Here is a 57,671-nt window from a genome sequence, read left to right on the forward strand (position 1 = left end):
ATCTCCCAAAATCATTTAAAATCCAAAATGTTCAAATCCTTAAAATCAATATAATCAGCGTAATCCTGAGAAAGACAAACCTCGCGCGTTTATGTTTCATTAACACTTCTGTTTTTCCTGCTGCTTATTTTTGTATTCGCCGGCGACAAGTAGTTAACCCGTTAGCCCGCGGAATTTTATTGTTAAACCCAATTCCCTGATGAAACAATTATTGTTAACCGTCTTATTCACATGGTGGATAGCGCCGTTGTATGCGCAACCATTGTTAATGCCGGTTGGAAAGAACACTGGCAGCGGCAGTTACAGCCGGCATTTCCAGCAGGTGGTATCTGCCTGGTATAATCCTGCCGGGTTATCCTGTTTATCTTCTTTTGCGGCGGGCATTTATACAGAGAACCGGTTTATGTTAAAGGAGGCATCGTTGTATGCTGCGATGGTGGCTATTCCTGTGCGTGCAGGCGCTTTCGGCGGAAGCATTACCCGGCTGGGCAACGCGGCGTGGCACCAGCAGCGGCTGAGTGGTGCGTATGGCATGCAGCTGGGGCGGCGGGCCGGTATCGGGCTGCAGTTTAATTATGAGACCACTAGTGTACAGGGGTTGGGAGCGACCGGTAACATCAGCTTTGACGGCGGAATGCTCTGGCATATCAGTGAGCAATGGCATGGTGGCCTTCATGTGTATAAACCTGCAGACGCACCTGTTATGTATAGTGGCGGCCTCGGTTTTGAAGCATCGCGCGATTTCCTGTTAACCGGTGAAGTGGTTTCTATGGGGGCATTTACTGCTGTCAAGGCATCGGCTTATTACCGGGTTATCCGGCAGCTTGCGCTGGAAATGGGTATTGCATCCGGTCAGGCTTATAACAGTGCGGCAGTGATATTATTCCTGCGATCCCTGCGTATAGATATAGCTGCGGGGTTTCATCCGCAATTGGGTATTACGCCCGTTACCTCGTTGATATGGCAGCTTTCTCCACCACCGGTGATGGAGTGATGCGTATGAGTTTATGGACTTGTTAACCAGGTGTGGCCTTTGGTTTTACCGGAGAGCACGCGGGGAAATTAAACTTTCAATGTTATGGATATGGCAACTATCCGCTCGGCGATTTGCGGCGTCACCGGTTGTTTGTTATTGCTGCTGGGCGGGCGGAAAGCGTGGGCCCGTCAGCAGGAAGAGACGTTGCCGCAGGCAATGGAAAATAACCTGGAGAACGAAGCGGCTGGAACAGAAACAGTATCAGAAGATGATACGCAATGGCAAACTTTAAATGCCTTGGCGCGGCATAAGATACAATTGAATACAGCAGATGAAGCGACGTTGCAGTCAATAGGGCTGCTCACGCCTTTACAGATCAGCCAGTTTTTGCGGTACCGCACACTGCTGGGAGATCTGCTCAGTATTTATGAACTGCAGGCGGTGCCGGGTTTTGAACCGGATGTTATCCGGCGCGTACTGCCTTACGTAACGGTAGGTGATGACCTGGCGCCACATTATACTTTACGGGATTATACGCAGAAGGGTGATCATTCGTTCCTGCTGCGTTATGCCCGCGCAGCGGAGAAAGCAAAGGGATATCTGCACACCGATAGCACCTTACCTGCCTACAGGGGAAGCCCGGAAAAAGTGTTTATGCGTTACCGTTATAGCTTTCCCCGGTATATGAGCTGGGGGATCGTGATGGAGAAAGATGCCGGGGAAGCTTTTTTTAAAGGCGCGCAAAAGCAGGGATTTGATTTTTACAGCGCACATATTTTTATCCGGAACTACCGGAAAATAAAAGCCCTGGCATTGGGTGATTATACGGTGAATATGGGACAGGGCCTGCTGAACTGGCAGGGCCAGGCTTATGGTAAAGGAGCATCGGTGATGCAGGTAAAACGGGAAGGAGAAGTGTTGCGGCCCTACACCTCGCCAGGAGAGTTTTATTTCTTCAGGGGAGCTGCTGTTACGTTACAACAAAAACGTTGGGAGTTGACCGCCTTTGCCTCTTTCCGTAAGCAGGACGCCAGCACAGACACACTGATGGATGAAGTAACGGCGGCCAGTATTATCAGCAGTGGTTACCACCGCACGGTCACAGAAGCCGCCAAACGCGGGCAGGTACAACAGGTGAGCGTTGGTGGAAATATCCGTTATCAAGCTGCCCGGTGGCAGGTAGGGGGAAACGTAACCAGCCATCATTTAACGCCGGTACTTCAAAAGGAAACGGCGCCCTATAATCAATTCGACTTTAATGGTAACCAGCTGACGGCTGCCAGTATTGATTATTCCGGCAGCTGGAAAAATGTGCACTTATTCGGGGAGGCGGCGTTGAGCAGTAACGGCAAACTTGCTATAGTTCAGGGATTGCTGACCAGCGTAGCGCCTGCGGTGGATGTAGCTATTGCGTACCGGTATTATGATAAAGGCTACCAGTCGCTATATGCCAAAGGATTCGGAGACGGCTACCGGACCGTTAATGAGCAGGGAATATACACGGCGGTTACCCTGAAAATAACATCCCGTTTAAAGGCTGATGCATATGCAGATGTGTTTCACTTCCCCTGGTTGAAGTACCGGAGTAATGCACCTTCTTATGGCAAGGACTTTTTTGTGCAGGGAAGCTATGTTCCCGGGAAAACAATGATCCTGTTACTTCGTTACAACTACCGGCAGGGAGCAGAGAACGTGTTGCTGCCGGAGAACCCGGTCAAAGTACCGGCAGAGGTAACGTCCAGGCACATACGTTTTCAGTGGAGTATAAAAGTAAATAAGCAATTGGACGTTAAAACCAGGATAGAATACAGCAGTTATGAAGCTGCGGGGGAGATGCAGCAGGGATGGATGATTTACCAGGATGCCAGTTACCGTTTTATACATTTGCCTGTATCAATCGGCGGCAGGTTATCCAGGTTTCAGACCAGCAGTTACGACAGCAGGATATATGCAACAGAGAGCAGTGTGTTATACGAAAACGCGGTATCGCAGCTGTATGGCGAGGGCTGGCAATATTATCTCAACATAAAATGGAAAGTAAGCCGGCGGTTAGCATGCTGGGCACGTTGCCACCAAAGCCGGTATCCGGGCCAAACCCGTATTGGTAGCGGAAATGACGTTGTTGCAGGAGATAAGAAAACATTGCTTCAATTTCAGCTGCAATATTTAATAGCAGGAAAATGAAATTTTTTCAGCTGGTTATAAATTGATTATCAGTTCGTTATGACGATGAAATTATCTGCTGTTAAAATAATGTTAAGTAGATGTATCACGATTTACTTTTTTTTTCTAACTTGTGGATGTCAACCAAAATCTAAATCTGATTTGCTTTATGAGAAAGACCTTTCTGCAAGAAAAAAAGCTTGTGATAATGGCTGTAAACCCGCAGCAGGATACTTGTCATGATTCAAATCAATAAGACACAACGAGAGACTTAGTAAGGCTTTTACCGATTTAAACTATAACAGGCACGTAACCATTCCTGAAATTGAGATCATTAGCTGTTTGTCAACAGCGAGCGAATACAACAATTTACCGACGAGAGAACACATGTTGATCTATTAAAGACTTGTACAACCAAAATCAGAACTGTTTATGAAGAAAAACACTTCTCCTTTTACATAGCCGGTCGCCAATATACCTGACCGTATGTTGCGATGATTGTTTGCTGTAACTGCAGAACCGAATGGTATTCTGTATGGTTAGTCATGCTTACAAAGACATGATATGGATTTTTTATGCTATTATTTTAATGTACTAATATGATACAACAATAAATAAAACAACTTATCCGGAAGCCGCTACCGGCAATTGTTTGCCGGGTAAGCATTTATAAGACCCGATGCATTTCTTCTTCAACCAAAATCTGAAACTTTTATGAAAAAGGGGTTCCTCCTTTTTGCCATGGTTATGGCAATCATCCACCTGGCCTACTCGCAGCAGCGACCGGTTACAGGTACCGTTAAGGGCAACGATGGCAATCCGGTTCCGTTTGCCACCATCCAGATTAAAGGCAGCACCACAGGTACCACCGCCAATGACAATGGCATATTCAACCTGAGTGTGCCCGGTGCCGCTACCGTGCTCGTAATAAGAAGCGTTGGATATAAAGCCCAGGAAATAACCGTGGGAGAAAGTTCAAATCTCCAGGTAACACTCATTGCAGATAACAAAAACCTGCAGGAAGTAGTGGTAACTGGTTTGGGACTGGTGCGTGAAAAGAAAACCGTTGGTTACGCCACCAGTAATTTTGCTACAGAACAAATTAACAGGGTAGCGCCTGTAAGTATGATGGATGGTTTATCCGGAAAAATTGCCGGTGCTGAAATATCCACCACCAGCGGCGCTCCGGGCGCATCCAATAAAGTAATCCTCCGTGGTTATTCATCCCTGCAGGGTAACAACCAGCCACTGTATGTAGTAGATGGGGTGCCATTGAACAACGACCGTCCCGGTTCCAGCGTTGATGGAAAAGGAGTCAACAACGGTGGTTACGACTTTGGTAATAATGCCAATGACATCAATCCAAATGATATTGAAGCAATCAGCATTTTGAAAGGCGCCGCTGCCACCGCTATTTACGGTTCCAGGGCCGCCAGTGGTGTGGTATTGATCACTACCAAAAAAGGTAAGAGCGGAAAACTGAAAGTAGATGTGGCCTCCGCTGCCACTTTTTCTAATGTGGGCATGTTGCCAACCATGCAGGAAAAGTTTGGCCAGGGATGGGGCGGTACTTTCATTCTTTCAGAAAATGGTAGCTGGGGCCCACGGCTGACCGGTGAAAACCGCGAATGGGGCGCACCTGTGGACGGCGTGTCATTAACAAAACCATTTTCTTTTGTAGATGATAACGTACGCAATTATTTCACTACCGGTAAAGAACTGAATAACACCATTTCTATCAGCGGAGGAAATGAAACATCCACATTCTTCCTGTCTTATGGAAATATATACAGCGATGGTATCCTGCCCACTGATGCAGATTCTTATAAAAGAAATACTTTCTCTGCAAGAGCCTCTACAAAATACGGCAGGTTCTCTGCTTCTGCCTCCTTTAACTACGTAAATAAAAATGCAAAAGCAGTATCTACCCGCAGTGAATCCGGACTCGGTTCTTCCTTGTTTGAAGATATTATCCAGATCCCGGTAGATATCAACATCTCCCAGTTTAAGGATTATAAAAACAAGTATTACAACGTAGATAACTATTTCACGCCTTACGCAGAGAACCCTTATTATTCCCTGTATGAAAATGGGAATAACCTGAAAAGCAACAGGATCTTCGGAAACATTGACCTTAAATATGGTATCAATGATTGGTTAAGTGTACAATGGCGTCTTGGTGCAGATATCACCAACAGCCAGTCTAAAACCTATAAGGCGAAAAACAGGCCATCACTCGACAGCTGGAATGATGGTAATAATGTGGAAGGATCACAACGACAAGAGGACGTTGGTTATGTAAGGGAAAACAGCGATTACAGGGGTGAGTTCAACTCCGATCTCCTGCTCACTGCCAATAAAAAACTGAGCTCAGATTTTACTATCGATGGATTGGTAGGCTTTAACGTTAACCAGCGGGAGGGAAAAATATTCACTTCGGCTGTGAAAGGCCTCGCCATTCCGGGTTTCTATGTGATCTCCAACTCACCCAATACACCGGTGTCACAAACACAGGAATTCAGACGCAGAATTTATGGCCTTTACGGACAGGCTACCTTAGGCTTCCGTGAATACCTGTTCCTGACGGTAAATGCCCGTAACGACTGGTCGTCTACATTACCGGAAAAGAACAACAGCTATTTCTATCCTGCGGTGAATGCTGCTTTCATTTTATCAGAAGCGCTGAAGCTGGATGACCGCGGTGTTTCTTTTGCGAAACTGCGTGCCAGCTGGGGTAAAACAGGTAACGATGCCGGTCCTTATCTCACTAAAACCACCTTATCTACCGGACAGATCATAGATCTTCCATTTGGTACACTGGATTTTCCTTTTAATGGTATCCCCGGTTACACAGTAGGTGACAACATCGGTAACCCCGATCTTGCTCCTGAGTTAAGTAATGAGTATGAATTAGGTGCTGAAGTAAAATTCCTGCGGAACAGGTTGGGTTTTGACATTGCCTACTATAACAAACTCACCAAAGGTCAGATCCTGGCAGTGCCTACCACGCCGAGTTCCGGCTATGCCAGTATCACGCAGAACTTTGGTAAAGTGAGGAATAAGGGTATAGAATTATCTGTTAACATCATACCGGTAGAAACAAAAGATTTTACCTGGACCCTGAACTACACGTACGCACGTAACCGTAATACAGTAGAGGAGCTTCCTGCAGGTTTGGACCAGGTAGTGCTTAATTTCGCTTACGATGCAAAATTTGTTGCGCGTAAAGGAGATCCGCTGGGTGTATTTTATGCACCGGTACCTGCTACCACACCAGATGGAAAAATAATTGTGGATGCTACCGGCTTGCCTAAGGCGGCAGATACCGACGGTTATTATGGTACCTCTCAGCGCGACTTTACCATGGGGCTGATAAACACACTCCGTTATAAAGATTTTACACTGGGCTTCTCTTTCGACTGGAGAAAAGGCGGTGTGTTCTACTCCGGTACAGCTGATCTGACTTACTTCGTAGGTAACGCCTTGTTAACTACTTATAACGACAGACGTGCCTTTGTGGTGCCTAACTCTGTAATGCAGGTAGGTACGGATGCACAGGCCAAACCGGTATATGGTGAAAATACCATTCCGCTCACAGATTATAATTATGACGCTTATTGGTATCATACCACCAATAAAGGTGGTGCTTATTCACAGCGTATTATTGATAAAACCTTTTTGAAACTGCGTGATATCACGCTCTCTTACAGTCTGCCTTCATCAGCCGCCAGAAAAATTGCTGCCAGCAACCTCATGCTGACTGTTTTTGCGCGCAACCTGTTTGTGTGGACGCCGGAAGGAAATACATTCATTGATCCCGAAGTATCCAACTATGGTAATGACCTGAACAGTGAGTTTGGTGAATTCAGATCCATGCCTACTACCAGGTCTTATGGTGTTTCACTGAAGGTATCCTTCTAATCTTTTAAATTCTGATATCATGAAAACGTACAATCAATATATTCTCCTCCTACTTTCAGCAGTGCTATTGTTAGGCGCTTCCTGCAAGAAGAACCTGGATATCAACAACGATCCGAATAATCCGCCGTTAGAGAAGGCTACACCTTATGTGTTGTTCCCGCCGGCGGTAATGTCTACCGTATCGTGCGCCGGCACCGATGGCGCTGTTATTGGTGGTATCTGGGCGCAATACTGGACGCAAAGCAACGCCTCCAACCAGTACAAAACAATTGATGCGTATAATATCCAGCGGACGGACTACAATGCGTTGTACACGCAGATGTTTTCCGGCGCGCTGCAGGATTACAGCCTGATGCTCAAATTATGCGACAGCCTGCACGATTATAACTTTGGTTTGATGGGAACCGTGATGAAGGCATATTCTTACCAGATACTGGTAGACTTGTACGACCAGGTGCCTTACCAGGAAGCATTCGGCGGGTTAAACCAACTGCAGCCGAAGTTTGACCGCGGAGATAGCATTTACTCCTGGTTGCTGAGAGACCTGGATATTGCCTTATCAAAAGACCTGACCGTTACTATCCTTGATGAGAATGCAGCACAGGATATTATCTATAAGGGAGATATGGATAAATGGGTAAAGTTTGCGAATACGCTGAAACTGAAAATGTACCTGCGTATGGTGAATGTAAATCCATCACTGGCAAGAACAAAGATCATGGACCTGATTAACAGCGGCGCTGAGTTCCTTACAGATGTAGATGCTTCTTACAGTACTTTTAAAGATGCACCGGGCCAGGACAATCCATTATACGAATCAAACATCCGCAGCCTGAATACAACTACCAATATCCGGGCGAGTTACACCATGTTGTCGTGGTTACAGAAAAATAAAGATTCGCGGATAAGCAAAATTTTCCGTGCGCCGGGCGCGGCAAGCGGTGTTTATTATGGCATTAACCAGGGCGATTTCACCAGTTTGTCCCCCATTTACAATAAATCTGCTATCTACAGGCAAACAGCTATCGACACTGCATACCTGATTTCCAGGGCTGAAACCAACCTGATGCTGGCAGAGGCAGATGAGCGTTATTTCGGTGGCACTAAAGCAAAAGCCTATTATGATGCAGGTGTGCAGGCCGCATTTCAGCAACTTAAATTAAGTGCTGATACTTTCCTTCTGCCCGGAAAGGTATATGCTTACCCAACCGGAGCGACTTTTGATAAGAAGCTCGAAGCCATCATTGTACAGAAATGGGCTTCTTTCCCTGGTACACATGCGCTGGAAGGCTTCCTGGAACAAAACAGAACAGGTTATCCTAAATACAGCCCGGTATATTCTACTGATCCATCCTACATTCCCGGCCAGCTGGTATATTCCCGTAACGGTGTTACCGGCGTTGGTAAGTTCCCTAAACGCCTGGTATTCCCGGATGTGGAAAGGAGCCGGAATAGTAATACACCAGCGGAAGTACCTATTTATCAAAAGGTTTGGTGGGCTTTATAATGTTAACGGTTTAAAATAATTACCATGAGAACAATAATGAATAAACAATATATCATAGGATTACTGCTGGTGGCTACTGTTCTTTTTTCTTCCTGTGAAAAGGATTTGCCGGAGGTAAAGAATACGCAGGTAGTGAAAATGGCCGGTACCTGGTGGGTAACCATGTCGCTCAACGGCGCCCCGCAGATCGACGGGGACCATGTGCAGATCAATACTTTTAACACCACTGCCGATGATGGCAAGCAAATGTGGGTACAGGATGCAGGACTGGGATTCGACTTCCAGTCGAAGGTAGACGTGAATTTGTCTGATCTTACCTTCAACGCTACTAATGCGAAGGACGAGAATAGTGACGCGACCGTTACCATTACTGCCGGAAAAGTTTTCCCCAACGGCGGAAAATCGAAGGGCGGGCACATAACGGACAGTATTTACATGGAATTGCAAATATCTTCTGATCCCGGCAAGAAGTACGTAGTGGCGGGTATCCTGCGTACCAAGTTCGACGAAGACGACTATTAATCCCGGTCAATCCGCTGTTTATAAAAAAAGAGGGCTCATTTGAGTCCTCTTTTTCTATTTTTGTACGGCTAAATCATACAACATGGAAAATCAGCATGAAGAACAGAATCAGCTTAACATAGAGTTGAATGAAGAAATCGCCGAGGGACAATACGCAAATCTCGCCATCATCACTCATTCCAATGCCGAATTTGTGGTAGACTTTGTGAACGTGATGCCCGGTCTGCCAAAGGCTAAGGTGAAATCCCGTATCATACTCACGCCGCAGCATGCCAAGCGTTTTATGAAAGCCATGCTTGATAATATTAAGAAATACGAATCTGTACACGGCCCCATTCAGGATCAGGAGCAGGTATCTGTACCATTGAATTTTGGCGGACCTACCGCTCAGGCCTAACTCGTTGACAGATGGAACATATTTTTTCTTATCATCATTTGAGAGAATTCACCAGGGAAGTATTTATCCACATGGGGTGCAGCCTGGAACATGCAGCCCTGGCCAGTGAAGTGCTAGTATCGGCAGATTTGAGAGGTATCGATTCTCATGGAATAGCCCGCTTATCGGGCTATGTTCGTTTATGGGAGGCTAAGCGGATCAACGCTACACCCCATATCCGGATAGTACATGAAACGCCCAGTACGGCGGTTATTGACGGAGATGCAGGCCTGGGCCTGGTAGTAGCGCCATATGCCATGGAAATAGCCATGCAGAAGGCAGCTGCCGTAGGTACCGGCTGGGTAAGTGTGAAAAACTCCAACCACTTTGGTATTGCAGGTTATCATGCTATGAAGGCACTGGACCAGGATATGATTGGTATGGCCATGACCAATGCCAGTCCGCTGGTAGCGCCTACTTTTTCCACTGAGCGTATGCTTGGCACTAATCCCATTGCAGTGGCTATTCCTGCAAAGGAGCAGCCGGCGTTTGTGGCGGATTTCGCCACCACCACTGCAGCCAACGGGAAACTGGAGATCCTGCAGCGTAAAAATGAAGAAGCTCCTTACGGATGGATCCAGGATAAAGAAGGAAACCCGAGTAACAATCCTCATGAACTCAAGAGTGGCGGGGCTTTGCTGCCTTTGGGCGGCGATCGTGAGCACGGAAGCCATAAAGGGTATTGTTTGGGAGCAATTGTTGATATATTTTCGGCCGTTCTTTCAGGCGCCAATTATGGTCCGTGGGCGCCGCCTTTTGTGAGCTTTCTCCCATTGGCGCCGGATCCGGTAGGAGAGGGCCTGGGACATTTCTTTGGCGCTATGCGTGTAGATGCATTCCGGCCGGCAGATGAGTTCAAAGCCAATATGGATACCTGGATCAACCGCTTCCGTGCAGCAGAGCCGGTAGCCGGAAGGAAAGTATTGATCCCCGGAGATCCTGAAAGAGAAATGCAACATGAGCGGCTGGAAAAGGGTATCCCGGTAATAGCGGCTGTGGTAAAGGATATGCAGGAAGTTGCCGCTAAGTTTAATTTGAATTTTTAATTTACAATCGTTCATAAAAAACGCCCGGAATGATGCTGATGCAGCGTTTCAGGTAGCTAAAGCAAAATATACATTCAGATGAAAGTGTTAAAATTTGGTGGAACCTCCGTGGGAAAACCAGAGCGTATGCAGTCGGTATCGCAACTGATCACAGCAGATAATGATCAGAAAATTGTGGTCCTGTCTGCACTGTCAGGCACCACAAATTCCCTCGTGGAAATCAGTCAGTCGCTGTCAGAAGGTAAGAAGGAACAGGCAAAGCAGCAGATAGACAAGCTGGAAAGCCACTACCGGAACTTTTGCAACGACCTGGTGAAGAAGGAAGCCGGCCGCGCAAATGCCAAGGCTATTGTTGATGAACACTTCGAATTTCTGAACATCATCCTGAAGATATCTTTCAATGAAGCACTGAATAAAGATATTCTTGCACAGGGAGAATTATTGTCTACACGTCTTTTCGGCGTATATCTCGAAGAAGCCGGAATTCCTGCGGTACTGTTACCAGCGCTGGATTTCATGAGCATCGACGAATACGAAGAGCCGGAAATTCCAAAGATTAAAATTAAACTGGCTAACCTGATCAGTCAGCATAAAGGCCAGCGTATTTTTATCACCCAGGGATATATTTGCCGCAATGCCAGAGGCGAAGTGGATAACCTGAAACGTGGTGGCAGTGATTACTCCGCATCCCTGATCGGCGCGGCTATCCAGGCAGATGAAGTCCAGATATGGACAGATATCGACGGTATGCACAACAACGATCCGCGGGTGGTGAACAAAACCTTCCCGATCGAGCAGCTGTCATTTGATGAAGCAGCAGAACTGGCCTACTTCGGCGCCAAGATCCTTCACCCTGCTTCTATCTGGCCTGCACAGCATTTCAATATCCCTGTGAAACTGCTGAATACCATGCAGCCCGAAGCAAAAGGTACCATCATTACCGAAATGCCTAACGGCAACGGTGTGAAGGCCATTGCGGCAAAAGACGGCATCATTGCTATTAAGATCAAGTCGAGCCGCATGTTACTGGCGTACGGCTTCCTCCGCAAGATTTTTGAAATATTTGAAAAATACCGCACTCCGATCGATATGATCACCACTTCGGAAGTAGCGGTATCTATCACCATCGATAACCAGCAGTACCTCGATCAGATCCTGAAAGAGCTGCAACCGTTTGGTACGGTGGAACTGGATTACCACCAGACAATCGTTTCCATTGTTGGTAACGAAGTGGCGGCTACTCCTTCCATTATCACCAAATTATTTGATGCGATAGAAGAAATTCCTTTACGCATGATTTCCTATGGTGGCAGCAGGCATAACATCTCTATCCTGATCAATGGTCAGTTTAAAGAGAAAACATTGCAGGTGCTGAATAAGGGATTATTTGGCCTGGAATAGAAAAAGACTTCAGATAAAAAAAGCAGCGGAGATTACTTCGCTGCTTTTTTATTTTTTTAACCGCTGATCAAATACAAACGGCTGTGTATTCAGGATGGTAATATTTGCTGCGTCCGGATGCAGCGGGTTGATCAGGTAGTTATATTCATCGGCAATTACTACAGATGGAATCCGGAGCACTGCGTACTTAGCCGTATCTATCCACTCATCTCCAATGCATTGCAGCTCCGGTGAGGGCGCCAGTGATTGCCAGCCGGATGGCAGATCATGTTTGGTGAGTACTTTGATGGCGATATCATCGGGAATCTGCAGGGTAGCAATGCAGAAATCCTGTACTATGTTTTTCAGTGGAATGTGTACCAATACTTCCAACGCCGATAACGCCCGGCTGCCGGCAGTGTACACAATAGCATGCCCCGGGCTGTTCCAGCGGCCACCATACAGGCGCGCACCTGTTCCACTCAGATCATTGATGTAAGCGCACTTACTGATCCTGTATACTTCCATGTTAATGGTTTCGTAAATTATGCAAAGATGCCATGTTCAATGCGTCCCAGCTCATCCTGGATAAGCTGAAACCCAAAGGTGGTATCTAACAGCGAAATAGGGGTTTGATAGTTGAAGGCAGGTAACGGAGTTCTCATCCATTCCTTGAAGTTTTCCAGCTGGCCGAATACTTCGGTACCACGCTGATAAAGCTGAGAGAGTAAAATGGCACGTTCAGACGTGTCGGCAGACAATTTCTCGTCGTCTGCATAGCGCTGCAGCGTTCTTTCTGACACATGTACTACCTGCGCCAGTTCTGATAAAGAAAAAGACAGCTGCCTGCTCAGATTCAATAAAGCTCTTTTAATAATTCCACTGCGGGAAAGCTGTATAAAATCAAAGTAGCCGCTGCTGGCGATGTATGCCGCTCCTCCTGGCTGTTCTACTATTAATAATGCATTTTCCTGCACGCGGTATCCTTTTACATGTTTCATATACCCGACATTTGTCACAAAAATACAACAAATTGTCGGGATTATGGTTTTTTATCTTCAAAATAACCAATCTTCCACATCTTATTGATTTCCAGCTGTATTACCCCGTATTCCTCCGCCACCCTGCCTTGCAGCACATAAAAGCCGCTCTTTTGAAAAGGATATTGCCGCAGGCTGTCGGGGAAATGGATGGTATCCATAAAGGCGCCATCGCGGTCAAGGAAAGTACCAAAGCACATCGGTTCACCTTTGCTGCTCCGCAGAAATTTGTTGGTTACCAGGTAGCCAAGTGTGGTAACCTGCTGACCGATATATTTACCGAACTCACGGGCAGGCATATACGTACTTTGATCATGCTGCAATACTTTAAAAGGTGATTGCAGGGGAAAGCCCAGCAGATCTATTTCATCAAAGGCATCTTCATGGGCGTGATAGGCGAGGGTGGGCAGTTCACAGTTAACAGTAGTGGTATTGCCAAACAAAGACATGCTGTGTGGATTGGTTTCTTTCTTGCTTACCAGCAAACTGCTCTTCCACAACAGTTCTTTTTTTGTGTAGCCGGTAAAATTAAAACAACCAATGCGGATCAGTATTTCCAGCTGTTCCGGGCCCGGCGAAATCCGGCTGGTAAAATCTTCCAGGTGCAGAAACGGGCCATACTGTTCGCGGTCTTTCAATATTTTTTCAGCCAGTAATTGTTCCAGTCCCTCTACATGGATCAGTCCTACGTATACCTCCCGGCCGGTAATATTAGTGGCATAGTCGCTGTGGTTAATACAAGGCGGGTGCAGTGTTACCCCGGTTTTCAGTAATTCCCGGAAATATAATTCCCGGTTGTAGAAGCCACCGAAGTTGTTGATAACAGCCACCATGAACTCTGCCGGGAAATAGGTTTTCAGGTAAAGGCTTTGGTAGCTTTCCACCGCGAAGCTGGCGGAGTGGGCTTTGGAAAAGGAGAAGTTGGCGAAGCTGGCGATCTGCCGCCATACTTCTGCAGATACTTCCGGCGGGCGTTGCAGGCGTTCGCAGTTATCAAAGAAACGTTTTTGTATTTCCCTGAAATCATTGGACCCGCGGTATTTCCCTGCCATGGCCCTTCGCAGGCTATCGGCATCCGCCAGTTCCATGTCTGCGTATTTGTGCGCTACTTTAATAACATCTTCCTGGTATACCATAATACCGAAGGTATCTTTCAGCAGTTCTTCGATAACAGGATGAAGGTAAACCACTTCCTCGGGGTGCCGGTAGCGGTGTATGTATTGTTTCATCATGCCCGATTGCGCTACGCCCGGCCGGATAATAGAACTTGCCGCCACCAGGGTGAGGTAATCATCACATCCCAGTTTCAGCAGCAGCTGCCGCATGGCAGGCGATTCTATATAAAAACACCCGATAGTATTTACACCGGACAGGTTTTTGCGCACAAGCGGATCCAGCTGGAAGGCTTTTACATCATGGATATCTATATCCACATCCCGGTTTTTTTTGATGATATCAATAGCATCGCGGATATGCCCAAGACCGCGCTGGCTGAGGATATCAAATTTATGGAGCCCTATCCTTTCCGCCTGCCACATATCCAGTTGCGCGGTTACAAAACCTTTGGGTGGCAGGTACGTAGTGCAGAACTGGTGAATAGGCGCATCGCTGATAAGGATACCGCCGGCATGAATACTGAGATGATTAGGAAATGCTTTTTCCTGATCCATCAGGTTACTGAAATACGCTATTTTCTGGTGAATGCTGTCGGCTTCCAGGTTAACCTGGAAGCCGTTTTCGAGGATTTTATCGATTTCCTTTTTGGGGAGGCCATATACTTTTCCCAGTTCGCGGATCACGGCATTGGTTTGAAAGGTGGTCACAGTGCCCAGCAGGGCCGTATGTTGCGGACCATACTTGTCAAAAACATATTGGATAATTTCATCCCGGTCGCGCCATGAAAAATCGATATCAAAATCCGGGGGCGAAGTACGGTAAGGGTTCAGAAATCTTTCAAAATAAAGATCCAGTTCTATGGGATCTACATCTGTAATTTTTATACAGTAGGCAATAATGGAGTTAGCGCCGCTTCCACGACCTACATAAAAGAATCCGCGTTCCTGCGCATAACGTATGATATCCCAGGTGATGAGGAAATAGGATTCAAAATTTAGTTGCGCAACAATAGCCAATTCTTTTTCGATCCGCTGAAGCGCTTCTTCATGATGTTGGCCATAGCGGTACGTCATGCCTTCCAGGGCAAGCTCGCGCAGCTTTGCGCGATCTTCTTCCACGCTGCCCAGGAAGCATTTTTTATTACGGGAGATGGAATGATGGATATCCATTTCTATGTGGCATGCTTCCATCACTTCCACTGTTCGCTGTACGATATACGGGTAGTCTGCAAAGTGTTCCACGAGGGAAGCGGGCGTCACAAATTGCTCCTGCGGATGGCCTGTCATGGCTGGTTCCAGCTGTGTGATCAGGATGTTCTGATCGATGGCGCGCAGCAGTTGGTGTAATTCATAATGGGTATTGTCCTGGAAGGTGACGGGTTGAAGGATCACCAGTTTATCGCGGAGGGCAGTAGTAGCTGTTCTGAATAATTTATTGCGTTGCCAGGGCTTTACACCAATGAGTTCATGGGGCGCTAATGTTTCAGGGGCGGGGGTTCCCAGTGCATAAATCACCCAGGTATGTGGGATAACAGGGGCATGATCGGGAAAAGGTTTTCCGGATTGAAGGTGTTTGGATAAGAAAACATTGATATGATGCCAGCCTTCCTGGTTGCGTGCGAGCAGGAGATATTTAAAATCGTTTCCGTTTCTGCATTCCAGTCCGAGTATAGGTTTAATATCGTGTTTACGGCAGAGGTCCACGAACTCCCAGGCGTCGGAGGTGATGTTGATGTTGGTGAGCGCAAGTGACCCGATGCCCAGTTCATGCGCCTTTTGCACCAGCATTTCTGCGTGCATGGTACCATAGCGCAGGCTGAAAAATGTTTTGCAGTTAAGGAACATGATGTTTATTTAAAGTATGGCATGATATCTTTTTTTGGGGTGTGCTGATCTTTCTTCCCGGGTGGTATGACGTTGGTTCCTTTCATGAGATATTCCCATCCGAAGCGGTTTTTAATCTGATCAATGGCCTGGTACAGGGCGATCATTTCCTGTTTGTCGTCGAACAGGCTGATTTGGTAGTTGCCATGCACAAGGTGGCTGAAACGCACGCCTATAAGGCGAACGAGCAGCCGGCGGTCGTACAGTTTTTTGAAGAGGTCTTTTACTTTTTCCAGCAACACATGATCGGCACAGGAGTAGGGGATCGACATTTGTTTGGTGACGGTTTCAAAATCGGAGTACCGGATTTTGAGGGTGATGCAGCCGGTCAGTTTATTTTGCTGCCGCAGTTCGAATGCAATTTTCTCCGTCATACGCACCAGTTCGGCGTGGAGAAATTGCATATCGATGGTATCTGCGGGAAATGTACTTTCTGTGGAGATAGATTTTTGTTCATAAAAAGGCACCACCGGCGATTCATCGATTCCATTGGCTTTTCTCCAGAGGGCTATTCCGTTTTTTCCCATCCATGCTTCCAGCAGGGAGATGGGCACTTCGCTCAGTGTCTTTACGGTTTCTACGCCGCGGCGCCTCAGCAGGGCGCCGGTTTCACGGCCTACCATTGGAATCTTTTCTACCGCCAGCGGCGCCAGGAAATTTTTTTCTTGTCCGAACAGGATTTCAAGCTGACCATTAGGTTTGGCTTCATCGGTGGCTACTTTGGAAACCAGTTTGTTAGAGGCGAGTCCGAATGAAATAGGCAGCCCGGATTCTTTCATGATGGTTTTCCGTAGTTCCGAAGTCCATTTCAATGAGCCAAAGAACTTATCCATGCCGGAGAGGTCGAGATAAAATTCATCGATAGATGATTTCTCGTAAAGCGGTGCCTTTCCGGCGATGAGTTCCGTGATTTCCCTGGATTTGGTGCTGTACAGTTCCATGTCCCCGCTGCGTACAATGGCGTGTGGGCAAAGCCGCAGGGCGGTTTTCATGGGCATGGCGGAATGAATACCATACCGCCGTGCTTCGTAACTGCAGGCTGCTACTACCGCACGATCACTGCTGCCGCCTACCAGGATTGGTTTACCGAGGAGGCGACTGTCCCGCTGGCATTCCACTGATACAAAGAAGCAGTCCAGGTCGAAGTGCGCTATTGTTCGCTGTTGTAAAGTGATCATACTGGTAATGGTTTATCGATAAACAAAGGACGGAACAGGGCAGGCTGTTAAAAGCGATTACGGATGGCGGACCGGGCAGAGGGAGGATAGTATAGCAGCAGGCCTGCCAGCCGGGATCACTTTTATATGTGCAGTAAAGTTACTAATTTATTTAGTAATGCTAAGAAAATTAGTAAAAAATATTGAAATTTCCGGTCGGGTCAATTTTCGTAACTTTAGTACAACATATCTGGCAATCAATATGTAATAGATAAGAGAATGGAAATGAAGGAAAACAGGGAGTATGTGCACACTTAAACTGATCTCCACATGAAAAAACCGGATTTTACCAGGGAATTACTTATCCTCGCTTTGCTGCTGGTGCCGATGGTTTATCTGGCGGTTGTCTTTAAAGACTTACCAGTTGTTTTATCCAATACTGTTAATGCGGCGGGTTCTCCTGAGATGGGGACAAAAAATGACTTCCTGCTGCTGATGATCTTTCTCTTTTTTACGAATGGGTTGATTTATTTTCTGTTCCGCTATATTCCGCGTGCCGGCGAAACACAGCTGCGGCCGTCTGCCATTGAGATGGAGCATAAAGAGTATTACCGGATCCGCTTTCTGATCCATTCTTACCAGGCAGTGTTTACCTGTATTATTATTTTCCTGGTCAGCCAGGGCAAGCCGTTTATCATGGAGCGCTGGGCCTTTATAGGTGTGGGTTTGCTGATTGTGGGCATAGGCGCTTACCTGCGCAAGCTGAAGCCGAATAATTATGTGGGGGTGAGAACACCATGGACCCTGCAAAGCCCGGAGGTGTGGATGGAAACGCATCAGATGGCGAGTAACCTGTGGATCAGCGCTGGTGTGGTGATTATCATAGCCGGATTTTTCCTGTCGCTTATCACCGGGGTATTTATCATATTTTTTGCGGCGATTGTACTGGCGGCATTACCCTATATTTATTCCTTCAGGTTATATAATAAGGATAAAGGATAATTCAGTGGTCAATCAATACATCGGAAAAAGGAATGGCGTCCCTGACAGGGGCGCCATTTAATTTTATCAGTTGCCGGATTCACCGGAAAAGGCTTAGAACCAGGCTTTGCCGAGCGCTTCCCGGAAAGGCCATGGGATAAGGGCCAGTATAACGATGAAGGCAAGACCAAAGAAGATCAGCCCCAGTTTATGTTTCTGTGCATCTGTGGCCGCTTTCTTTATTTTTGATTTACCGATATGTACCAGTGCAATGGCGATGATGGCCATTACTCCATGTTCTACCGTAAAGAATCGTAACGCAGGGTTTTTCATGGCAGCTCCCATATTTGCCAGGCCTGTGTGAACAGTATCACTCATAAAAAACAGGATCAATCCTACTACCAGCTGCAAATCGCAAAATATCATGAAGAAAAGCCCGGCTTTGCTGTCTGCTGCGGTGAACGGTGTTTTGCCTGTTACGCCTTTCAGGGAACGGATTACCGCCCAGAACCCTGCCAGCAATATAGCCCATCTTAGGAACGAGTGTACATAGTTTATTAACATATCGAGTTGGATTTTACCGGGCAAAAATAAGCGAAGCGCCCCGAATATATTTGGTAATTCATAAAAATATTTGCTAATTTTGTTAGCAAGGTACTAAATTATTTAGGTTATGTCCGTAGTATGTCAGAATTTGAAATACCTGCGTAAGCAAAAAGCCTGGACGCAGCAAGAGTTTGCCGATAAACTCGGTATCAAGCGTTCGTTGTTGGGTGCATATGAGGAGGAGCGTGCAGAACCCCGTACAGAGATCCTGGAACAGGTAAGTGATATGTTCCGGGTATCTATTGATGATCTGCTTCGTCGTGATCTTGGCTCCCAGAAAGATAATTTCCTGGAGAAGCGCCGGCAGCTCAAGCTGGGCAGTTCCCGTCAGGCGATCCAGTTTGTGCCGGTAAAAGCGGCCGCCGGTTACCTGGCCGGTTATAATGATGATGAGTTTATCGAAGAATTGAACACGTTCACACTGCCCATGCTGGGTGCAGGTGATTACAGGGCATTTGAAATAGCGGGAGATTCCATGCTGCCGGTTACCTCGGGTTCTGTAATCGTTTGCCACAAGGTAGAGGGATGGGACGAGATCAAGAACAATGAAACCTATGTGGTGATTACCTCCCGTGAGGGCATTGTTTTTAAAAGGATCCTGAAGAACAACCGTTCCAAATCGAAGATTACGCTGGTGTCTGACAATCCGCAGTTTGAGCCTTACGGCGTGGATATGGAGGAAGTGCTGGAATTGTGGCAGTCGGATGCCGTGATCAGTAAGGCGGGACAGCAAAGCCGGATGAGTGTAAACCACCTGGCGGATATGGTGAGCCACCTGCAGGACCAGGTAAGCCTGTTGAAGAAGAAGTTGAAGGACTAAATTGAGTTTATTATACAAACGGCTGGACCGGAGGTGCTTATGTGCTCCCGGTCCGGCCGTCATGCTATATCCTTTGTAAAGGCTGGGGTAGGTGATTTCCTGTTTGTGCCTGCGGGCGCCTCGCACCGGTTCCGGAATTTATGTCCGATTGGGTGATCTTTATGGAGAGGAAGGCGGGGAAATGGAATAATTCTTTTGGTCTTTTGTTTTTTTACAAATCTTGTGTTATCTTTGCGTTCCTAAAAATAAGAGGCAAAAATTATGTTGATCATTGATTCTAAAGATTGCGAAAACATAGACAAGGCGCTTAAAAAATATAAAAAGAAGTTTGAGAAAGCTCGCATTTTATTGCAGCTGAGAACGCGCCAGTCTTTTACTAAACCATCTGTTAAACGTCGTAACCAGGTGTTAAAAGCCGTTTACAAACAGCAGTTGGCAACAGGTAAATTCGAAGATTAATATTGCTTAGGCGATAAGCCGTTGGCAACTCAAAATATTTGATGATTGTAAGGTTATTTAATAACTTTACAATCATCAATCTTTTTGTGTTGAACGAAGCTTTATATTCCTTAGCAGAGCGATTCATATCCTATATCCAGCTCGAGAAACGGTATTCAGCGCACACCTGCACTGCCTATCGCAACGATCTTTTCCAGTTTTTTGATTATGTGACCCTCAGTTATGGCAGTACGCCGGTTGAGGATCTTAGTCATATTATGATCCGTAGCTGGCTGGCGAAGCTCATGGAAGATGCCATGACCGCCAAAAGTGTTAACCGCAAGATCTCCACACTCAAATCCTTTTTCAAATTCTGTCTGCGTCAGGGCCTGGTTAAACAGTCGCCTATGATCAAGGTCATTGCGCCCAAGATCAGCCGTCGTTTGCCCGGCTACATTGAGGAGAAGGGGATGCAGGCGCTGGAAGACAATGTGAGCCCGGTTTCTGTCACCTCCCTGCACATCTTTGCCAATGATTTCGAAGGCATCACGCACCGGCTTATTTTTGAGATCTTTTACCAGACGGGTATCCGTTTGTCGGAATTGATTGCGTTGCAGGAATTCCGGGTAGATGAGGGGAACAAATCTGTGAAGGTGATGGGGAAAGGGGGCAAGGAGCGGATCATACCGGTTAGTCCGGAGCTCCTGGCACAGATGCGTGCATACATGGATGAGAAGCGCCGTTGCCTGGAGGAGTTTGAGAGCGGGGTATTGCTGGTGCATCCGCAGAGCGGCCGCCGTTTATATCCCAAATATGTATACCTGACGGTGCGGAAGTATCTCACAGAGCACCAGATTACCACTTTAAAGAAAAAGAGTCCACATATATTACGGCATACGTTTGCCACACACCTTGCGAACAATGGTGCGGATCTGAATGCGATCAAGGAGTTGCTGGGACATTCGAGCCTCGCGGCCACACAGGTTTACACGCATAATACTATTGAGCAGTTGAAGAAGGTGTACAAGCAGGCGCACCCGAAAGCGTAGCAGTTATTTTAAGCTTTTAACAAAATATTACGCAGCTAAACAGCATTGCATTGCAAAAGTGACTATATTAGTAATCAAGTTCATTATGCTAAAAGAGAATGCCTATGACCTTCCTTTACTAACTAGAACCTAGATTGTTAAATATTTAAAAAATTAGTGCTATGAACGTACAAATTCAAACTGTGCATTTTGATGCTGATTCCAAATTGATAGATCATGTGAACAAGAAAGTTCAGAAACTGAACACTTTTTATGACCGTATCATTAGCGTGGATGTATTTTTAAAAGTGGATAATTTAGCGCATCAAATTAAAGATAAAATAGCCGAGATAAGAGTCCGAATACCCCGTCAGGACCTGTTTGTTAAGCACGAGTCCAAATCCTTCGAAGAGTCCTTCGACCTTGCCTTTGAATCCCTCGTTGAGCAGGTAAAAAGAAAGAAGGAAAAGAAATTTCAATAATTCTCTGAAATAATTTTGGAAATATTAATCTCTTTGCTACCTTTGCCATCCCGATTCAAAAAGAGGGTCGGTAAAGGTAGCAAAGTTCTTTATGGTAGGGCGTTTTCGGGGAAGCAGATAAATTTTTAGATATTTGTAACAAACTGAAAAAAAGATTTTGAGAATTGAAAAAATCTCTTAATTTTGCGCTCTCTTTCAACGAGTTACTTTATTGAAAGAATGTTTTTTGAAAGATGCCAGCATAGCTCAGTTGGCCAGAGCTACTGATTTGTAATCAGTGGGTCGGGGGTTCGAATCCCTCTGCTGGCTCATCGATTTTTATTTGGTTGTTTATTAAGCCGGATGACAAAATCAAAAGATAGTTAGGGGCAGGTTCCAGAGCGGCCAAATGGGGCGGACTGTAAATCCGCTGACTACGTCTTCATAGGTTCGAATCCTATCCTGCCCACAAAAACAGCGTGTTCCGCTTTTGCCCTTCGCAGAGGCGGAACATAGTTGTTGAGTAGAGGGTGAGAAATCAGAAGTAGTAGACAGCATACCCTAAACCTGTGGTACAACAGCCTTTAAAGCTCTTATTTTTATTCTAATAATTCTATAAGTGGAAAGTTGCAGTGTTGTTTGCCGGAAGCTTAGTGAATTAAAAAATGCGGGAGTAGCTCAGTTGGTAGAGCGACAGCCTTCCAAGCTGTAGGTCGCGGGTTCGAACCTCGTCTCCCGCTCGTATTTTAAAGCAATTTTTCAAGCTGTTGTAGCTCAGGGGTAGAGCACTTCCTTGGTAAGGAAGAGGTCGAGAGTTCAATTCTCTTCAACAGCTCATTGAATTTTAGAAGAATAGTTGTAGTGAATTTTTCAATCGCCTCAACAAACTCCATAAAATTCGAATTTCGGAATTCGAATTTGTAAATTCTGCACTCCGAAATTAAAACTTAGCGTTGTAGCTCAATGGAAGAGCAACCCATTTTTATTTAGGGAAGGCCATGAGTTCAATTCTCATCAACGGTACAAGTTTGTAAAACCGTTTTTTTAAAACAACAATCAATACAATCTTTACAAACCATCTAAAAAGAAAATACAATGGCAAAAGAAACCTTCAAGCGGGATAAACCCCACGTAAACATTGGTACCATCGGCCACGTGGATCATGGTAAAACTACTTTGACTGCTGCCATTACCACAATTTTGGCAAATAAAGGTCTGGCAGAGAAGAGAGGATATGATGAGATCGATGCTGCTCCTGAAGAAAAAGAAAGAGGTATTACTATCAATACAGCTCACGTTGAGTACCAGACAGTTGCTCGTCACTACGCTCACGTTGACTGTCCTGGTCACGCGGATTATGTGAAGAACATGATTACCGGTGCTGCTCAGATGGACGGTGCTATCCTCGTGGTGGCAGCTACAGATGGTCCTATGCCGCAAACAAGAGAGCACATCCTGCTGGCTCGCCAGGTAGGTGTACCTCGTATCGTAGTATTCATGAACAAAGTTGATCTGGTAGACGATCCGGAACTGCTGGAACTGGTAGAAATCGAAATCCGTGATCTGCTGTCTTCTAACGGTTTTGACGGTGATAACGTTCCTGTAATCCAGGGTTCTGCAACCGGCGCACTCGCTGGTGACGAAAAATGGGTTGCTGCTATCGACCAACTGATGGAAGCTGTTGATACTTACATCCCACTGCCTCCACGTCCGGTTGATCAACCGTTCCTGATGTCAGTAGAAGATGTATTCTCTATCACTGGTCGTGGTACAGTTGCTACAGGTCGTATCGAACGCGGTCGCATCAAAGTTGGTGAGAACGTTGAAATCGTAGGTCTGCAGGAAGAACCACTGAAATCTACTTGTACTGGTGTTGAGATGTTTAAGAAACTCCTCGACGAAGGTGAAGCAGGTGATAACGCTGGTCTGTTACTCCGCGGTATTGAGAAAACTCAGATCCGTCGTGGTATGGTTATCTGCCAGCCAGGTTCTATCAAACCTCACTCTGAATTCAAATGCGAAGTATACGTACTGAGCAAAGAAGAAGGTGGCCGTCACACTCCGTTCTTCAACAAATACCGTCCTCAGTTCTACTTCCGTACTACTGACGTAACCGGTGAAGTTGAATTACCAGCAGGTGTTGAAATGGTTATGCCTGGTGATAACGTTAGCCTGACAGTTAAACTGATCCAGCCTATCGCTATGGACAAAGGTCTGAAGTTCGCTATCCGTGAAGGTGGTCGTACAGTAGGTGCAGGTCAGGTTACTGAAATCCTGAAGTAAGCATCTGAATTATATTAAAAGCCATTAGCTTTGGCTCTTAAATGTCAACATTTATTTATATATTTGCTGGCGCTGAAAGCTGAGTGCTAATGGCTTTATACACGGGTATGGTGCAACGGTAGCATACGGGTCTCCAAAACCTTTGATCTGGGTTCGAATCCTAGTACCCGTGCAAGGTTTAGAAAATAATTAAATGGTTGAGTTGTTACAAGAAAACAAGTCAACCATTTTTAGGCTTTAAACAATTGACCATAAATAGTTAACTTTATATAATGAATAAGATCAGAAACTATTTCCGCGAGTCTTATCATGAATTGGTTTACAAGGTGTCCTGGCCTACCTGGCAAGAGCTCCAGTCTTCTACCATGATTGTGCTGATAGCAACAATATTTGTTACCGGGCTGGTTTGGGGTATGGATGCCGCTTCCAACTTCGTGTTAACTCACTATTACCAAATTTTCAAAGCTAAATAAATGGATGCAGCCAATCTTCCTGCTCAGGAAACAAAGTGGTATGTACTCCGCGTTGTTAGTGGCAAGGAAAAAAAAGTGAAGGAATACCTGGATATTGAAGTACGCCGCTCCGATTGGGGTAACGTAATCAGCCAGATCTTCCTGCCGGTAGAAAAAGTTTATAAAGTGCAGGCTGGTAAAAAAGTGATGCGCGAAAAGAACTTCTATCCCGGATATGTGATGATCGAAGCAGTAGATGGTAAGATGACCGATGAAGTAATACAGGCAATACGCAACGTATCCGGTGTTATCCACTTTCTCGGAAAGGAAAAGCCTATCGCACTCCGTAAATCTGAAGTAAACAAGATGTTAGGTAAGGTGGATGAACTGAGTGATCAGGGACTGACCATGAGCGAGCCTTTCATTGTTGGGGAAACCATTAAGATTATTGATGGTCCGTTCAACGACTTCAATGGTGTGATTGAGGAAGTAATTGAAGACAAGAAAAAACTGAAAGTAACTGTAAAGATCTTTGGCCGTGCTACTCCGGTAGAGCTGAACTTTATGCAGGTAGAAAAACTTTCTTAGTAAGTTATATAACTCTTTATTGAAAAGCGTTCCGTTTTATGCGGAACGCTTTTTCTCGTTTATCCGATATACCTCCTATATCTATTGATATGAAGTCAGTGATTACTGTAATGCTCGGACTCCTGCTGGTTACCGCTGCAGGCGCCCAGTCCGGGAAATCTGTTAAGCCGGCCGCAGCAACGGCCACTGTTTCCATTCCGGAAGAGGCTACCACTTCTCCCGAGATAATGGCCAAATGGCTGAAAGCCCATACAGGAAACGGTGTGGCATTGCAACGTGCTTTGTTCAATTGGATGGCTACGCACATAGCCTATGATGCAGAGAATGTAAACCGCGTAAGCAGTTACCGGGATTCTGCAGCGGCGATGCTAAAAACGTTGCGTACCCGCAAGGGACTCAGTACTGATTATGCGGTATTATATGCCCGGGTATGCCGGGAGGCCGGTATCACCGCCGTGGTGGTAACTGGTTACGGATTACAGAACGATATTATGCTGCCAACCGGTTCGCACGACTGGGTGGTAGTAAAGAATGGAAGTCAGTGGACGATAACAGATCCCACCTGGGGAGCGGGGGTGGTGGATAACGGCCGTTTTATCCAGCAGACTAACTGGACGTGGTTCCAGTCGGCGCCGCAGGTGGCGGTAAAAACCCACATGCCTTACGACCCGATGTGGCAGATGTTGCCGTTTCCGCTGCGTCATGATGAGCTGGGCAGCCAGGCTTTTGCAGCTGCGGCGAAACGCCCCGTTTTTGCTTATAACGATACCCTGAGTAACTGGTTCCGGCAATCGCGGCTGCAGCGGTTACAGTATGCAGCTGCGAGGATCCGGCGGTTTGGGGGAGCGGCCAATCCGTTCATTATGACGGAGCTGGACTGGATGGACCAGTCGATAAAGGTGCTGGCGGCCAATCAGGAAATTGAGATGCGAAACCGGCGGGTGGATCAGTTTAACGGGGTGAACCGGGATTACACGGAGGTGGTGAGGTTATATAATGAGTATGTGGACTTTAAGAACCGTGAATTTGTACCGGAAGTAAAGGATGAGGTATTGAGAAAGATGATCGACGGGATAGCAGGGAAGCTGGGAGCAGCAGAGAAGGCACTTTCCGGGCTGGAAGGTAACGATGATGCGATGAGCGCTAATATAGCGGCATTGCAGCAGGCGGTTACCGGGATGAAGGAAAAGGTGGGAAATGAGCAGTTGTTTGTAGGTAAGTATATAAAGACGGAGAAAGGGAAGCGGAAAGAATTGTTATATGCAAGTGGGAGATAAGTTGTAACTTTGCCCGCTTCGGAGAGTAAGGAAATTTTACGGGAAATGCAATAGATTTGTAAAAAAAATCCCATCCAGAGCAAAAAGGATGCCCAATTTCAAATACTTTTGGACAATTTCATAATAATATATACCTTTGCATCCCCTTTAAAAGGTTATTTTTAGTCTTTTACTTTTGGGAGTCTTCTGTTTGGCAGAGGGCGTTTAACCAAATTAAATTAAGAAACATGGCAAAAGAAATCGCAACGTACGTGAAATTGCAGGTGAAAGGCGGCCAGGCCAATCCTGCACCTCCAATTGGTCCCGCGCTGGGTTCCAAAGGTGTGAACATCATGGAGTTCTGCAAACAGTTCAATGCCCGTACCCAGGATAAAATGGGTAAAGTATTGCCTGTGTTGCTGACTGTTTACACTGACAAATCTTTCGACTTCGTAATTAAAACTCCTCCGGCACCTGTACAGCTGCTGGAAGCTGCTAAATTGCAGAGTGGTTCTAAAGAACCTAACCGTAACAAGGTGGGTAAAGTTTCCTGGGCTCAGGTAGAAGCTATTGCACAAGACAAGATGGCTGATCTGAACTGCTTTACGCTGAACAGCGCTATGAAAATGGTAGCTGGTACTGCTCGCAGCATGGGTATTACTGTTGATGGTAAAGCCCCTTGGGAAAACTAATTGTTTCACCCTGTTGAGGCAGGATCTTAAAATCATTTTGACAAATGGCAACTAAAAAGAGAAAAGTAGCTGACGCTAAGCTCGAAAAAAATAAGGTTTACAGCCTGAAAGAGGCTTCCAGCTTAGTTAAAGATATTAACTGTACTAAATTCGACAGCTCTGTCGATTTACATATCCGCTTAGGCGTTGATCCTAAGAAAGCAGACCAGGCTATCCGTGGTTCCGTAACGCTTCCACACGGTACTGGTAAAACTAAGAAGGTGTTAGTGCTTTGCACACCTGATAAAGAAGCTGCTGCAAAAGAAGCAGGTGCTGATTTCGTTGGACTGGATGAATTCATCCAGAAGATCGAAGCTGGCTGGACTGATGTAGATGTAATCGTAGCTACTCCATCTGTAATGCCGAAGATCGGTAAACTGGGTAAGATTTTAGGTCCTCGTAACCTGATGCCAAACCCTAAGACCGGTACTGTTACAAACGACGTTGCAGCTGCAGTGAACGATGTTAAAGGCGGTAAAATCACTTTCAAGGTAGATAAGGCTGGTATCATCCATGCTTCTATCGGTCGTGTATCTTTCGCATCTGATAAAATTGAGCAGAACTCTTTAGAGCTGATCAATGCTATCATCAAGCTGAAACCGGCTACTGCAAAAGGTACTTACCTGAGAGGTCTGTCTATGGCTAGCACCATGAGTCCTGGTATTGTTATCGATACTAAATCTGTTCAAAACTAATTGATCACGAGTTGTAGCCGTTATCTGCAAAGATGGGGCTTGCTACAAACGTTATAATATGAATAAAGATCAAAAAAATGATGCGATCGAACTGCTGAAAAGTAAGTTCTCTCAATACAGCAACTTTTATGTCACTAATACCGAATCATTAACGGTAGCGCAGGTGAATGACCTGAGGAAAGTATGCTTCGACAAGCAGGTGGAAATGAAGGTGGCTAAGAACACCCTGATCCGTAAGGCTTTGGAATCTCTGGACAGCGAAAAATATGCAGGTGTGTTTGACAGTCTGCATGGTGTTACTGCCCTGATGTTCTCTGACAGCCCGAAAGAGCCGGCTCTGATCATCTCTGCATTCCGTAAAGCGAACGGTAAACTGGAAAAACCAGTACTGAAAGCTGCATTTGTTGCTGACGAAGTATTCGTAGGTGACAACCAGCTGGTTGCTTTAACCAACATCAAGACGAAGAACGAGCTTATCGGCGAAGTTATTGGTCTGTTGCAATCTCCTGCAAAGCGCGTTATTGCTGCTTTACTGGAAAAAGGCAAGAAAGAAGAAGCTGGGGTGGAAGCACCTGCGGCAGAATAGTGTGGATGGCCTTTGGCTACCCGCATTCAAAATTGGCTTCCAAGTCACAATATAATTAACAACAACATTACAAACATTACATTAAAACATTATAAAATGGCAGACGTAAAAGCATTAGCTGAACAATTAGTAGGTTTAACTGTTAAGGAAGTACAAGATCTCGCAGATGTACTCAAATCTGAGTATGGCATCGAACCAGCTGCTGCTGCAGTTGTAGTTGCTGCTGGTGGTGGCGAAGCTGCTGCTGTTGAAGAGAAAACTGCCTTCAACGTTGTACTGAAAGCTGCAGGTGCAAGCAAACTGAACGTTGTTAAGATCGTTAAAGATCTGACCGGCTTAGGTCTGAAAGAAGCGAAAGAACTGGTTGACGGTGCGCCTAAATCCATCAAGGAAGGCGTTAGCAAAGCTGAGGCAGAAGACCTGAAAGCTAAGCTGACCGAAGCTGGTGCTGATGTTGAGATTCAGTAATTCTTTGCTTAAGTATACATCTTTTAAAGGTCAAAAGTGCTTTTGCACTTTTGGCCTTATTCCCTTTGGGAAAGTGTCTTTTTCAGAGAGTCAAAACGGGGGAATCACTAACAGGTGACTTTGACCACGTGCAGAAGGCATAAATAAATTGGGATGGTATTGGCAAAGAAATCTTAATTTCCCTAATTCTTACAAGTCATATAACTGCTAACTTCGAATATGTCTCTAAAAAAAGCCCAAACAAACGAAAGAGTAAATTTTGGAAAGATCAAACAAGTTACTGAGACACCGGATCTGTTGGCTATCCAAATCCAATCTTTCAAGGATTTCTTCCAATTAGAAACCACACCAGACAAGCGAAACAACGAAGGCCTTTTTAAAGTATTTAAAGAGAACTTCCCGATTACGGATACCAGAAATATCTTTAATCTGGAATTCCTTGATTATTTCGTGGATCCGCCGCGTTATACGATCGAGGAGTGTATTGAGCGCGGGCTTACTTATTCTGTACCGTTGAAAGCGAAACTCCGCCTCAGCTGTAATGATGAGGAGCATGTGGATTTCCAGACGATTGTCCAGGATGTGTTCTTAGGTAACATTCCTTACATGACTCCAAGAGGTACTTTCGTTATTAATGGTGCTGAGCGTGTTGTTGTATCCCAACTGCACCGTTCACCTGGTGTTTTCTTTGGTCAATCTGTACATCCGAACGGAACCAAGATCTACTCTGCAAGGGTGATCCCGTTCAAGGGCGCATGGATGGAGTTTGCAACGGACATCAACAACGTGATGTACGCTTACATCGACCGTAAGAAGAAATTCCCGGTTACCACCCTGTTGCGTGCCATCGGCTATGAAACAGATAAAGATATTCTGCAGCTGTTTGGCATGGCAGATGAAGTAAAAGCAGACAAAAAAAGTCTTGATAAATATGCCGGCAAGAAGCTGGCTGCCCGTGTTTTAAGAAGCTGGGTGGAAGACTTTGTGGATGAAGATACCGGTGAAGTGGTGAGCATCGAGCGTAATGAAATTATGCTGGAGCGCGATAGCATCCTGGATGAAGCGAATATCGAAACCATTGTAGACATGGGATTGAAAAGCGTGTTTGTTCAGAAGGAAGAGGTGAGTGGTGATTTCTCCATCATCTACAATACATTAAACAAGGATACATCTAACTCTGAGCTGGAAGCCGTTCAGCACATCTACCGCCAGTTGCGCGGAGCGGATGCGCCGGATGATGAAACAGCAAGGGGTATTATTGATAAATTGTTCTTCTCCGACAAACGTTACGATTTAGGTGACGTAGGTCGTTACAAGATCAACAGAAAATTAGGTCTTCCTACTCCGTTAGACATGAAAGTGCTGACGAAGGACGACATCATCTCCATCATCAAGTACCTGGTACAGCTCACAAATGGTAAGGCAGAAATCGATGATATCGATCACCTGTCTAACCGCCGTGTACGTACTGTAGGCGAGCAGTTATATGCTCAGTTTGGTGTTGGTCTTGCACGTATGGCACGTACCATCCGTGAAAGAATGAACGTACGTGATAACGAAGTATTTACGCCGGTAGACCTGATCAATGCGAGGACCCTGTCTTCCGTGATCAACTCCTTCTTTGGTACTTCCCAGTTGTCACAGTTCCTGGATCAAACGAACCCGCTGTCTGAAATCACCCACAAACGCCGTATTTCCGCTCTCGGACCCGGTGGTTTGAGTCGTGAAAGAGCAGGCTTTGAGGTGCGTGACGTTCACTACAGCCACTATGGCCGTTTGTGTACGATTGAAACACCGGAAGGTCCGAACATTGGTCTGATCTCCACCCTTTGTGTTCACGCGAAGGTGAATGAGATGGGCTTTATTGAAACGCCTTACCGCAAAGTAAGAGATGGTAAAGTGGACATGCATAAAGTGGAGTTCCTGAGCGCTGAGGAAGAAGATTCTGTGAAGATTGCACAGGCCAACGCCCCACTGGATGATAAAGGACACTTTATAAATGATAAGGTAAAATCCCGCGAAACCGGTGACTTCCCGATCCTCGACAGAGAAGAAGTGGAATTCATGGACGTGGCGCCTAACCAGATCGTAGGTTTGAGTGCATCACTGATTCCGTTCCTGGAGCATGATGATGCCAACCGTGCGTTGATGGGATCAAACATGCAACGTCAGGCTGTGCCACTGCTGAATCCGGAAGTTCCTATTGTAGGTACCGGTCTGGAAGGCAAGGCAGCGCGTGACTCCCGTTTGCAGATTACTGCAGATGGTAATGGTGTGATCGAATTTGTGGATGCAAATGAAATCCATGTTCGTTACGAGCGGGATGAAATGCAGAAACTGGTGAGCTTTGAAGACGATCTGATCGTTTACACACTGACCAAATTCGTAAAAACCAACCAGAGCACCTGTATTAACCTCAGACCTTGCGTTAAGAAAGGTCAGCGTGTTAAGGATGGCGACTTCCTAACAGAAGGTTACGCTACCCGTGGTGGTGAACTGGCGCTGGGACGCAACCTGAAGGTAGCGTTCATGCCATGGAAAGGTTACAACTTTGAGGATGCGATCGTAATTTCTGAGCGTGTTGCACGTGAAGATCTGTTTACTTCCATCCACATTGATGAATATGAACTGGAAGTTCGTGATACCAAACTGGGTGAAGAAGAACTGACTCCGGATATTCCTAACGTAAGTGAAGAGGCTACAAAAGACCTCGACCAGAACGGTATCATCCGTGTTGGTGCGCACATTAAGGAAGGCGATATCCTGATCGGTAAAATCACTCCGCGCGGTGAATCTGATCCTTCTCCTGAAGAAAAGCTGTTAAGAGCGATCTTTGGTGACAAGGCTTCTGATGCAAAAGATGCTTCATTGAAAGCGCCTCCGTCAACAGAAGGTGTGGTGATTGATAAGAAACTGTTCAGTCGCGCCAAGAAAGATAAAAATTCCAAAACCCGCGAGAAAGCAGCTATCGAGAAACTGGAGAAAATTCACCAGAAGAATGCGGAAGACCTGCTGGAAGTGCTGATGAGCAAGTTGCTGGTATTACTGAAGGATAAAACCTCCCAGGGTATTACCAACACTTACGGTGAAGTATTGATCTCAAAGGGTTCCAAGTTCTCTCCGAAGAACCTGGTAAATATTGATTTCATGAACGTGAATCCGCTGGGCTGGACAACAGACGAAGTGGTGAACGATCAGATCAATACCCTGCTGCATAACTATAACATCAAGTTCAACGAAGAGCTAGGTCGTTACAAACGTGAGAAGTTCAACATCTCTATCGGTGATGAGCTGCCAGCGGGCGTACTGAAACTGGCAAAGGTTTACCTGGCCAGCAAGCGTAAGTTGAAAGTGGGTGATAAGATGGCGGGACGTCACGGTAACAAGGGTATCGTAGCCAAGATTGTGCGTGATGAAGACATGCCGTTCCTGGAAGATGGTACACCACTGGATATCGTACTGAACCCACTCGGGGTACCTTCCCGTATGAACCTCGGACAGATCTATGAAACCGTATTAGGTTGGGCAGGTCTGAAACTGGGCGTACGTTTTGCGACTCCGATCTTTGACGGTGCTACTACAGACGAAATTGCTGATTATATCAAGGAAGCAGGCTTACCTAGCTTTGGTCACGCTTACCTGCATGATGGTGAAACGGGCGACCGTTTCCACCAGAAAGCAACCGTAGGTGTTATCTATATGCTTAAACTGAGCCACATGGTGGATGATAAGATGCACGCCCGTTCAATCGGACCGTACAGTCTCATTACCCAACAGCCGCTGGGTGGTAAAGCCCAGTTTGGTGGTCAGCGTTTTGGTGAGATGGAGGTATGGGCACTGGAAGCATATGGTGCATCCAACATCCTGCAGGAACTGCTTACAATTAAATCCGATGATATCGTGGGTCGTGCCAAAGCATATGAATCTATCGTGAAAGGAGACAACATACCGAAAGCCGGTGTGCCTGAATCCTTCAATGTATTGATCCATGAATTGCGTGGTCTGGGTCTGGATCTGAAATTTGACTAAGAGCTTTTAGCTACCAGCCATTGGCAGTGATGCCAGTGGCTGATAGCTTGGATATTTCGCAGGAATAAAATTTTTGTCGCTGGCTTACCACCAACGGCTAACAGCTAAAAGCTAATTACAGATGGCTATCAAAAAAGAAAATCGTCCTAAATCAAATTTTAACAGCATTACCATCAGTCTGGCCTCTCCGGATGTTATCCTGGAGCGTTCATACGGTGAAGTGCTGAAACCTGAAACCATTAACTACCGTACTTACAAGCCGGAACGTGATGGTTTATTCTGCGAAAGGATATTCGGGCCTGTAAAGGACTACGAATGTTATTGCGGAAAATACAAACGTATCCGTTATAAGGGTATCGTGTGTGATCGTTGTGGTGTTGAGGTAACGGAGAAGAAAGTACGTCGTGAGAGAATGGGTCACATTCGTTTAGTGGTACCCGTTGTACATATATGGTATTTCAAATCCCTGCCTAACAAGATTGGTTACCTGCTTGGAATGTCTTCCAAGAAACTGGAAACCATCGTTTACTATGAAAGATACGTAGTAATCCAGGCGGGCATGAAGCAGGAAAAAGGCATGAACTACGGTGACTTGCTCACTGAAGAAGAGTACCTGGATATCCTGGACACCTTACCAAAAGACAATCAGCTGTTACCGGATGAAGATCCTAACAAGTTTATTGCTAAAATGGGTGCGGAAGCGGTAGAAATGATGCTGGCCCGGATTGATCTGGACAGCCTTTCTTACCAGTTACGTAACCAGGCTGCTACTGAAACTTCCCAGCAACGTAAAGCGGAAGCGCTGAAGCGTTTGAGCGTGGTGGAAGCTTTCCGTGAAGCCAATGGCCGTGTGGAAAACCGTCCTGAATGGATGGTAATGCAATATATTCCTGTGGTACCGCCGGAACTGCGTCCGTTAGTTCCTTTGGATGGTGGCCGTTTTGCGTCTTCCGACCTGAACGACCTTTACCGCAGGGTAATTATCCGTAACAACCGTCTGAAACGTTTGATCGAAATTAAGGCGCCTGAGGTGATCCTTCGTAACGAAAAACGTATGCTGCAGGAAGCGGTGGATTCCCTGTTCGACAACTCCCGTAAATCCAACGCGGTGAAAGCGGAAGGTGGTCGTGCACTGAAATCACTGTCAGACGTACTGAAAGGTAAACAAGGCCGTTTCCGTCAGAACTTACTCGGTAAACGTGTGGATTATTCCGGACGTTCCGTTATCGTGGTAGGACCTGAACTGAAACTGCATGAGTGTGGTTTACCGAAAGATATGGCGGCTGAGTTATTCAAACCGTTTATTATCCGTAAACTGATTGAAAGAGGCATCGTTAAAACTGTGAAATCAGCGAAGAAGCTGGTAGATCGTAAAGAAGCGGTGGTTTGGGATATCCTGGAAAACGTGCTGAAAGGTCACCCGGTTATGTTAAACCGTGCGCCAACCCTGCACCGTTTGTCCATACAGGCTTTCCAGCCTAAACTCGTGGAAGGTAAAGCGATCCAGTTGCACCCGCTCGTATGTTCTGCGTTCAACGCGGATTTCGATGGTGACCAGATGGCAGTACACGTTCCGTTGAGCAACGCTGCAATCCTGGAAGCCCAGTTACTGATGCTGTCTTCCCATAACATCCTTAACCCGCAGAATGGTACGCCAATTACCCTGCCTTCACAGGACATGGTGCTTGGTTTGTATTATATTACGAAGGGTAAGAAAACAATCGGTGATGTAGTAGTTAGAGGAGAAGGTAAAGCTTTCTACTCTGCTGAAGAAGTAATCATCGCATTGAACGAAGACCGTATCGATCTGCATGCTCACATCCGTGTTAAAGCTGATGTAAGAAATGCAAACGGTGAGCTGGAAAGAAAACTGATCGACACTACTGTGGGCCGCGTACTGTTTAACCAGCACGTACCTAAAGCAGCCGGTTATGTAAATGCCCTGCTGACCAAGAAATCACTGCGTGAAATCATCGGTGATATCATTAAAGCAACAGACATTCCAAAAACTGCGAAGTTCCTGGATGACATCAAGCAATTAGGTTTCCGCATGGCGTTCCGCGGTGGTCTGTCATTTAACATTAATGACCTGATCATTCCGGATGTTAAGCAGGACATGATTGATGGTGCAGCCGGTGAAGTAGAAGAAGTTTGGGATAACTATAACATGGGTCTGATCACCAACAACGAACGCTACAACCAGATCATTGATATCTGGTCACGTGTGGATACGAAGGTGACAGAAACCCTGATCCGTGAGCTGGCAACAGACAAGCAAGGATTCAACTCTGTATACATGATGTTGGATTCCGGTGCGCGTGGTTCCAAGCAGCAGATCAAACAGCTGGCTGGTATCAGAGGTCTGATGGCCAAGCCGCGTAAGAGTGGTTCTACCGGTTCCGAGATCATCGAAAACCCGGTATTGTCCAACTTTAAAGATGGTTTGAACGTATTGGAATACTTCATCTCTACGCACGGTGCCCGTAAGGGTCTTGCGGATACGGCGTTGAAAACGGCGGATGCGGGTTACCTGACCCGTCGTCTGGTAGACGTTGCGCAGGATGTGGTAATTAATGAAGAAGATTGTGGTACTCTCCGTGGTATTGCTACTTCCGCATTGAAAGATAATGAAGAAGTGATTGAAACACTGTATGACCGTATCCTCGGACGTACTTCCCTGCACGACGTATTTGATCCTCATAATGATGAGGAACTGATTGTTGGTGCCGGTGCTGAAATCACTGAAGAAATTGCACACAGAATTGAAGAAAGTGCTATTGAAACCGTAGAGATCCGCTCTGTACTGACTTGCGAAAGCCGTCGGGGTGTGTGCGTGAAATGTTACGGTAAAAACCTGGCCAGCGGTTACACTGCACAGAAAGGTGATGCCGTGGGTATCATCGCTGCACAGTCGATCGGTGAGCCTGGTACACAGTTGACACTGCGTACCTTCCACGTGGGTGGTGTTGCCGGTTCTACTTCCGTTGAATCCGGTTTGCCAGCTAAGTTTGATGGTACCGTTCAATTCGATGGCTTACGTACTACCACTTACGAAAACAACCAGGGCGAAAAAGTACAGATCGTTATCGGTCGTACCGGTGAGTTGCGTATCATGGACGTGAAAAATGACCGTCTGCTGGTAACCAACAACATTCCTTATGGTTCTACCCTGTTGGTGAAAGACGGACAGAAAGTAGTGAAAGGTGATATGCTCTGCACATGGGATCCGTTCAACGCCGTTATCGTGTCTGAAATCCCGGGTACCATCCGTTTCGACAGCATCATTGAAGGTATTACCTTCCGTGAAGAAGCAGACGAACAGACCGGTCACCGTGAGAAAGTGGTAATTGAAACCAAAGACAAGAATAAGATCCCGTCTATCATGGTAGATGGTAATAAAGAGGTGAAATCATACAACTTACCGGTAGGTTCCCACATTGTTATCTCTGAAGGAGATAAGGTGAGAGCCGGTCAGGTAATCGTGAAGATCCCACGTATTATCGGTAAACTGCGGGATATCACGGGTGGTCTGCCACGTGTAACTGAGCTCTTTGAAGCGCGTAACCCGAGCAACCCTGCCATCGTTTCTGAAATCGACGGTGTGGTAGCTTTTGGTAACATCAAACGTGGTAACCGCGAAATCATCATTGAAAGCCGTGAAGGCCAGGTGAAGAAATACCTGGTGCCGTTAACACGTCATATCCTGGTACAGGACGGTGACTTTGTGAAGGCCGGTACTTCACTCTCCGATGGTTCTACTACTCCTGCAGACATCCTGTCTATCAAAGGACCGTTTGCTGTACAGGAATACCTGGTTAATGAAATCCAGGAAGTATACCGTTTACAGGGTGTGAAGATCAATGATAAACACATCGAGGTGATTGTTCGCCAGATGATGCGTAAAGTAAACATCGAAGATCCGGGTGATACCCGCTTCCTCGAAGGAGATACAGAAGACAGGTTTGATTTCTTTGAAGAAAACGATATGATCTTCGATAAGAAGGTGGTAACGGAAGCCGGTGAATCTGCTAACCTGAAAGCAGGTCAGATAGTAACACTGCGCCAGGTTCGTGAAGAAAACTCCCTGTTGCGTCGTGCAGATAAAAAACTGGTAGAATTCCGCGATGCACAGCCGGCTACTTCCAGTCCGCTCCTGCAGGGTATTACCAAAGCATCCCTCGGTACCCGTAGCTGGATCTCTGCTGCTTCGTTCCAGGAAACCACGAAGGTATTGTCACAGGCTGCTATCAACGGTAAAACCGATGATATGATGGGTCTGAAGGAGAATGTGATCACAGGTCACCTGATCCCTGCCGGTACTGGTTTACGTGAGTTTGAAAACATGATCGTAGGTTCCAAGGAAGAATACGACATCCTGGCCTCTTCTAAGGAAGTGTTCCAGTTTGACGAAGAAGAATAGTATTACACAGATATTAAAACAGGAAGCGCTTGCCCCAAAGGCAGGCGCTTTTTGTTTTAATATTACTACATTTGAGTGCGTAAAAAGAAGCGGATTTCATGAAACACCTGATCATTCCTGTTTTAATATTGTTGTTGATACTGGGGGCCTGTAAGAAAAACAGTGACAGTGCGGTACCCGATACCCACGGTAACTTTTTGTTTGTAAACGCAGCGCCTGGCAATGATCAGTTTAATGTGATGCTGGATACTTTCACTGTTGCCAGCAATGTAGGCTATGGAACCAATACAGGATATAAGTCTTTCCGGGCCCAGAAATACAACCTGATTATTACCAACACCAGGCAGCCTGGCGTGGCCGTATACCAGGGGCAGATCTTTCTGCGTAACAACCGTTTTTATTCTGCTTATGTAGGCGCTGACAGTGCAGGCCGTCAAATACTGATCACTACTGAAGATGACCTGAGCGCTCCGGCTGCAGGGATGTCTAAATTCAGGGTGATTAACTTTGCACAGGCATTCAGGCCAAACCAGACACCGCTTGGCATTGATGTTTATTCCGATACGTTTCCCCGCTTTTTCAGGGGACTGACATTTCCTGCACAAACTGGATTTGCGCCGCTTTATGGCGACAGCGCCCATTACAAGATCAATTTCCGCTGGATTGATTCCTCCAAAGTGTTGAAAACCTTCGATATGGCTACCCAGGCCGGTAAAGTGTATACGCTTATCAGCAACGGTTATCCGCTGGACCCTGCCAGGTTCAATGTGTTGCTGATACAGCATAATTAAAGCAGTCGCATCTTAAAGCTTTATAGTAATTTAACGTAGTGTTTTTCCATCCAGGGGGTGGAAATGAATAAATTGCGCGTTATTTTAGCCACAAACGCGGACCACATGAACAATTGCAAAAAAATATTTCTGATGGCAGGAATAACCTTGATAGGTACAGCTGCAGCGGCGCAGCAAGCCAGCGCTCCTTACCTTGATGCCTATACGATTCCCGTTCAGCAAAAGAACGCGGTAATTGGTAAAATCTATGACAGGAACGGGCAGTTATCAGCGGCTACCTTGCTGGAAGACAAGTCCGGGTTATTTACTGTCAGCGGCCATGAATTGAAACTGAAAAAGAAAGCTGCCGTAGGCAAAGAAGGTGATTTTAAGTATCCGGTCCGCATTAAAGCCGGGGCGGATACCGCTGAATTCCTGCTGGTGGCGGATGACTTTATCCGCAATAAAGTAGTGGCCCACCGCGGTGCATGGAAGCATCAGGCGGGCAGCCAGAATAGCCTTACTTCCCTGAAAGATGCGATGAAGCTGGGTTGTGAAGGATCAGAATTTGATGTGTGGTTATCGTCAGATAATGAACTGGTAATTTCACATGATCCGGAGATAGGAGGAAAGAAGGTGGAAGAGAGTACCCTGGCGGATTTGCAAACGGTTCAGCTGAAGAACGGCGACCGGGTTCCCACGTTGGAAGAGTTTATTGATGTGATCCAGGAGCAGCACCGCACACGGCTGGTGTTGGAGCTGAAGCCTTCCCGTACCGGCAGGGGCGATTTGCTGGCCACCAAAGCAGTAGCGATGGTGCAGGCTAAGAAGGCCCAGGCGTGGATGTTCTACATCAGCTTTGACTATAATATCTGCAAAAAAATAAAGGAGCTGGATCCCGCGGCTAAAATAGCTTACCTGAATGGGGATAAAACGCCCGCACAGTTGCAGGCCGATGGTATATGGGGACTGGATTACAACCAGCAGGTATTCAGGAATGATCCGCAGCTCATTGCCACTGCAAAGCAACACAAAGTAACTACCAATGCGTGGACAATAGATAATCCGGAAATAATGGACGATTTACTGAAAAACGGGGTGGATTATATTACCACCAATGAGCCGGAGATCCTGTTGGAGAAGGTGAAGTAATAATATTCGTTAAAACCTAGCTAAAAAAATGGACGGGAATATGAAAATCCATTAAAAACCTTATTTTAGCCGTTCCATTTTTCAAATGTACTAAAAGAAGCAAATCCACCTATTAACATGCGCACTTGTAAACAATTAGTGAATAAAGGATTATTAGCGGCATTTTCAGCCGGTTTATTGATGTCTTGCCAGGGAAATAAAGCTGGTAACAGTGCACCAGCTGCATCAAGTGCGGCAAACAGCGGTACACCTGCTGCGGGTAGTTTTAAAATTGCTTATGTAGATCTGGATTCACTGGAAGCGCATTTTGAGTATTTCAAGGAAAAAAGAGGCTTACTGGAGCAGAAGCAACAGCAAATGGACAACCAGCTGAAAGGCAAGGCCCGTGCATTGCAGAGTGAGTATGCAGACCTGCAGCGCAGAGCATCTACCCTTACCCAGGAACAGGGAGAGGCAGCACAGCGTAGTCTGATGTCTAAGCAGCAGCAGTTAGAGGAGGAAGCGCAGAATCTGCGTGCCAGCTATACCGAGCAGGAAACTAAGTTTAATGAAGAATTGCAGAAGAGACTGGATGATTTCCTGAAATCATATAATGCCGACAAGCGTTTTGCGTATATATTCTCTTACCGCAGTACCGCCAGCAACATCCTGTATAAAGATCCGGCTTACGATGTAACACCGGACGTTATTAAAGGAATGAATAATAACAGCGCCGCCACTCCTGCCAAATAAGCGGATAAACCATCAGAAATTTTTTCTATCTTATAGTCCCGGTTCCCTTATGAGCCGGGATTTTTTATAAATATCTATATGGAAATCAACCAAACTAAATCATTCAAGCCATCCCTGGGCCTATTAGATGCTACTATGATTGTTGCCGGATCTATGATAGGTTCCGGGATCTTTATTGTAACAGCAGAAATTGCCCGTAGCGTGGGAGGGGCAGGCTGGATTACCGCTATGTGGGTACTGGCGGGCTTTGTTACGCTGATTGCAGCCATGAGTTATGGTGAATTGTCAGGAATGTTCCCCAAGGCCGGCGGCCAGTATGTATATCTCCGGGAAGCCTACAATCCTTTTATCGCCTTTTTATTTGGCTGGACGCAGTTCGGTGTTATTCAAACCGGTACCATTGCCGCTGTGGCGGTGGCCTTTGCAAAGTTTACCGCTTACCTGATCCCGGGTTTCAGTGAGAAGAACATTTTGCTGGACGCCGGTATCGTGCAGATTTCTGCGGCGCAGATAGTCGCCATCGTATCTATCATCTTACTAACATTTATCAATACACGTGGTGTGCACCACGGTAAGCTGATACAAACCGTATTTACATTGGCGAAGCTGTTGTCTTTATTCGGGCTCATTATTTTCGGGTTACTGTTTGGGGCAAAGTCTGAGATCTGGCAGGCCAACTGGCAGCATGCCTGGGATGCGGCGGCGGTTTCATCACAGAACGGTACGGTGGTAACGGCAGCCTTATCTGGGCTGGCACTATTTGGCGCCATCGCGGTTTCCATGAAAGGCTCGTTGTTTTCCAGTGATGCCTGGAACAATGTGACCTTCATTGCAGGAGAGATCAAAAATCCTTCTAAAAATATCGGCCGTTCCCTTTTCCTGGGGACGCTGATTGTAACCATTATTTATGTGAGCTGTAACCTGATGTACCTGGCGGTGTTGCCACTGAATGAAATTGCGTTTGCTGCCAACGACCGTGTTGGGGTGGCTGCCGCGGCGAAGATCTTTGGTTCCAGCGGTGCTAAAATCATTGCAGTGATGATCATGATCTCCACCTTTGGTTGTAATAACGGGTTGATTTTATCGGGTGCGCGGATTTATTACACAATGGCGGAAGATAAATTGTTCTTTAAAAAAGCGGGTGAACTGAATAAACACAGCGTGCCTGCCTATGGTTTGTGGATCCAGTGCGCATGGGCATCCATGTTGTGTTTGACCGGCAGGTACAACGACTTGCTGGCATTGGTAATTTTCGGGGTATTGATATTTTATGTGCTGACGATCCTCGGAATTTTTATTTTAAGAAAGAAACGCCCGGAGATAGAAAGACCGTACAAAGCTTTTGGTTACCCGGTACTGCCAATGATCTACATCATAGCGGCATTATCGCTGGCAGCTTTGTTGCTGGTATTTGAAACCAACTATACTTTACCCGGACTGGGAATTATTTTATTGGGTATTCCGCTGTTTTATCTTACCAAGATTACGCGGCCGGATACCACCAAAAGCTAATTTGGACAAGAAAACCTTGTAATTACCACAAACGTTGTATAAAAAAAGGGGGCCACTGCAGTGCAAAATGCAGTGGCCCCTTTTAATTTGCACTAAGACACACGGACATAAAGATGTCCACCTTAAACCCTGATAATTTTAGAAAACCCGGTACTATTTGAGTAGAATTAAACAAATGAAGTTGTCAACATTAGCAGAAGATTCCCATAAAAAGTAGTGGTAAGAGGCCACTCCAGGTTTATGAAATATAACGTCTGTGATCCTGGCCCTGTAATTAGTGATCTGGTAATTTTGTTAACAGCTATAGCATTTTAGAACACCCTCAATAAAACGTTTAGCCATTAGAGTGATTGATTTTTACTGCATTCAAAAAATATTCAAAAACAAACAATCATAAAAATATTATTTGCCGACATGGTGTGATTACATCATTACAAGGTAAAAAGGAAAATAAGGTGGTATAACCTTGACGGCATCTCAACCCCAAGATAACCATTGAAAGCCTTCACGATTTGCATTCTCGAACATTCACATGACAATCTTTTACAATAAGCGTATGGTCTCTACCATGCGCTTCTTTTTTGTCGCCAGCCTTTGTACATTTGCGGCATGTTTACACAATTGTGCAATAAGATATTTAACCAGAGTATCGTGGCCTACCATGAGCACAACGATGTGCATCAGGCCATTTCCAATCCCTATGAAAAGAGCAGCATTGAGCACCTGCTTTACCTGAAAAACTGGATAGACACGGTGCAGTGGCACCTGGAGGATATTATCCGCGATCCGAAGATTGACCCCGTAGAAGCATTGGGTATTAAGCGTTGGATAGACCGTTCCAACCAGGAGCGCACGGATGTGGTGGAGTACATCGACAGTTATTTCCTGGAAAAATATGGCAAAACGGCGCCTGCTGCGGATGCTGGAATTAATACCGAAAGTCCGGCCTGGGCAATAGACCGTTTGTCTATTCTGGCGTTGAAAATTTACCACATGCTGGAAGAAGCCACCCGTGCGGATGCCACACCAGAGCATCGTGCAGCATGCCAGCGTAAGCTGGATATCCTGCTGGAGCAGCAACAGGACCTGAGCTCCGCCATTGAGGCGCTGCTGGCCGATATTGCCGCGGGTAAAAAGTTCATGAAGGTATACAAGCAAATGAAGATGTATAATGATCCTTCCCTGAACCCGGTTTTATACAAAAACGAAAAATAAATCTTCCTACTTGGGCACAGTTAAAACGATATTGGTTACCCGGTTGTCTGCTATGGGCGATGTAGCCATGACCATTCCTGTGATGAAGCAGGTGCTGGATGAAAATCCGGATGTGGAGATTGTTTTTGTGACCAACCGGAACTGGGGCGCTTTATGCGCGGGAATTCCGCGGCTGACCTTTTTCCCGGCAGATGTGAAAGGCATTCATAAGGGGGTAAAAGGGCTGTATCGTTTGTTCCGCGAAGTAAAAAAGGCGCACCGGGTTACTGCCGTGGCAGACCTGCACAATGTGCTGAGGTCCCAGATCATCCGGACTTTTTTCCGGTTGAGCGGTACATCCGTAGTGGCTATTGACAAAGGCCGCGCAGAAAAGAAGGCACTGACCCGGAAGGACAACAAGGTATTGCAGCAGTTAACCAGTACGATAGAAAGGTATGCGAAAGTATTCCGGCAACTGGGGTTTCGCTGTGAAATGGGCCGCAAACCCGTTTTTCAGCCCCGTGCGTTGCCCGGAACGCTGACGGCGGTTACTGGTGCAAAAAAGGATAAAAAGTGGGTAGGACTGGCTCCTTTTGCCACTTACCGCGAAAAGATGTACCCTTTAGAGCATATGGCAGCCGTTTTGGGTATACTGGCGCAGGAACAGGGGACACAGGTGTTTCTTTTAGGCGGTGGAAAGCAGGAGGTGTTGTTGCTTACACAACTCGCAGCCCAATATCCGCAGGTAATTGTGGCGGCAGGGCGTTTTTCCCTGGAGGAGGAAATGGCTATTATCAGCCAGCTGGATGTGATGATCAGCATGGATTCCGCGAATATGCACCTGGCTTCACTCTTTGGGGTGCCGGTAGTATCTGTTTGGGGCGCTACCCACCCTTTTGCCGGATTTATGGGGTATGGGCAGTCGCCCGAAAACGCTATCCAGATTCATGACCTGCCATGCCGGCCCTGTTCTGTATTCGGCAACAAACCCTGCTTCAGAGGGGATTACGCCTGTATGGAGTGGATAAAACCGGCACAGATAGCGGAAAAAGTGAATGAGATAGTTTTATAAGTCTTTGCAGCAAAGGATTCCGAAGGATATTTTAAAAATATTGCAAGTTTTTTTTGCAGAAATAAAAAAAGTTATACTTTTGCCATCCCAAACAATAAGGGTATTGCCCAATAGTATAATGGTAGTACGACAGATTTTGGTTCTGTTTGTCTAGGTTCGAATCCTGGTTGGGCAACAAAATATCACAGGCCTTTTTTAGCTTTCTTTATGATCCAGGTAATCATAGGGGTGTTAAAAAAGGCTTTTTCTTTTACCTGCATTTCTTCCCGCCGCCATCCCTGTTAATGAAAAGAAAGGTAACGCAAGTTATCCCAATCCCTCTTTATCATTTTTTATTCTCCCACTTTATTTACGCAATCGTTCCCGTAGGTTTCCGGCTTGTTTAGCTTGTTTAAATAGACAAATGTTTAATTTCCCTTTTAATTCCACAGGTAACCTAATAGCAAAATTCACGTTATGAACATAAATGCAATGGATGAAAGGCTTTTACTGCGGCAGATTGCTGAAGGCAGCGAAAAGGCTTTTGCAGTGCTTGTAGCACAGAAGTGGAATAACATCTATTGGCAGGCCCTGAGTTATGTAAAATCATCCTGTCAGGCACAGGACATTGTGCAGGATGTGTTTTTGAAGATCTGGCAGGAAAGAAACAAGCTTTCCGGGGTAGAACGTTTTGACTCATTTTTGTTTATTATCGCCCGTAATCATATTATCAGCGCCCTGAGAAAGAAGACGGAATTACCCCTTAGTCGTGATGAATGGGAAGTTGAAGAGAAAAATTATCTCCCCGATAAAATTTTATCACAGAAAAACCTGTCGGAATTGATAGCGAGGGCGATTGAGCAATTGCCGCAGCAACAAAAGACCGCATATCTGCAGAGCCGCGACCTGGGCTTGTCTCATGAAGAAATAGCGAAGAACATGCAGGTATCAAAGGAAGCGGTGAAGAAATACATTTGCCGTGCGCTTGGTTTTCTCAGAACCTATATCAGTGGGCATTTAGATATAACGATGCTTTTAGCAATTGTTTACCTCCTCTTTGAGGGACCTGCAGATATTTATTTTTAAACCAACGTCCCCTTCTGGTTTAGCTATGCGTCTTTAATAATACAGCTGCTTTTTGGAATTGAATTGAATGTTTATGGAGAACAATATTTTTCAGGAGTTATTAGATAAATATCTGACAGGCAGGATGACTGAACAGGAGTGGAAGATTTTCAGCCAGATGTTAAAAGAACCGGAGCATGAAAGCCAGCTGGAAGCGATTATTGATACGGAATTGAAGGAACATGCGCTGGAAGGCGAGCCGGATAATAAAGTGTTGGAAGGCATACAAAATCACTTGCAGCAGCATATTAAGGCGGATGGAAAAAGAACACCAACATTTTCCCTTTATTTAAAAAGAGTGGCTGTTGCGGCTGTTTTTGCGCTGGCACTTGCCGGAGTTGGTTACTGGTGGTTTGTATTAAAGGCACCATTGAAAAATGAAGTGGCACAGGCAAATGTGCCTGATAAGAACATCCCGATTCCGCCCGGCAGCAACAGGGCGGTACTAAAATTAGGCAATGGTACAGAGGTGATGCTCGACAGCTTAAAGGAAGGGATGTTGCTGCAACAAGGACAGGCAAAAATTATTAAGTCAGGTAACGGGCAGGTATCTTATAAAATAACGGGTACTACGCCTGCGGAAATTGTATATAATACCATCACTACACCCAGGGGAGGCCAATACCAGCTTACATTGGCGGATGGTACCAAAGTTTGGCTGAATGCTTCTTCCAGCTTACGGTATCCTGCAAATTTTTCAGGAAAGGAAAGAAGGGTGGAGTTAACCGGTGAAGGATATTTTGAAGTAGCCAGGAATGAGTCAATGCCCTTTCACGTGAAAGCAAACAGTATAGATGTGGAAGTGTTAGGAACGCATTTTAATATCAATAGTTATAAAGATGAACCTGTAATCCGTACCACGTTGTTGGAGGGAAGTGTAAAAGTTACCAGCGGAAAACAAGACAGCAGGCTGAAACCCGGACAGGAGGCTTCGGTTATCACTAACGGGGATATTAAGTTGCAGGATGATGTAAATACGGAAGAAGTGATCGCATGGAAGAACGGAATGTTTCAGTTCAAGGCGGCCGATATTGAAACGGTTTTACGGCAGGCAGCAAGATGGTATGATATCCAGATTGAGTATAAGGGAGGTATTTCAGCGCGCTTTTCAGGACAGATTTCCAGAAGTGCCAATGCTGAACAGTTGTTTAAAATTTTAGAATTAACCAATAAAGTACGTTTTGAAATCCACGGGAGAAACATTGTAGTTAAACAGTAATGAAACCGGTGCTGCAGCTGCCGGATCATAAGAACGAAGTCCTGAATACCAGAAAAATTTTGAGGTAAAAAAATGTAGCACCACTATTTTCTTCAACCAAAAGAGGAATAAATTATGTCATCGATTGTCTTTGGAAAAGCATCGTTAAAGAAATGCTTTCCCGCCGCCCCGTTATGTCCCGGTGCCGGCGATAAATTCCAGAAAGTTATGAAACTAACCTTTGCCTTGCTGGTGATGATTTACCTGCAGGCGGGCGCTAACATCTGTGCACAGGGAATTATCCTGAATGAAAAAAACGCCCCGGTTGAGAAAGTATTCCGGGAGATAACCCGTCAAACGGGTTATGCCTTCTTTTATGTTGACGGCCTACTCAATAATGCAAACAAGGTGACGGTTGTTGTTGGCAACGCCACGCTTGAGCAGGCGTTAGCACTTTGCTTTTCACAATTGCCATTCACTTATTCCATTGTGGAAAAAACTATTGTGGTATCAGAAAAGCTGCCTGCTAAGGAGGCATCACCTTCCCGCGGCGGTACGGCTATCCCCATAAGCGGCACCATAACCGGCAGCAATAAGGAGCCGCTTCCCGGCGCTACGATAGTAGAAAAAGGGACTACTAATAAAGCGTTAAGTAATGAAGCCGGGAACTTCACTATGAATGTTTCCCGGTCAGATGCGAGACTGTATGTTTCTTATGTTGGTTACCAGTCGAAAGAAATTGTTGCTACCGGCAAGTCGCCTATCATTATTATGCTCCAGGAAGAGAATAAGAACATGAATGAAGTGGTGGTAATCGGATACCAGAGTATAAAACGAAAGAACCTAACCGGCACAGTATCCTCCATCAGCGGGGCACAGCTGGAAAAAGCGCCGGTAGCCAATGTTGCGGAGGCGCTTACCGGGCGGCTGCCTGGTGTACAGGTTACTACGGTTGATGGCCAACCCGGTGCGGAGATTGTAATACGTGTCCGCGGTGGGGGTTCTATTACCGGCAGTAACGATCCTTTGTTTATTGTGGATGGATTCAGGGTGAATAATATTAATGACATTGCGCCATCTGACATAGCCAGTATCGATATCCTGAAAGATGCGGCCACCGCTGCCATATATGGCGCAGCAGGTGCTAACGGCGTTGTAATTGTTACCACGAAAAGTGCCAAGGGCGGTAAATCTACTATTTCCTATAACGGCTTTGCCCAGGCGAGGCAGTTGCCACGTAAACTGGAAGTGCTTTCCCCGTACGAATTTGTACTTGCGCAATATGAGTATGCAAGGCTGAGAAGCCAGAGCGACGTTGATAATTTCACCAAATACTTCGGTGTTTACGATGACCTGGACATCTACAAATCCCAGAAAGGAACCGACTGGCAGGACGAACTGTATGGCAGCCCTGCTTTCTCCCAACAGCATAATATCAGCCTGACGGGTGGAAATGACCACACAAAATTTTCCGTGAACTACACTTACAATAAAGAATCAGGTTTAATTTCCAGTAACAACTATTTACGCAATTATCTGAACTTTAAATTGAATCATGATATTTCCAAAGCCCTGAAGCTCGATATATCCATGCGCTATACGCATCCGGTTATAAATGGCGCGGGTTCGGCCGGGGGCGCCAGCTTCCGCATCGGAGATGGTATCACCACGCGTCCTGTAAATGGAATTGCCGATATGATTATTATTGATCCCGGCAGCAGTGATGACTATGAACAGTTTTTGAGCAACCTGATAAATCCTTTGGAATTATCCACACAGGATTACCGCAAGCGTACCAGCCGCATTTTTAACGTGAATGCCGGCGCTTCCTGGTTGATCACCAAAAATATTACCTACCGTTCTGAATATAGTTTAGGAATGACTTTTTCAGAGAACCGCCGTTACTACGGACCTTTAACCGGTACCGCCAGGAACGAAGGCGGCAACCTGCCATTGGGAGAAATCACGCAAACACGGTTGCAGGATTATCGCCTGACAAATACCCTTAATTATCAATGGGAAAAAGGTTCCCGCCACAACCTGAATTTGTTGGTAGGGCAGGAGATACTGTCAAGAGGAAAAGGTTTTGAAGAATATAACCGGGCGAAGTATTTTAGTATGGATATTACGCCTGAGAAGCTGTTTGCCACAATGGGCCTTGGCACACAGGATATCCACAGCACAACGGAAATTGCTCCGGACAAAACCGCTTCATTTTTCGGCCGCGCCATTTACCAGCTCGATGAAAAATATATTCTGAATGTAACGGCGCGTTATGATGGTTCAACACGTTTTGCGCCTGGAAAACAGTGGGGGATATTTCCTGCTGCCTCTTTTGCGTGGCGTATTTCTTCGGAAGAATTCATGAACAACGTAAAATTTGTTTCTGACCTGAAGTTCAGGGCCAGCTACGGTATTGTAGGTAACAACAATATCGCGTCTGATCAGTGGCGACTTTTATTTGCACCGAGCAGTAACCGTCCTTATGGCGCTGGCGACATACCCAATCCGTATTACACCTATGCCAGCTCACAGTTAACAAACCCGGATGTTAAATGGGAAACTACCGTTACCCGTAACGTAGGTTTCGATTTCGATCTTTTCAATAATAAGATATCGGCAACGCTCGACTTTTACCACAACACCACTAAAGACCTGCTGGTGCAATCTGCCATTCCACAAACGACGGGCTTTTCCACGCAGCAACGAAACATAGGACAAACCTCTAACCGCGGTATTGAACTGGCGCTGAACGCTGATATCATCAATAAGAAAGCGTTCCGGTTAAGCGCCAATTTTAATATCGGCATCAATCGTGCAAGAATTGATAAACTGGATGGAGTAGACGAGCGGTCGTTCAACTCTAACTGGGCCGGTACCGATCTGAAAGGCATTGACGATTACAGGTTGATGGTTGGCCGCACCATCGGTTTGATGTATGGATATGTGGAGAACGGGATGTATACCGTTGATGATTTCAGTTCTTACGATCCGGTAGCCAGGAAATACATCGTGAAGGAAGGCGCCGCTCAGCAGGACCTGGGCGGGATCAGTTTGCGGCCGGGTGTACTGAAGTTAAAAGACCTTGATGGCAACGGCGTTATTGATGCCAGTGACCGTACCGTTATCGGCAGCGCATTGCCAAAGGCTACCGGCGGTTTCGGATTGAATGCTACTTATAAGGGGTTTGACCTGTCGGCTATTTTTAACTGGGTGTACGGTAATGACGTTTATAACACCGGCAAAATTTCTTTCAACATGCTTTACAGAACCACTTATGGAAGCATGTTGAGCACTTCCAGCTACGACAACCGCTTCCACTATATTGATGCGCAGGGTAACCTGGTGACAGATCTGAAAGAGCTTGCAGCATTGAATCCTAATCCTAAAACCTGGTCGCCCTTTTCAATGGGTACTGCATCGCCTTATTTCCATTCAGGGGCTGTGGAAGATGGATCTTTCCTGCGTTTAAATACACTGTCATTGGGATATTCTTTACCCAAAAAAATAATTTCCAACGCTTACATGACGAGGTGCAGAATATACGCAACGGTGTACAATGCATTTGTATGGACAAAATACAGCGGATACGATCCGGAAGTAAGCACTACAAGGAGCAATGGTTATAATCAGCTGGTGCCGGGAGTAGACTACTCGGGCTTTCCCAAAAGCCGCTCGTATACTGTGGGCGTAAATGTAACCTTCTGACTTTTAGTATGACATTAATAAAAAAGCAATGAAACGTTCTTTATATTTTTCCACCGTTATATTATTTCTGCTGCTTGTTTCCTGCAAGAAATATCTCACATCTGATTCTGCTTCCAGATTTTCTGAAGAATATGTTTTTGGCTCCGAGCCGGACGCCACGAAAACAGTGAACATGGTATATGCGATGTTTAACCAGGATGCGTTTACATCGCGTGTGTCCACACTTTTTGCCGGTAATACCGACGTGGAAGTAGGGAATTCGGTAAGTGCTTCGCCCGATGGCGCGCGCCGTGACCTGTGGTCATTTGAAGCTACTACTTCCAACAACGACCTGCTCACCGTTTGGAACAACGCGTATAGCGCTATCAATAAAGCCAACGAATGTGAACATGGATTAACCACCATTTCCCTGGTAAAAGATCCAACAAATGCGACGTATCTCAATTTGCTGGGAGAAGTAAAAGTCTTGCGGGCTTATTGGTATATGTTATTGATGCATCACTGGGGAGATGTGCCTTTTAGTATCAAACCATCCCGCGCCGGGGATAACTTTTACCTGCCCAAGATGGGACGGGATTCTATCCTGACTTTTTTGATCAACGACCTGATAGGCATTGAATCAAAAATGCAATGGGCTGATCAGCTGGATAATGGCATTGAACGCATTAACCGGGAGTTTGCGATGGGTTTAATTGCCCGGCTGTCGCTTATCCGTGGTGGTTACTGGCTTTATCCAGATATGACCATGAAACGGAAGGCTGATTACCAGGAATATTATAAGATAGCTAATACCTACAGTAAAAAATTAGTAAGCATGAAGCCCAGGATGTTAACCGATTTTGCTACTGTATTTATGAATGAGAACAAATACATTAAACCGTTAAACAGTGACATACTGTACGAGGTGGCTTATGCTCCCGGTTTTGGGGATGTTGGCTGGTGCGTGGGCGTAGGTGTGACGAATGGAATCAATTATCATTCATTTGGCGCTAGCACCATTCAAATGAGCCTTACGCCTACTTATTATTACTCATTTGATACAACCGACCTCCGGCTTGCTGCCACCTGTTCCATCATTGCTTATAACGATACATTGGCACAGGTATCCACAGGGCCTACTTCTATCACTATAAACAAATGGAACCGTATGCTGGTGCCTACGCCGCTGGGGCCATCATCATCAAAAGGTACGAGTATTAACTGGCCGCTGATGCGTTATGCTGATGTGCTGTTAATGCTGGCAGAAAGCGAGAATGAACTGTATGGTCCTACCGGCGATGCAAAGGATGCCTTGCGTAAGGTTCGCCAGCGCGCATTTCCACCTGCGTTGTGGGGTGATAAAGTAGAAACTTATATTACTGCCGTTGGCGGAAGCAAGCAATCATTTTTTAATGCGATTGTGAATGAACGGGCCTGGGAACTGGGCGGTGAAATGGTACGGAAGTTTGACCTGGTAAGATGGAACCTGTACGGGAAACAAATTGCCGAAACCAGGAAAGTGCTGAACCAGATGGGACAGGACGCAATAGCAGGCGTTGGTATATACAGCCATCTTGCCGACTACCTGTATGCAAAACGGAACAGCGACAAAACCCTTTCCTTCTTAAACCGGTTTCAGAGAGTATACGGTGTTGTTCCGGCTGAGTACAATATCAAAATAAACTGGATGCGCAACCTGTGGAATACAACCACCGATGGCCCTGCGAATTATACGCTGTGGCAATGGAGAGGATATAGTGATAATACAGGAAATACGCCGCCACGCTATGTTCTGCCTCTACACAGTTCTGTGATATCGAACAGTTTGGGTACGTTGAAGAATGAATATGGTTATTAATTAGCACATTTTTTTCCGGGGAAATAAGTCAATTTATGAAAAAGATTTCTGTCATTCTTGCAATAACTTCCTGTATTTATATATCCTGCAAAAAGAAAGACGACACTACGCCATCGAGGTTATTCAGACCAGTGATTGCCGGTGAGTTAACCGCCGATTCCAACACGGTTGTTGCATCCTGGCAAAAAATTGCGGGCGCTGCTGCTTATGCATTGGAACTAAGCCGGGATACGTTCCGGACTACCGATTTATCGTTGTCATTAGATACGAATGCAGCCGTCGTGAAAAAATTATTGTTCAACCAATTGTACCAGGTACGGGTAAAGGCCATTGCTGCTGATACATTGCTGAATTCAAAATGGTCTGATCTGGGCGCTGTTAAAACCTTGTCGTCCATATTGAAAGTGCCGGGTATCGACGATATCACGTATAATTCGGTGCGGGTACGCTGGACAACAAAAGGTGCTGCCGTAACGTCCATAAAAATTGTGAAGGCTGCTGATAATGCCCTGGTATCAACTGTTGCGTTAACTGCCGGGGACCTGGTGAACGAGTTCAAAGTGGCCGAAGGCCTGGAAGCTTCTACCCGGTACATTGTATTCCTGTATAGTGGCAACGAAGAAAGAGGATATGCGGATTTTACTACCAAAGCGCCGTTTTCCGGTACTGTTGTAGACTTAACCGCCATCACCGGACGACCCGGTGTATTGGCTGATACGTTGCCGCTGATTCCTTCCGGCAGCACGGTGTTGCTGAAAAGAGGGGAAACCTATAATATCTCTTCCACCATCAGCCTTAATAAATCGATTGTTATTATGAGCGCTCCCGACCTCTCCAACACTACACAGGCGAAGATTTTCTTTACCAGCAATTTCAATTTTGAAGCGGGGACGGTAATTGATTCTCTTGAATTTAATGACATTTATATGTTGGGGGATAATTACAGTGGACGCTATGTATTTAACAATAGTAACAGCGCTACTGTGGGAAAGATAAAATTCGTTAACAGCCGCGCAGAAATATTCCGGGGCATAGTGCGGCTTCAATCGGGTACCACTAATGTCAACGATTTTGTTATCGACAATTGTATCATCGACAGTATAGGCAATTATTTTGTATTGAATATCGGGGCCTCCAGCAGGATCAATAATATTTCCATCACCAACAGCACTATTTACAAAGTAGAGGGCGTGATTGCCAGCGCGCAAGGCTCCGCTGCGGTACGCATATCGGATTGCACCTTTAGTGAGGCGCCGCTGGGTAACAGCAAAAATTATTATGTTGATTATAATGCCAATGAGGTGACCAATGGAATTACGGTAAGCAATTGCATTTTCGGGATTGGGAAAGACAGCAAAGGCGCTATTACCGTCAAAGATGTGAGGGCGGGCGCCGGCACTGTGATTGGGGCCAGTAATAACTATCGTACGTCCGATCATTTATCGGCCGGCAATGATTTTCCCAATATCATCACCTATACCCGACCGGCGCTACAATTGTGGCAGGCGCCTGGTATTGGCGATTTCAAAATTGCAGATAATGCATATCCTGGCCGGAACAGTACCGGCGATCCCAGGTGGAGATAAATTTTTTCGTCAATTTGAAAACAGCAAACCCGTTATATGTTGTATATCAGAATCAAGCCGCTGGCAAGTTGCCTGCTAGTATTGCTGTCTTTATTCAGGACGCCTGTTTTGTATGCGCAGCAGCCAGCCTTCCCCGGGGCGGAAGGAGCAGGCATGTTTACCACAGGGGGACGGGGCACGGCCACAGCGCCTACCACCGTTTTTGAAGTAACCAATCTGCTGGACGACGGTTCAGTGGGCAGTCTGCGTTACGCTTTAACAGCGCCCGCTACTTACCGCACCGTGGTGTTCCGTATTTCGGGTACCATCCATCTCAATTCCGGTCTCAGTATAAAAGCCAATACGACTATAGCAGGGCAAACAGCGCCGGGTGACGGGATTTGTGTGGCGGATCACTCCGTGCATATCAGCGGCGACAATGTTATCATTCGATATATGCGTTTCCGTTTGGGCGATAAGCATCAGCAGAAACTGGATGCAAATGGTAACCCGGTAGACGGCAGTGGCGGTGATGATGCTTTTGGCGGCACGGGTCCCAGCAACATTATTGTTGATCACGTCACCGCCAGCTGGAGCAACGATGAAGCGCTGACTATTTACCGTGGCGACAACCTCACTATTCAATGGTGCATGATCTCCGAGCCGCTGAATTATTCCTACCATTTTGAAACGGGAGATACCGATTATGAGCGTCATGGTTATGGTGGTATATGGGGTGCGAAGAGAGGGAGTATGCATCACAACCTGATAGCGCATTGCCGCAACCGTAATCCACGCTTTGCCGGTATCAGCACTTATACACCTTCTACCATAGGAATAGAGAATGTAGACTTCCGGAATAATGTGCTTTACAATTGGGGGATCAACACGGTGTACGGTGGAGAGGGTGGAAACTATAACGTCGTCAATAACTATTATAAGTATGGTCCCAATACGGGAAGCGGGGTAAAATACCGCATATGCAATCCCAGTAACAGTGCCACCGTTACCTTTGGGAAATGGTATGTGAATGGGAATTATGTAGATGGCTCGCCGGGTAACACCGCTGATAACACCGCGGGAGTTAGCACCAGTAACCCTGCCCAGGTACTGGTGTCCACACCGTTTAATCATGGTTATGCGGTGAATACGGAACCAGCAGTAGATGCTTTTGAATCGGTATTACAGCGTGCAGGTTGTTCGCTACCGGGCCGTGATACGCTTGACCAGCGAATAGTAAATGATGTGCGCAACAGAACCGGTGGTATCATTGATGTGCAGGGTGGTTATCCTCATGGAACACCATACAGTCAAACCGTAAATGCCTGGCCAGCGTTAACGTCTTTGCCCGCGCCTGCCGACAGCGATCATGACGGGATGCCCGACAGTTATGAAACGGCTAATGGCTTTAATCCCAATGATGCGGCCGATCGCAACGGATATGCTGCCAATGGTTATACCAACCTGGAAAATTACCTGAACAGTCTTACGGCGCCGATATAACAGGTTAGTTACTGCCCCCGCCCTGTATTTTCAGGACGGGGCTTTTCTTTAAGCGCGCGCTTTTTTACATTTTATAATGATAAACCGGAAGGCAGGTTTGTCCGGCATCATTTTATTGGGTTCGTCAATTTCAAAGAAATCTACCAATCCATATTTCCCGAATTCTTCTTTTACGGATTCATCGTCATAGAAAAATATTTGGGCTCCTTTCGTTGCTTCGAAACGGTCTTTGCCTATTTGTGTACCCATTCCATAGTTAGGAGACTTTTTTGAAATAACTGAAAAGAAGAGGTATCCGCCCGGCTGCAATTGATTGTAACAATCACGGATAAACTTTTCCCGTTCTTCGCTATCCAATAAATAAATTAATCCATAGCTAAAGATGCCCTCATATAAGTGCTGATCAAACGGCATGGCGGTTACTGAACCATGATAGATTTTCATTTGATCTCCATAATGGCTTCTTGCCAGATCAATAGCTGTTTTGGAGATTTCAATCCCCGTTACTTTAATACCGTTGTCTACAAATAACTTGGCATTCCTGCCATATCCGATACCAGGGATCAGTATATCTTTGATACCTTCCTGTATAAAAAATTCCTTCGCTGAAATGGCAGATTCGGATGGCTCAAACCCCCACATCTCCTGCTTTTCAATAAAACTCGATTCCCAGAAATCTTCCATGATAAACCAGCTTTTTGAGGATAAAGATAAGCAATTATCCAGTAGTGCAACATTGTTGCATTGCTGGATAATTGCTTTACGCTGTTAAAAACTAATTAATTAATGGAATAATTGACGGGCAGCCATTGATAATGCTGTGCATTACTGCGCAAATGCCCAATTCCAGGGAAGGAAAGATGCGGCGCCGCGATCCAGTAGCCATTTTTAGCTGCATCTTCAAAAGTTTCCCGGCGCATTTCAGCTGCAGCGGATAAGTCAACATCAAAATCAATAGTTACCGAAGGATCGGCGAATTGAACTGCGCCTGCATGAATAACATCTCCCCAGAAAACGAGCTTTTGTCCTTTACTTTCCAGTGCATAGCAACTGTGACCGGGAGTATGGCCGGGTGTGTTGATAGACGAAATACCTGGAAAAATTGATGTGCCCGGATCATACACCTTTACCATACCTGCTTTTTGATACGGCGTGAGAGCCGCCTGTGCCGGGTCGAAGAAAGGCTGCGCTCTTTTATTGGCGGTTTGTTTATTGAAAGATGTTAACCAGAACGCCGCTTCCGGCTTGCTGATATAGATAGTGGCGTTAGGAAACATGATTTTATCGCCGTCTATAAGTCCGCCAACGTGATCCGCATGAAGATGTGTAATCAATATGGCACTGATATCTTCCACATGAAAACCCGCAGCAAGAAGGCTGGTCTTTAATTTCCCCAGGGTTGGTCCGAGGAAGCTGCCACATCCTGCATCGATTAAAATCAGTTGATTGTCCTTCCTCACGAGGTAAGCTGTGATGGAGGTTTCAACAGTGGTGTCAAGGTAGTTTTGATGAAGCAGCTCCTGCACCTCACCCTTCCGGGTTTCATGCAACAGCCCGTTAAGGTTTAAAGGAATCGTTCCATCGGACAATGCAATTACCTGGAAATCGCCTAACTGCATGGAGTAAAACCCGGGCTGGGCCGGCAGTTTAGGCGCTGCCGGTTGCGATCTTACAGCAAGTAAACCGTTTAACAGCAGCAATAATACGAATATCCCTCTGAGGGAAAATACATGTAGAACTTTCATTTTTATAAAATTATTCTACAAAATTCCCCTATTTATTTTCGATGCAGGAGGGCATTTATCACTTTAAAAATGTGACAAATCTGCCATTATTTGCGGTATAAACGACTTATGGTTTCTCTTGAAACGCCCAGGTAGGAAGCTATTACGGCTTTGGGCACCCGGCTATACAAGTTCGGATATTGTTTCACGAAATTTTCAAACCTTTCTTTTGTACTGCCCATAATCATTAACTGCAGCCGTTTTTGCAATGCCACATATCCAAGGCTTGTTTTTACTGCTACATAATGTTCATACTTCCACATCTCCCGGCCTAATTTTTCCCGGTTTTCATAACTCAATCCCAGCAGCTCACAATCCTCTATACAGTCGATAGCCGTAGTCGCCGCTGTTTGTTTTAAAAAAGCTTCCCGCTCCGATATCCACCAGTTCTCTGCCGCGAACTGATAAGTAAATTCCTTGCCCGAATCAGCGTCCGTAATATAAGACCGCAGGCATCCCTTTAGTACAAAATATTCATGTTTCACCCAATCGCCCTCTCTGACCAGTGATTTGTGCTTTTTGAGCTTCAGTGGAGTAAAGTGTGATAAAATGTATTCAAATTCTTCGTCCGTCAGCTTACAGACGGTTTCTATATGCGTTCTTAATGGATGTACCATAATCAAAAGTAAAGAATAGCCCTATTCCTCAGGTGAGTTTTTTCTGTAGCCGTGAAATGCCCTGCCAGTGCAGGAAATCCGCATCTCCGAAAACTTTTTTTGTTCGATGCTTGCGTTTTCCAAAACCCGGTTGTATATTTGTCTACAATAATAGTAGACTAATAGAATTTACCACCACCAAAGTCTTTGTCCCCACCATACAAAGCAAATCTGAATTAGTGTTCTTTATTGAAGTTGCCTTACAGAGGCGACCTGATCAACCAGTTTAATAAACATTTCAACAATGAATCAGCTATTGTACAACAATAGAGGCAACAGGAAATTTTACGCGGATACAGTGACATCCGTGTGTTGCTGTTGTTGTTAGGGCTTTCCGATTGGCACATCCGATTATTTAAATGACACCTGGCGTGGTCATCATGGCCATGTATTGTCCCATTCTTCCAACATCTAATTCCCCTTTGTATGTTCAAATATTTACGAAAGACACTATTGAGTGCTGCCTTGGTATTCTTTACTACCAGCATTTATTCACAGGCTCCTGTGCTGTTAAAAGGAAAAGTGATTGATAATAAAACACAGGAAGCACTACCGGGTGCATCCGTGCGCATCAAAGGCAGCGCTACAGGCACGCTCGCAGATGCTACCGGCATCTACCAGCTAAGCCTGTTGAAATTACCGCAAACCATCATCGTTACCTTTATCGGGTATCAATCGCAGGAAGTATTGATTACAAAAGATGACCTGAACAAAGTAGTGAAGCTGGAACAACAGCAGGCATTATCTGAAGTAGTGGTAACGGCCGTAGGCATCAGGAGTGCCACGCGATCACTTGGTTACAGTGTGGGAGAAGTAAAGGCCGCGGCATTGAAAGACAGCCGCGAACCTAATATAGTGGCAGCGCTCAGCGGAAAGGTAGCTGGGGTGCAGATCA

The 57,671-nt window shown here is 45.8% G+C and carries 44 protein-coding genes and 7 tRNA genes (1 of these 51 running past the window's edge); 43 read left to right on the top strand and 8 right to left on the bottom strand.

What is annotated here, in order from left to right; translation table 11 throughout:
* Nucleotides 1-199 precede the first annotated feature (199 nt).
* The 8 genes from AB6805_RS24860 to AB6805_RS24895 all read left to right on the top strand — a co-directional run bounded on the left by AB6805_RS24860 (nucleotide 200) and on the right by AB6805_RS24895 (nucleotide 11,972).
* Nucleotides 200-994, top strand: coding sequence for a hypothetical protein (locus tag AB6805_RS24860; RefSeq protein ID WP_370912166.1), 795 nt, complete (start codon nucleotides 200-202; stop codon nucleotides 992-994).
* A gap of 84 nt (nucleotides 995-1,078) precedes the next feature.
* A complete protein-coding gene (locus AB6805_RS24865; protein ID WP_370912167.1) occupies nucleotides 1,079-3,160 on the top strand; it encodes a ComEA family DNA-binding protein in 2,082 nt (693 codons plus the stop codon).
* A gap of 693 nt (nucleotides 3,161-3,853) precedes the next feature.
* Nucleotides 3,854-7,060, top strand: a complete 3,207-nt coding sequence (locus tag AB6805_RS24870; RefSeq protein WP_370912168.1) for a SusC/RagA family TonB-linked outer membrane protein — start codon at nucleotides 3,854-3,856, stop codon at nucleotides 7,058-7,060.
* Nucleotides 7,061-7,079: 19 nt separating this feature from the next.
* A complete protein-coding gene (locus AB6805_RS24875) occupies nucleotides 7,080-8,567 on the top strand; it encodes a SusD/RagB family nutrient-binding outer membrane lipoprotein (RefSeq protein ID WP_370912169.1) in 1,488 nt (495 codons plus the stop codon).
* 24 nt (nucleotides 8,568-8,591) lie between these two features.
* Nucleotides 8,592-9,089, top strand: coding sequence for a lipid-binding protein (locus tag AB6805_RS24880; RefSeq protein WP_370912170.1), 498 nt, complete (start codon nucleotides 8,592-8,594; stop codon nucleotides 9,087-9,089).
* Nucleotides 9,090-9,171: 82 nt separating this feature from the next.
* Nucleotides 9,172-9,486 (top strand): DUF3467 domain-containing protein, encoded by a 315-nt coding sequence (locus AB6805_RS24885; protein WP_079470689.1) that lies wholly within the window; start codon nucleotides 9,172-9,174, stop codon nucleotides 9,484-9,486.
* A gap of 11 nt (nucleotides 9,487-9,497) precedes the next feature.
* A complete protein-coding gene (locus tag AB6805_RS24890) occupies nucleotides 9,498-10,571 on the top strand; it encodes an Ldh family oxidoreductase (protein WP_370912171.1) in 1,074 nt (357 codons plus the stop codon).
* A gap of 78 nt (nucleotides 10,572-10,649) precedes the next feature.
* Nucleotides 10,650-11,972, top strand: coding sequence for an aspartate kinase (locus tag AB6805_RS24895; protein ID WP_370912172.1), 1,323 nt, complete (start codon nucleotides 10,650-10,652; stop codon nucleotides 11,970-11,972).
* A gap of 48 nt (nucleotides 11,973-12,020) precedes the next feature.
* On the opposite strand, the gene AB6805_RS24900 is transcribed toward AB6805_RS24895, so the two are convergent.
* Genes AB6805_RS24900 through dinB form a run of 4 tightly spaced genes read right to left on the bottom strand, consistent with a single transcriptional unit; the run spans nucleotide 12,021 to nucleotide 17,168 of the window.
* Nucleotides 12,021-12,479, bottom strand: coding sequence for an RES family NAD+ phosphorylase (locus AB6805_RS24900; protein WP_370912173.1), 459 nt, complete (start codon nucleotides 12,477-12,479; stop codon nucleotides 12,021-12,023).
* A 17-nt stretch (nucleotides 12,480-12,496) separates the two neighbouring features.
* Entirely contained in the window at nucleotides 12,497-12,952 is a 456-nt protein-coding gene (locus tag AB6805_RS24905; RefSeq protein WP_370912174.1) for an antitoxin Xre/MbcA/ParS toxin-binding domain-containing protein, read from the bottom strand.
* 41 nt (nucleotides 12,953-12,993) lie between these two features.
* A complete protein-coding gene (locus AB6805_RS24910; RefSeq protein WP_370912175.1) occupies nucleotides 12,994-15,951 on the bottom strand; it encodes a DNA polymerase III subunit alpha in 2,958 nt (985 codons plus the stop codon).
* 5 nt (nucleotides 15,952-15,956) lie between these two features.
* Nucleotides 15,957-17,168 (bottom strand): DNA polymerase IV, encoded by a 1,212-nt coding sequence (dinB, locus tag AB6805_RS24915; protein WP_370912176.1) that lies wholly within the window; start codon nucleotides 17,166-17,168, stop codon nucleotides 15,957-15,959.
* Nucleotides 17,169-17,477: 309 nt separating this feature from the next.
* Between dinB and AB6805_RS24920 the strand changes: the two genes are divergently transcribed.
* Nucleotides 17,478-18,149, top strand: a complete 672-nt coding sequence (locus AB6805_RS24920; protein WP_370912177.1) for an SdpI family protein — start codon at nucleotides 17,478-17,480, stop codon at nucleotides 18,147-18,149.
* 93 nt (nucleotides 18,150-18,242) lie between these two features.
* On the opposite strand, the gene AB6805_RS24925 is transcribed toward AB6805_RS24920, so the two are convergent.
* On the bottom strand, nucleotides 18,243-18,692 hold the full coding sequence (locus AB6805_RS24925; protein WP_370912178.1) for a hypothetical protein: 450 nt from the start codon (nucleotides 18,690-18,692) through the stop codon (nucleotides 18,243-18,245).
* A gap of 109 nt (nucleotides 18,693-18,801) precedes the next feature.
* Between AB6805_RS24925 and AB6805_RS24930 the strand changes: the two genes are divergently transcribed.
* The 33 genes from AB6805_RS24930 to AB6805_RS25090 all read left to right on the top strand — a co-directional run bounded on the left by AB6805_RS24930 (nucleotide 18,802) and on the right by AB6805_RS25090 (nucleotide 54,336).
* Complete coding sequence (locus AB6805_RS24930; protein WP_079470680.1) at nucleotides 18,802-19,554, top strand: LexA family transcriptional regulator; 753 nt, start codon at nucleotides 18,802-18,804, stop codon at nucleotides 19,552-19,554.
* A 261-nt stretch (nucleotides 19,555-19,815) separates the two neighbouring features.
* Nucleotides 19,816-20,013, top strand: a complete 198-nt coding sequence (gene rpsU / locus AB6805_RS24935) for a 30S ribosomal protein S21 (RefSeq protein WP_079470678.1) — start codon at nucleotides 19,816-19,818, stop codon at nucleotides 20,011-20,013.
* 86 nt (nucleotides 20,014-20,099) lie between these two features.
* Nucleotides 20,100-21,041, top strand: coding sequence for a tyrosine-type recombinase/integrase (locus tag AB6805_RS24940; RefSeq protein WP_370912439.1), 942 nt, complete (start codon nucleotides 20,100-20,102; stop codon nucleotides 21,039-21,041).
* 161 nt (nucleotides 21,042-21,202) lie between these two features.
* Nucleotides 21,203-21,502, top strand: a complete 300-nt coding sequence (locus tag AB6805_RS24945) for an HPF/RaiA family ribosome-associated protein (RefSeq protein WP_079470676.1) — start codon at nucleotides 21,203-21,205, stop codon at nucleotides 21,500-21,502.
* A gap of 235 nt (nucleotides 21,503-21,737) precedes the next feature.
* Nucleotides 21,738-21,811, top strand: a tRNA-Thr gene (locus tag AB6805_RS24950).
* A gap of 57 nt (nucleotides 21,812-21,868) precedes the next feature.
* Nucleotides 21,869-21,950: transfer RNA gene (locus tag AB6805_RS24955), tRNA-Tyr, on the top strand.
* Nucleotides 21,951-22,148: 198 nt separating this feature from the next.
* Nucleotides 22,149-22,221: transfer RNA gene (locus tag AB6805_RS24960), tRNA-Gly, on the top strand.
* A gap of 23 nt (nucleotides 22,222-22,244) precedes the next feature.
* Nucleotides 22,245-22,316, top strand: a tRNA-Thr gene (locus AB6805_RS24965).
* 114 nt (nucleotides 22,317-22,430) lie between these two features.
* Nucleotides 22,431-22,504 (top strand) — tRNA-Lys (locus AB6805_RS24970).
* 72 nt (nucleotides 22,505-22,576) lie between these two features.
* Nucleotides 22,577-23,764 (top strand): elongation factor Tu, encoded by a 1,188-nt coding sequence (gene tuf, locus AB6805_RS24975; protein ID WP_370912179.1) that lies wholly within the window; start codon nucleotides 22,577-22,579, stop codon nucleotides 23,762-23,764.
* Between the two features lie 101 nt (nucleotides 23,765-23,865).
* A tRNA-Trp gene (locus tag AB6805_RS24980) sits at nucleotides 23,866-23,936 on the top strand.
* Nucleotides 23,937-24,036: 100 nt separating this feature from the next.
* On the top strand, nucleotides 24,037-24,237 hold the full coding sequence (gene secE / locus AB6805_RS24985) for a preprotein translocase subunit SecE (RefSeq protein ID WP_079470674.1): 201 nt from the start codon (nucleotides 24,037-24,039) through the stop codon (nucleotides 24,235-24,237).
* The gene (gene nusG, locus AB6805_RS24990; protein ID WP_079470673.1) at nucleotides 24,238-24,804 is read left to right on the top strand and encodes a transcription termination/antitermination protein NusG; all 567 of its coding nucleotides are present in this window, start codon (nucleotides 24,238-24,240) and stop codon (nucleotides 24,802-24,804) included.
* 89 nt (nucleotides 24,805-24,893) lie between these two features.
* Entirely contained in the window at nucleotides 24,894-26,081 is a 1,188-nt protein-coding gene (locus tag AB6805_RS24995) for a transglutaminase domain-containing protein (protein ID WP_370912180.1), read from the top strand.
* A 227-nt stretch (nucleotides 26,082-26,308) separates the two neighbouring features.
* Nucleotides 26,309-26,752, top strand: a complete 444-nt coding sequence (rplK, locus tag AB6805_RS25000; protein WP_079470671.1) for a 50S ribosomal protein L11 — start codon at nucleotides 26,309-26,311, stop codon at nucleotides 26,750-26,752.
* A gap of 44 nt (nucleotides 26,753-26,796) precedes the next feature.
* Nucleotides 26,797-27,486 carry a 50S ribosomal protein L1 gene (gene rplA / locus AB6805_RS25005; RefSeq protein WP_089902929.1) on the top strand — a complete coding sequence of 230 codons (690 nt, stop codon included), beginning with the start codon at nucleotides 26,797-26,799 and terminating at the stop codon, nucleotides 27,484-27,486.
* Between the two features lie 58 nt (nucleotides 27,487-27,544).
* A complete protein-coding gene (rplJ, locus tag AB6805_RS25010; RefSeq protein ID WP_079470669.1) occupies nucleotides 27,545-28,072 on the top strand; it encodes a 50S ribosomal protein L10 in 528 nt (175 codons plus the stop codon).
* Nucleotides 28,073-28,168: 96 nt separating this feature from the next.
* Nucleotides 28,169-28,540 carry a 50S ribosomal protein L7/L12 gene (gene rplL, locus AB6805_RS25015; RefSeq protein ID WP_370912181.1) on the top strand — a complete coding sequence of 124 codons (372 nt, stop codon included), beginning with the start codon at nucleotides 28,169-28,171 and terminating at the stop codon, nucleotides 28,538-28,540.
* A 219-nt stretch (nucleotides 28,541-28,759) separates the two neighbouring features.
* The gene (gene rpoB / locus AB6805_RS25020; RefSeq protein ID WP_370912182.1) at nucleotides 28,760-32,569 is read left to right on the top strand and encodes a DNA-directed RNA polymerase subunit beta; all 3,810 of its coding nucleotides are present in this window, start codon (nucleotides 28,760-28,762) and stop codon (nucleotides 32,567-32,569) included.
* Nucleotides 32,570-32,690: 121 nt separating this feature from the next.
* Nucleotides 32,691-36,989, top strand: a complete 4,299-nt coding sequence (rpoC, locus tag AB6805_RS25025; RefSeq protein ID WP_370912183.1) for a DNA-directed RNA polymerase subunit beta' — start codon at nucleotides 32,691-32,693, stop codon at nucleotides 36,987-36,989.
* A 98-nt stretch (nucleotides 36,990-37,087) separates the two neighbouring features.
* On the top strand, nucleotides 37,088-37,780 hold the full coding sequence (locus AB6805_RS25030) for a DUF4397 domain-containing protein (protein WP_370912184.1): 693 nt from the start codon (nucleotides 37,088-37,090) through the stop codon (nucleotides 37,778-37,780).
* Nucleotides 37,781-37,912: 132 nt separating this feature from the next.
* The gene (locus AB6805_RS25035) at nucleotides 37,913-38,911 is read left to right on the top strand and encodes a glycerophosphodiester phosphodiesterase (RefSeq protein ID WP_370912185.1); all 999 of its coding nucleotides are present in this window, start codon (nucleotides 37,913-37,915) and stop codon (nucleotides 38,909-38,911) included.
* A 117-nt stretch (nucleotides 38,912-39,028) separates the two neighbouring features.
* A complete protein-coding gene (locus AB6805_RS25040; RefSeq protein ID WP_370912186.1) occupies nucleotides 39,029-39,643 on the top strand; it encodes an OmpH family outer membrane protein in 615 nt (204 codons plus the stop codon).
* Between the two features lie 78 nt (nucleotides 39,644-39,721).
* The gene (locus tag AB6805_RS25045; protein WP_370912187.1) at nucleotides 39,722-41,155 is read left to right on the top strand and encodes an APC family permease; all 1,434 of its coding nucleotides are present in this window, start codon (nucleotides 39,722-39,724) and stop codon (nucleotides 41,153-41,155) included.
* 609 nt (nucleotides 41,156-41,764) lie between these two features.
* Nucleotides 41,765-42,370: a DUF4254 domain-containing protein gene (locus AB6805_RS25050; RefSeq protein ID WP_370912188.1), complete on the top strand. Its 606-nt coding sequence runs from the start codon at nucleotides 41,765-41,767 to the stop codon at nucleotides 42,368-42,370.
* 10 nt (nucleotides 42,371-42,380) lie between these two features.
* Complete coding sequence (locus tag AB6805_RS25055; RefSeq protein WP_370912189.1) at nucleotides 42,381-43,421, top strand: glycosyltransferase family 9 protein; 1,041 nt, start codon at nucleotides 42,381-42,383, stop codon at nucleotides 43,419-43,421.
* 104 nt (nucleotides 43,422-43,525) lie between these two features.
* Nucleotides 43,526-43,596: transfer RNA gene (locus AB6805_RS25060), tRNA-Gln, on the top strand.
* Nucleotides 43,597-43,877: 281 nt separating this feature from the next.
* Nucleotides 43,878-44,486 (top strand): RNA polymerase sigma factor, encoded by a 609-nt coding sequence (locus AB6805_RS25065; RefSeq protein WP_370912190.1) that lies wholly within the window; start codon nucleotides 43,878-43,880, stop codon nucleotides 44,484-44,486.
* Between the two features lie 73 nt (nucleotides 44,487-44,559).
* The gene (locus AB6805_RS25070) at nucleotides 44,560-45,744 is read left to right on the top strand and encodes a FecR family protein (protein ID WP_370912191.1); all 1,185 of its coding nucleotides are present in this window, start codon (nucleotides 44,560-44,562) and stop codon (nucleotides 45,742-45,744) included.
* A 207-nt stretch (nucleotides 45,745-45,951) separates the two neighbouring features.
* On the top strand, nucleotides 45,952-49,431 hold the full coding sequence (locus AB6805_RS25075) for a TonB-dependent receptor (protein ID WP_370912192.1): 3,480 nt from the start codon (nucleotides 45,952-45,954) through the stop codon (nucleotides 49,429-49,431).
* A gap of 28 nt (nucleotides 49,432-49,459) precedes the next feature.
* Entirely contained in the window at nucleotides 49,460-51,268 is a 1,809-nt protein-coding gene (locus AB6805_RS25080; protein ID WP_370912193.1) for a RagB/SusD family nutrient uptake outer membrane protein, read from the top strand.
* A 35-nt stretch (nucleotides 51,269-51,303) separates the two neighbouring features.
* On the top strand, nucleotides 51,304-52,854 hold the full coding sequence (locus tag AB6805_RS25085) for a DUF5123 domain-containing protein (protein WP_370912194.1): 1,551 nt from the start codon (nucleotides 51,304-51,306) through the stop codon (nucleotides 52,852-52,854).
* 36 nt (nucleotides 52,855-52,890) lie between these two features.
* Nucleotides 52,891-54,336, top strand: a complete 1,446-nt coding sequence (locus AB6805_RS25090; protein ID WP_370912195.1) for a polysaccharide lyase family 1 protein — start codon at nucleotides 52,891-52,893, stop codon at nucleotides 54,334-54,336.
* 48 nt (nucleotides 54,337-54,384) lie between these two features.
* On the opposite strand, the gene AB6805_RS25095 is transcribed toward AB6805_RS25090, so the two are convergent.
* The 3 genes from AB6805_RS25095 to AB6805_RS25105 form a co-directional block, all read right to left on the bottom strand.
* A complete protein-coding gene (locus AB6805_RS25095; protein ID WP_370912196.1) occupies nucleotides 54,385-55,020 on the bottom strand; it encodes a class I SAM-dependent methyltransferase in 636 nt (211 codons plus the stop codon).
* 95 nt (nucleotides 55,021-55,115) lie between these two features.
* A complete protein-coding gene (locus AB6805_RS25100) occupies nucleotides 55,116-56,081 on the bottom strand; it encodes an MBL fold metallo-hydrolase (RefSeq protein WP_370912197.1) in 966 nt (321 codons plus the stop codon).
* 86 nt (nucleotides 56,082-56,167) lie between these two features.
* Nucleotides 56,168-56,737 carry a Crp/Fnr family transcriptional regulator gene (locus tag AB6805_RS25105; RefSeq protein WP_370912198.1) on the bottom strand — a complete coding sequence of 190 codons (570 nt, stop codon included), beginning with the start codon at nucleotides 56,735-56,737 and terminating at the stop codon, nucleotides 56,168-56,170.
* Nucleotides 56,738-57,202: 465 nt separating this feature from the next.
* Here AB6805_RS25105 and AB6805_RS25110 point away from each other — a divergent pair, with 465 nt between their 5' ends.
* A protein-coding gene (locus AB6805_RS25110) for a SusC/RagA family TonB-linked outer membrane protein (RefSeq protein ID WP_370912199.1) crosses the window boundary here: on the top strand, nucleotides 57,203-57,671 show its beginning. Its footprint extends 2,753 nt past the window's final position; 469 of the gene's 3,222 nt are visible here — the first part of the coding sequence; the start codon lies at nucleotides 57,203-57,205; its stop codon lies beyond the right edge, outside the window.

This window comes from Chitinophaga sp. RCC_12 (assembly GCF_041360695.1).
GTDB lineage: Bacteria > Bacteroidota > Bacteroidia > Chitinophagales > Chitinophagaceae > Chitinophaga.

Excerpts from the sequence above, each read along its gene's own strand:
- AB6805_RS24860 (WP_370912166.1), top strand. The coding sequence starts at position 200 with ATGAAACAATTATTGTTAACCGTCTTATTCACATGGTGGATAGCGCCG.
- AB6805_RS24865 (WP_370912167.1), top strand. The coding sequence starts at position 1,079 with ATGGATATGGCAACTATCCGCTCGGCGATTTGCGGCGTCACCGGTTGT.
- AB6805_RS24870 (WP_370912168.1), top strand. The coding sequence starts at position 3,854 with ATGAAAAAGGGGTTCCTCCTTTTTGCCATGGTTATGGCAATCATCCAC.
- AB6805_RS24875 (WP_370912169.1), top strand. The coding sequence starts at position 7,080 with ATGAAAACGTACAATCAATATATTCTCCTCCTACTTTCAGCAGTGCTA.
- AB6805_RS24880 (WP_370912170.1), top strand. The coding sequence starts at position 8,592 with ATGAGAACAATAATGAATAAACAATATATCATAGGATTACTGCTGGTG.
- AB6805_RS24885 (WP_079470689.1), top strand. The coding sequence starts at position 9,172 with ATGGAAAATCAGCATGAAGAACAGAATCAGCTTAACATAGAGTTGAAT.
- AB6805_RS24890 (WP_370912171.1), top strand. The coding sequence starts at position 9,498 with ATGGAACATATTTTTTCTTATCATCATTTGAGAGAATTCACCAGGGAA.
- AB6805_RS24895 (WP_370912172.1), top strand. The coding sequence starts at position 10,650 with ATGAAAGTGTTAAAATTTGGTGGAACCTCCGTGGGAAAACCAGAGCGT.
- AB6805_RS24900 (WP_370912173.1), bottom strand. The coding sequence starts at position 12,479 with ATGGAAGTATACAGGATCAGTAAGTGCGCTTACATCAATGATCTGAGT.
- AB6805_RS24905 (WP_370912174.1), bottom strand. The coding sequence starts at position 12,952 with ATGAAACATGTAAAAGGATACCGCGTGCAGGAAAATGCATTATTAATA.
- AB6805_RS24910 (WP_370912175.1), bottom strand. The coding sequence starts at position 15,951 with ATGTTCCTTAACTGCAAAACATTTTTCAGCCTGCGCTATGGTACCATG.
- dinB (WP_370912176.1), bottom strand. The coding sequence starts at position 17,168 with ATGATCACTTTACAACAGCGAACAATAGCGCACTTCGACCTGGACTGC.
- AB6805_RS24920 (WP_370912177.1), top strand. The coding sequence starts at position 17,478 with ATGAAAAAACCGGATTTTACCAGGGAATTACTTATCCTCGCTTTGCTG.
- AB6805_RS24925 (WP_370912178.1), bottom strand. The coding sequence starts at position 18,692 with ATGTTAATAAACTATGTACACTCGTTCCTAAGATGGGCTATATTGCTG.
- AB6805_RS24930 (WP_079470680.1), top strand. The coding sequence starts at position 18,802 with ATGTCCGTAGTATGTCAGAATTTGAAATACCTGCGTAAGCAAAAAGCC.
- rpsU (WP_079470678.1), top strand. The coding sequence starts at position 19,816 with ATGTTGATCATTGATTCTAAAGATTGCGAAAACATAGACAAGGCGCTT.
- AB6805_RS24945 (WP_079470676.1), top strand. The coding sequence starts at position 21,203 with ATGAACGTACAAATTCAAACTGTGCATTTTGATGCTGATTCCAAATTG.
- tuf (WP_370912179.1), top strand. The coding sequence starts at position 22,577 with ATGGCAAAAGAAACCTTCAAGCGGGATAAACCCCACGTAAACATTGGT.
- secE (WP_079470674.1), top strand. The coding sequence starts at position 24,037 with ATGAATAAGATCAGAAACTATTTCCGCGAGTCTTATCATGAATTGGTT.
- nusG (WP_079470673.1), top strand. The coding sequence starts at position 24,238 with ATGGATGCAGCCAATCTTCCTGCTCAGGAAACAAAGTGGTATGTACTC.
- AB6805_RS24995 (WP_370912180.1), top strand. The coding sequence starts at position 24,894 with ATGAAGTCAGTGATTACTGTAATGCTCGGACTCCTGCTGGTTACCGCT.
- rplK (WP_079470671.1), top strand. The coding sequence starts at position 26,309 with ATGGCAAAAGAAATCGCAACGTACGTGAAATTGCAGGTGAAAGGCGGC.
- rplA (WP_089902929.1), top strand. The coding sequence starts at position 26,797 with ATGGCAACTAAAAAGAGAAAAGTAGCTGACGCTAAGCTCGAAAAAAAT.
- rplJ (WP_079470669.1), top strand. The coding sequence starts at position 27,545 with ATGAATAAAGATCAAAAAAATGATGCGATCGAACTGCTGAAAAGTAAG.
- rplL (WP_370912181.1), top strand. The coding sequence starts at position 28,169 with ATGGCAGACGTAAAAGCATTAGCTGAACAATTAGTAGGTTTAACTGTT.
- rpoB (WP_370912182.1), top strand. The coding sequence starts at position 28,760 with ATGTCTCTAAAAAAAGCCCAAACAAACGAAAGAGTAAATTTTGGAAAG.
- rpoC (WP_370912183.1), top strand. The coding sequence starts at position 32,691 with ATGGCTATCAAAAAAGAAAATCGTCCTAAATCAAATTTTAACAGCATT.
- AB6805_RS25030 (WP_370912184.1), top strand. The coding sequence starts at position 37,088 with ATGAAACACCTGATCATTCCTGTTTTAATATTGTTGTTGATACTGGGG.
- AB6805_RS25035 (WP_370912185.1), top strand. The coding sequence starts at position 37,913 with ATGGCAGGAATAACCTTGATAGGTACAGCTGCAGCGGCGCAGCAAGCC.
- AB6805_RS25040 (WP_370912186.1), top strand. The coding sequence starts at position 39,029 with ATGCGCACTTGTAAACAATTAGTGAATAAAGGATTATTAGCGGCATTT.
- AB6805_RS25045 (WP_370912187.1), top strand. The coding sequence starts at position 39,722 with ATGGAAATCAACCAAACTAAATCATTCAAGCCATCCCTGGGCCTATTA.
- AB6805_RS25050 (WP_370912188.1), top strand. The coding sequence starts at position 41,765 with ATGTTTACACAATTGTGCAATAAGATATTTAACCAGAGTATCGTGGCC.
- AB6805_RS25065 (WP_370912190.1), top strand. The coding sequence starts at position 43,878 with ATGAACATAAATGCAATGGATGAAAGGCTTTTACTGCGGCAGATTGCT.
- AB6805_RS25070 (WP_370912191.1), top strand. The coding sequence starts at position 44,560 with ATGGAGAACAATATTTTTCAGGAGTTATTAGATAAATATCTGACAGGC.
- AB6805_RS25075 (WP_370912192.1), top strand. The coding sequence starts at position 45,952 with ATGAAACTAACCTTTGCCTTGCTGGTGATGATTTACCTGCAGGCGGGC.
- AB6805_RS25080 (WP_370912193.1), top strand. The coding sequence starts at position 49,460 with ATGAAACGTTCTTTATATTTTTCCACCGTTATATTATTTCTGCTGCTT.
- AB6805_RS25085 (WP_370912194.1), top strand. The coding sequence starts at position 51,304 with ATGAAAAAGATTTCTGTCATTCTTGCAATAACTTCCTGTATTTATATA.
- AB6805_RS25090 (WP_370912195.1), top strand. The coding sequence starts at position 52,891 with ATGTTGTATATCAGAATCAAGCCGCTGGCAAGTTGCCTGCTAGTATTG.
- AB6805_RS25095 (WP_370912196.1), bottom strand. The coding sequence starts at position 55,020 with ATGGAAGATTTCTGGGAATCGAGTTTTATTGAAAAGCAGGAGATGTGG.
- AB6805_RS25100 (WP_370912197.1), bottom strand. The coding sequence starts at position 56,081 with ATGAAAGTTCTACATGTATTTTCCCTCAGAGGGATATTCGTATTATTG.
- AB6805_RS25105 (WP_370912198.1), bottom strand. The coding sequence starts at position 56,737 with ATGGTACATCCATTAAGAACGCATATAGAAACCGTCTGTAAGCTGACG.